Source organism: Syntrophobacterales bacterium, from assembly GCA_019429105.1.
Lineage (GTDB): Bacteria > Desulfobacterota > Syntrophia > Syntrophales > UBA5619 > DYTH01.
Genome location: JAHYJE010000016.1, coordinates 1 through 45,000, shown reverse-complemented (window position 1 = coordinate 45,000; position 45,000 = coordinate 1). Strand labels below are relative to the sequence as shown.

Below are 45,000 nucleotides of genomic sequence, written 5' to 3'. Positions count from 1 at the left end.
GGTGTACCCCGTTAGCGTGTAGCGATTAGCACGTGAAGCGTGAGGGGGTTGCAATAAAACGGCCCAAGCGACTGTTTAGCAAAAACATAGGACTCTGCTAAGTCGTAAGACGATGTATAGGGTCTGACGCCTGCCCGGTGCTGGAAGGTTAAGGGGATTTGTTAGCCGCAAGGCGAAGCTTTGAACCGAAGCCCCAGTAAACGGCGGCCGTAACTATAACGGTCCTAAGGTAGCGAAATTCCTTGTCGGGTAAGTTCCGACCTGCACGAATGGCGTAACGATTTGGGCGCTGTCTTGACGAGAAGCTCAGCGAATTTAATCAACCGGTGAAGATGCCGGTTACCCGCAACTAGACGGAAAGACCCCATGAACCTTTACTATAGCTTGACAATGAATTTCGGACTGGTTTGTGTAGGATAGGTGGGAGGCTGTGAAGTGGGAACGCTAGTTTTCATGGAGCCAACCTTGAAATACCACCCTGATTATTCTGAAGTTCTAACCTCGACCCGTAATCCGGGTCAGGGACATTGTCTGGTGGGTAGTTTGACTGGGGCGGTCGCCTCCTAAAGTGTAACGGAGGCGCGCGAAGGTTCCCTCAGGCTGATTGGAAACCAGCCGTAGAGTGTAAAGGCATAAGGGAGCTTGACTGCGAGACCTACAAGTCGAGCAGGTGCGAAAGCAGGTCTTAGTGATCCGGTGGTTCCGCATGGAAGGGCCATCGCTCAACGGATAAAAGGTACTCTGGGGATAACAGGCTTATCACGCCCAAGAGTTCACATCGACGGCGTGGTTTGGCACCTCGATGTCGGCTCATCGCATCCTGGGGCTGAATAAGGTCCCAAGGGTTTGGCTGTTCGCCAATTAAAGCGGTACGTGAGCTGGGTTCAGAACGTCGTGAGACAGTTCGGTCCCTATCTGTTGTGGGCGCAGGATATTTGAGAGGCGCTGTCCCTAGTACGAGAGGACCGGGATGGACGAACCTCTGGTGTACCAGTTGTCGTGCCAACGGCATCGCTGGGTAGCTAAGTTCGGAAGGGATAACCGCTGAAAGCATCTAAGCGGGAAGCCCACCTCAAGATAAGATATCCCTCCTGGTGGAGACATCAGGACTAAAGACCCCTCGTAGACCACGAGGTTGATAGGTCAGGTGTGCAAGCACAGTAATGTGTTGAGCTTACTGATACTAATCGGTCGTGAGGCTTGACCATAATATTTATTTTGATTTGATGATGCACTTGGTTCTAAAACACAATATGCAATTGTTTGCCATTATAGGATATTTCGGTGGCGATAGCGGAGAGGATCCACCCGTTCCCATTCCGAACACGGAAGTTAAGCTCTCCAGCGCCGATGGTACTGCATGGGTGACTGTGTGGGAGAGTAGGTGCCGCCGAAATTTTTTTAAGCCCCTTCCCCAGTGGAAGGGGCTTTTTTTGTTTTACAATTGCGCTTAGCGTATGCTATGAGTCTATCCATTAAAAAAATCAAGGAGTATAAGCCATGTCCGGGCATTCTAAATGGAGTACAATCAAAAGGAAAAAGGGCGAAATTGATTCGAAAAGGGGCAAGATATTTACTAAATTGATCAAGGAAGTTACCCTCGCGGCACGACTGGGCGGTGGGGATATCGAGGGCAATCCCCGCTTGCGGCAGGCAGTTCTTGACGCCAAGGAAGTCAACATGCCCAAAGATAATATTGACAGGGCGATAAAGAAGGGCACGGGCGAGCTTGCCGGTGCCGCAGCCTACGAAGAGACTACCTACGAGGGTTATGGACCGGGGGGGGTAGCGGTGCTGGTTGATGTAATGACTGACAATAAAAACAGAACAGTCGCCGAAATACGGCATATTCTTTCCAAGCACGGCGGCAATTTGGGGGAAAATGGCTGCGTGTCATGGATGTTTGACAAAAAGGGCAGTATAATTATCGACAAGAAGACGGTAGGCGAGGATGAGCTCCTGGAAGTTGTCCTGGAAGCGGGAGCCGATGATGTCCGGGATCAGGATTCTGAATGGGAAGTAATCACAGAGCCCGTAGCCTTTGAAAATGTCAAAAAGGCCATAGCGGATAAAAAATGGAAATATCTGGAGGCGAGCGTAGGTAAAATTCCGCAGAATACCGTTAAATTGGAAGAAACCAAGGCCGAGCAGATGTTGAAGCTGATGGAAAAACTTGAAGACAACGACGATGTCCAGAATGTTTATGCCAACTTCGATATTTCCGATGAAATAATGGATAAATTGAGTCAATAGTTTGCCAAATCTGTAAAAGGCCTATAAATGCAGTAAAACCGGATTGAAGCGTAAGCGAAAGGTATTAGCGAATTGAGGGTATTGGGTATTGATCCGGGTAGTAAAGTTACTGGTTACGGTGTTGTCGAGGCGGTAAGGAGCAGATTTGAGTGCGTTTTTTATGGAGAGATCAAACCGTCAAGGGGCGCCGGTCTGTCGGTATGTCTGATGGAAGTGTACAGTGGGATAAAAGAGGCGATTCGGCGCTCCAACCCTGAGATACTGGTAATCGAAGACATTTTTTATGGCAAGAATGTCCACAGTTTGATTAAGCAGGGACACGTGCGCGGTGTTGCCGTTCTAGCCGGCGCCCAGGAAGGGCTGGCTGTTTATGAATACAGCCCTCTGGAAATAAAAAAGGCCGTCGCCGGATATGGTTTTGCCGAGAAGAGGCAGGTGCAGATGATGGTAAAAAATATCCTTAAATTAACCGAACTTCCTCCCCCGGATGCCGCTGATGCCTTGGCTGCCGCCATCTGTCATATAAATTTTTTAAAGACTGAACAGGTCTGAGATGATTGCTTCGCTAAATGGCATAATTGTTCAGAAATCTCTTTTGAATTGCCTGATCGATGTAAATGGCGTTGGTTACCTTGTGTATATCCCCCTCAGCACCTTTTATGAGCTTCCTGATCCAGGTCTTCCCGTTATCCTGCAAACCCACATGTATGTGCGAGAAGACGCCATCAGCCTTTATGGCTTCAGCACAGAGATTGAGCGGGATGTCTTTCAGATGATGATTTCCGTAAGCGGCATCGGACCCAAGCTGGCGATAAATATTCTTTCCGGGATTCCGGCAGAGGAGTGGTTCAGGGCTGTTGCGGGGGAGGATCTGAAGCGCCTGACCGCCATTCCCGGGGTAGGCCGCAAGACGGCGGAACGGATGATTCTGGAACTAAAGGACAAGGTTGTAAAACTCGGCATAGACAATTACAAATCCGGGGGGATGGCTGTCCCGAAACACGAGCATCTGAAGGAAGACGCTCTTTCCGCGTTAGTCAATCTCGGGTATAAAGGCGCATTGGCTAAAGATGTCGTCGAGCAGATAATAAGGGAAAATGACAAGCTTCCTTCGATCGATCAGGTTCTGAAAAGGGCGTTGCGCATTCTTTCCGCCTGACGGTTAAAACTTGCAGTATTCATTAAATTTAATTTTTCATGGAAGATGACGTGAAGAAATCCGATTCCCTATTGATATCGCCCAAGAATCCCCTTACAATTCCAGAAGTTATTGCCGAAGATGATGGTTACGACCTCTCCCTGCGCCCCAAAACCATTGCCGAATATATAGGACAAGAGAAGATTAAAATGAATCTCTCCGTTTTCATCGAGGCTGCCAAACAAAGAAAAGAGTCCCTTGATCATGTTCTTTTATACGGTCCTCCCGGGCTGGGAAAAACCACACTTGCCTACATTATGGCGAGGGAAATGGGTGTTGACATAAAGATTACCTCCGGGCCGGTTATCGAAAGGCCGGGGGACCTTGCCGCAATTCTTACCAATCTGCACGAAAATGACGTCCTTTTCATTGATGAGATTCATCGCCTGTCGCATGTGGTGGAAGAGATACTCTATCCCGCGATGGAGGATTTCTACATAGATATAATAATCGGGCAGGGACCATCCGCCCGTTCGATGAAGCTTGATATCCCGAAATTTACGATGATCGGGGCCACGACAAGGGCTGGCCTTCTGACTTCGCCGCTCAGGGATCGCTTCGGCATGAGTTTCCGGTTCGAGTTCTACACGCCGGAGGAGCTTTCCATCATCATCTGTCGCTCGGCCAGGATTCTGGGGGTAGATATCGGGGCGGAGGGAGCGGCGGAGCTGGCCCGGCGTTCCCGGGGTACGCCCCGAATTGCCAACCGTCTCTTGAGGAGGGTGAGGGATTTTGCCCAGGTGCGGGCCGATGGCATTATAAACAGGGACGTAGCAGAACAGGCCCTCGCAATGCTCGATGTCGATGAGAAGGGATTTGATCAGATGGATCGCAATATTCTGCTTGCGGTAATCGACAAGTTTGGCGGCGGTCCGGTCGGCATCGACAACCTTTCCTCGGCAATCGGCGAAGAGCGGGAGACGATCGAAGACGTATATGAGCCCTACCTTATTCAGGAGGGTTATCTGCAAAGAACCGCCCGGGGAAGAATCGCGACCAGGCTCGCATATAAGCATTTCGGGCGGCAATGGGCCGAGGCAAATCAAGGTGGGCTATTTTGAAGAAAATTTTACTCCACACCTGCTGTGCCCCTTGCACGCTCTATCCATTGCGGATCCTCCGCGAGGAGGGCAACGAGGTGCAGGGTCTCTTCTATAATCCCAATATACATCCCTACAGGGAGTATAAAAGACGCCTCGATACGCTGATCGCTTACGCCGAACAGGTCAGCTTTAAGTTGCTGCGGGATGATGATTCGTACCCGTTCGAAGACTTCTTGCGTCAGGTTGTCTTCCATGAAGATGACCGCTGCCGTTACTGCTACCGGATAAGACTTTCGCGCGCGGCGCGTACCGCCCGCGAGCATGACTTTGACGCATTTAGCACCACCCTTTTGTACAGCCGCTATCAAAAACACGACCTGATCAGGCAGATCGCCGAGGAAGAGGCAAAAAAGCAGGGAGTCGCCTTCCTGTATCGTGATTTTCGGGAGGGTTGGCTTGAGGGAGTCCAGGTTTCCCAAGAGATGGGGATGTATCGGCAGCCTTACTGTGGATGCATATACAGTGAGAAGGAACGCTACTATCGCAGCCCCAAAAGTAAAACTGTCAAGCCTTCCGTATGAGCAAACATGCCCCGGGGTGTGTACTTTAAAACACAGTCGCCGGTCAATCCCCTAATGATGTTTTTCGTAGCGCAATAGAAATTACCTGTTTGTAGATGGTTGGCCCTATTTTTTTTTGGCAAAATATTGCGGAGGATGGCATTAATATTGCTTTTCAGTACCGGCAGTTGTTTTGATGAGGCCGGGGAAAATTATTTTTGGAAAGATGGACGGGAATGTTTCTGCAAAGAACGGTAAAAAATGAGATAGCATGCAAAAGTGTCGGTTTGCACTCCGGAAGAAAGATTGAAATGCTAATTCGACCGGCGGGCGTTGATGAGGGGATTGTTTTTGTCCGCACGGACCTGCCTGCTCGCAACAAAATCAAGGCGGATGTCCATAACGTTGTTGATACAACGCTTGCGACGACCCTTGGCGCCAATGGCGCCACCGTTTCGACGGTTGAACACCTTATGTCCGCGTTCAGCGGCATGGGCGTTGACAATGCAACAGTTGAGATTGACGCTTCCGAATTGCCGATTATGGACGGCAGCGCTCGACCGTTCGTGGAACTCCTGAGAAATGTCGGCACGAGGCCGCAGGGGAAAGTAAAAAAATTTTTGGTTATCAAGAAGCAGGTAGCGGTTTCCGAGGGGGAGGGCTCCGCCATGTTTATCCCGTCCTCGGAATTTGAGATAACCTATGATATTGAATTTAAACATAAAGATATTGGAGCTCAGTCATACAATCTTAAATTTTCGGACGTTTCGTACGAAAAAGAAATCAGCGCGGCAAGAACCTTTGGGTTTCTGCGCGATGTGGAGTACCTGCAGGCCCGGGGATTGGCGCTGGGCGGTTCTCTTAAAAACGCCATAGTTCTTGATGAAAACCGGATTATCAATAAGGAAGGGCTCCGTTTTCCGGACGAGTTTGTGAGACACAAAATACTTGATTCGATAGGAGATCTGGCATTGCTGGGGATTCCCATTATTGGTCATTTTGTGGCTTCAAAATCCGGTCACCGCTTGAACAACCTGCTTCTCAAAGAACTGCTGCTGCGGCAGGATTGCTGGGTTCTTGTGAATAAATTTAATATAGAGGGAATGCTTCTCAAAAGAGAGAGCCTGCGGGCGCCCTCTTTTGCTGTCGGGAATTTGTCGGCAGTTTGATCCTGACGTGGCTGATTGCAGATAGGTCTTGCTTTTTACGTCCCACTCTTTTACTATATCCATAGTAAGTTCAGCATTTTAAAAATTTGGTTCGTTATATTCATTCCTTTTGCCTAAATCAGGAATTGATATAAACTCGAATAACTTAAGGCGGTTGTATGCTAACTGTCAAGCCTTTGCTGGTAACTTGTCTATTGGCGTTCTCTCTTTTTTTTGCCCCCTCTTCCCTGCAGGCGCAAAAGGCGTCCATTGCGGATCTTTTGGTGACGAACGGCCAGACGAATCTATTGCTCTATGCCCGTGTAGCAGATTGCTTTAACCCGGAAATAGAAGATGCAATTTTGGCTGGCGTTCCTACCACCTTCGCGTTTCAAATTCATCTGTATAAAGAACGTTCCTGGTTTCCGAACAAGAAAATAATAAACATAGAAATTCGCCATACTATAAAGTACGACAATGTAAAAAAAACATTTAATGTATCGGTGGATAATCAGAAAACGTGGGTAAATTCCCCAGATTTTGAAAACGCCAAAAGAATGATGGCTGAGGTCAATGCGGTTCCCTTGGCAGGGCTTGGCGCTTTAACAAAAAATGAACATTACCTGGTAAAACTGAAGGCAAAATTGGATAAGGTGCGCCTGCCGCTCCATCTGGAATATCTGTTTTTTTTCATCTCAAGCTGGGACTTTGAAACAGACTGGCGCCAGGAAAGGTTCTTGTTCTGATGGAGAAAATTACCAGGACGGCACAACTTGATCCGCGGGAGGCAAGAAGGCGGAAACGTGAATGGATTATCATTTTTATCACGATCGCGCTCATTGCCGGGGCTACCTATATGGAAAGCCTGTTGTTTCGCGGTGAAACCCCGGTTCTGCCCGTTTCCGGGAATGTCCTGATTTTTGGCCTGATAAACATCAACATCATCTTGATCATCCTTCTTCTCTTTCTGATTATCAGGAATATCGTCAAACTGATCTTTGAAAGACGACACGGGATTGCCGGTTCCCGCTTGCGTACCCGTCTGGTCGCAGCCTTTGTCGGTTTGTCCCTTATTCCTACGGTATTACTGTTTCTGGTCTCGATCAATTTTCTTTCTTCCAGCATTGATAGCTGGTTCAGCATCCGCATCGGCGAGGCCTTGAACCGAACGCTGGAGGTCGCGCAGATTTATTATCAGCAATCGGCCGAGCAAGCGAAATTTTATGCCCGTCAGCTAAGCGCCGATATTACGAGCAACAGCCTTTACGAGGTCGAAAAATTTTCCTATTTGGAGGCTTTGGTAGAAAGACGGCACAAGACCTATAAGCTCAACATGGTCGAGGTTCAGATTAATAATAATAAAAATAACGTGATATTACGAGACAGCAAATACTCATTGATTGTGCCGAAGCATCTCTCTCCCCAAGAAATTGAAAGCGTATTCACCGGGCAGGAATTGACGGTCACGGAACAGCTCAAAAGCGGCGATTTGATACGAGGGGTTGTCCCTGTTTTTTCGCAGTCCCTGCCCAAAGAGGTGGTGGGGTTTGTTGCGGTCAGTTATTTACTGCCTGCGGGAATTACAGAAAGAATAAATGTAATATCAAAGGCATCCGAGGAATACAGGCAACTGTCCCTGCTGAAGACGCCGATCAAATTTGGTTACATAATAACCCTTTTCATTGTGATGCTGTTGATCATCTTTTCCGCAACCTGGTTTGGCATCTACCTGGCACGGGGGATCACTGTCCCGTTGCAAAACTTGGCGGAGGGGACGCGCCGGGTTGCGCAGGGGGATCTGGAACAGCAGATTGACACCGTTGCGGACGATGAACTGGGCGTTCTCGTGGATTCCTTTAATCAGATGACCAAGGATCTCAGAAAGAGCAAGGGCAGTCTGGAGCAGGCAAATATTGACTTGGAGCGACGTCGCAATTATATGGAAACCGTTCTCCGCAATGTTTCGGCGGGCGTGATTTCCATTGACAGCAGCGGTTATATCGCCACGATCAACCGGGCGGCGGAGAAGATGCTCGGCATCAACTCCCGGAGCATTGTCCGGAAGCGTTATGATGAGGTGCTGATTCCCGATCACCGGATACTGGCAGAATCGGTTCTGCAGGAGATGCGGGAGGGCGGAAGCGGTTTCATTGAAAAACAGATAGATGTTCTGCAAGGGGAGCGGGCGTTGACTATCCTTATCACGGTTACGGAGATTCGTGACGATGAAGGCCGGGAGATGGGCCTGGCTCTGGTTTTTGAAGACATTACCCAACTGCAGAGAGCGGAGAGGACGGCGGCATGGCGCGAGGTGGCAAGGCGGATGGCCCATGAAATCAAGAATCCTCTTACGCCGGTACAGCTTTCCGCGCAACGTCTCCAACGGAAATATGGCAACAGATTCCAGGAGGACGGAGAGGTCTTCTGGGAATGTACGCGAACGATAATCGATCAGGTTGAGGTATTGAAAAATCTCGTGAATGAGTTCTCCCGTTATGCGCGCTTGCCGGTTACAAATCTCAGCCTCAAGGACTTGAACGAGACCATTCAGAACTCGGTAATAATGTTTAAAGATGCCCATCGGGAGGTTGATTTTTCTTTTAACCCGGGTGATGATATTCCCCCATTGATGATGGACAGTGAACAGATTAAGAGAGTCATGGTCAATCTGCTCGACAATGCCGTTGCCGCCCTGCCTGCCCATGATGGTCGCATAGAAGTCCGGAGCCTCTACGATGGTGAAAAAAAGGCGGCAAGGGTGACGGTCGCCGACAATGGTTGTGGTATTCCGCCCGACTATCGGGTAAAGATGTTTGAACCCTATTTTTCCACAAAAAAGACAGGAACGGGGTTGGGAATGGCGATAGTAAGTTCCATTATTGATGATCATCATGGAAGAGTCTTTGTTGAGGATAATCCAGGAGGAGGCACCATTGTTACCTTCGAGTTGCCGGTTGAGGATAAAAAATAAATTTTGCACCCTCCTCTGTGAAAGACATTGAAAGGCAGCTATTTTTTTGTTTCGTTAAGAAATATCCCGGTTACATTGCGATTTCGTAATCAGCATGTTGAAGGATGAGTTACATTTATGAATAAAACAATAATGATCGTCGATGATGAAGAGAGTATTTGCCAGGCGCTGGGCGGGATACTGACAGATGAAGGCTATGAGGTCCTGAAGGCCGGAAGCGGCGAAGAGGCATTGCGTCTCATCGAGGATGAACAGCCCAATCTTGTGCTATTGGACATATGGCTCCCGGAAATGGATGGGATCGCTGTTCTGAAATCCATCAAGTCCTCTTACCCCCAGATACAGGTAGTGATGATGTCCGGCCACGGAACCATTGAGACGGCTGTCAAGGCGACCAAGCTGGGGGCGTTCGACTTCATTGAAAAACCCCTGTCGCTGGAGAAGGTGATCCTGGTGGTCAACCACGCCCTGGATTTTGTCCGGCTGGAAGAGGAAAACATTCTGCTCCGGCAAAAGGTCAGCCATGAATACGAATTGACCGGCAATAGCAGTGTTATTCTCGAACTGAAGGAGATGATCGATATCGTTGCCCCCACCAATGCCTGGATACTGATCATGGGCGAAAACGGGACGGGAAAAGAGCTCGTCGCCCGCTCTCTCCACCACCAGAGTCGCCGGGCCCAAAAGCCCTTTATTGAGGTCAATTGCGCGGCCATTCCGGAGGATTTGATAGAAAGCGAACTGTTCGGTCACGAACGGGGCTCTTTTACCGGGGCGACGGCGAAAAGAAGGGGAAAGTTCGAAATGGCGAACGAGGGGACTATTTTCCTCGATGAAGTCGCCGATATGAGTCTGAAGGCACAGGCCAAGGTCTTGCGCATTTTGCAGGAGAAGAGATTCGAGCGGGTTGGCGGCAGCCGTCTCATTCATACAGACGTGCGGGTGCTTGCTGCAACCAATAAAGAACTCGAAAAAGAGATGGATGCAGGCCGGTTCCGCCAGGATCTTTTTTACCGCCTGAATGTCATTCCGCTGCACGTTCCGCCGCTGCGGGAGCGCAAGGAGGATATCCCCCTTCTGGCAGACAGGTTCCTCAACGATTTCGCGGTAAGGGAAGGAGAAACGGTAAAAACCGTTACCGAAGAGGTGCTTGCGACGTTGATGAACCACGACTGGCCGGGAAACGTGCGAGAGCTTAAAAATGTTGTGGAAAGATTGATAATAACGACGCCGGCGGAGGTAATTTCCAAGACGGACATCTTTTCGGAGCTGGGCAAAGCAGAGCTTAATGTTCATAAAAAAGAGGATTCGCCAAACAAGGAAGAAATTTCAACCGATTCTTTCCGATTGGCGAAACAGGATTTCGAGCGTCAGTACATTATCCGCCGGCTTCGCGACTTCAGCGGCAACATTTCCCGGACAGCCGAAGCGATCGGCATGGAGAGAAGTCACCTCCATAAAAAAATTCGCGGTTATGGCCTCGATCCTAAAACTGATTCCGGGGAAACTGAGGAAGGTTAGAGCTTATCCCGACTTTTCAGGTCGTCAAGCGAGAAGCTGTAAAGGGGAAGAAAAACAACCCCGAGAACTATTATTATCCCGATAGATAGGGCGTGATATATTACTGCGAAGGTGAGCGCTTCCGTTTTGGCCACGTTGAACAACCCCAAACCCAAAATGCAGAAGTAATGCCAGTTGCCAACGAACCCGGGGGCAACCGGGATTGCGATTCCAACAATCAGAATGATCATTAGGACAAATGCAGCGGTAAGCGGCAGATTTAGGGAGAAGGCCAGAAAGAGAAGATAAATTGCCAGGGCGTCGGCCAGCCAGATTATCAGCGACAGGATCACCACCGCGCCAAAAAGCGAGCGATGTTTTACAACGCCTAATCCTTCGACAAAAGAACCCGTTATTTCAGTTATTTTTGTTGTTATTCCGGGTGGTATTCGGGCGATGACCGGGAGCAGCAGGAGCGCCGTCTTTTCCTTCCAGCAAAGGGCCGTCATCATTAAGCCGAATATAACTGCAGTAACGATAAATAATGATACCCCGGCACGGAAAAGCCAGAGAGGAAGGGGTGTTAAAAAGAAAATCACGGCGGCAATGACAAGAACTGTCAGGATGTCCAGTACCCTTTCCACCAAAATGGTGCCGAGGGCGGAACTCATCGGGACACGACTTTTTTTTGTGATTAGATAAGGGCGGGCCAACTCGCCGAGACGCGCCGGGATGGCGACAATAGCCATAAACCCGACGCTTGTTATCGAAAAGATTGTAAATTTATTGATGAGCGGATCAAGGGGCTTCAGTATAAATCCCCAACGAATTGCCCGGAGTGCCTGCATCAAAATCATGACCGCAAGCGATGATATTACCAGGACGCTGTTTATTTTATGAAGGGAACTGTAAACCTCGCCGATGTCGATGCCCCGGAAGGAGAGCCAGACCAAAAGTGCGCTGATCAACAGGCCTGTAATAACCTTTATTCTCATTGGCCTTGTGGGGACATTAATCGTCGTTTTATGAGAGCATCAAACTTCGGTTTCCCTTTGTCCTCAGCATGGCGGGTGCAAGCCACTTTGCTGAGGGCAAGACGAGTCGGTTGGCTTTGGCAAGATAAACTATTTTCGGGAAAGATTATCCCCGATCTTGTCGTGAATCAACTGGGAAGAGAGCTTGTGTCCGACAAGTCCCACCCTGATTGCAACGGTGGTCACGTTTTTTGCCTTATAGGACACAGATATGTCGACTTTTTCTCCATTTATCTGGGTGGTGATCTTCCCTTTGCCGATCTCCTTTTCGGGGATCACATCCACGCCCCGCATATCCGCCACCGTTTTTTCGGAAGCCTTCCAAACATCATCGAATGATTGGTAGTAATCGGTTTTCAGCTCGCCATTAATAAAAAAGTACGTTCCGGAACCGGCCCCTATCGCCGCCCCGCCAACCAGCGCCGCCGCACAGCCCGCGAGTAAAAATGCCAGCGCCGCCAAAGATGAAAGCCATTTTTCCGTTTTCCGCATAATTTACCTCTCTTTCCAACTAACAGATCAAGTGCCTACAATTTATCCAAAGGTTAATTGTTCCTGCCAAGTCGCTCGAATTCGCGCAGGAGTTCCTCCTGCTTCTTGGTTATGACTTCCGGAACGCTGATCACCGTTTCTATGAGCTGATCCCCTCGGCCGTAATTGCGTAAATGGGGGATGCCCTTTCCTTTCAGACGAAACACCTTGCCGTTCGGCGTTCCTTTCGGTATTTTAATTTTTTCCTTCCCTGTCAGGGTTGGCACTTCGATATTTCCCCCGAGAACAGCCTCGGCAAAGGTGATGGGGATATGGCAATAGATGTCGTCCTCTTTTCGCTCAAAGAGTTCGTGAGGTTTCACCTCTATGAAAACGTATAAATCTCCGCTGGGCCCTCCATTTTCGCCTTTCCCCCCCTCGCCGCGCAGGCGGAGTCGGGAGCCGGTTTCCACCCCCGCCGGTATCTTGAGCTGAACTGTTTTAGTAATGATCACCCTGCCCGTCCCCGAACACTTTTTGCAGGCGGCGGCGATTATGGTTCCTCTGCCATTGCATTGCGGACAGGTTGTACTGATGCTGAAAAAACCGCTCGACTGCGTCACCTGCCCTCGTCCGTTGCAGCGGTTGCATGTCTGCGGGGCGGATCCCGGGGCGCATCCTGATCCGCGGCATTCCGGACAAGCCGCATATTTGTCCAGTTCAATCTCGGTGTTTATTCCGAGCGCTGCATCCATGAAAGATATCTGCAAGTCATACCGTAAATCCGCACCCACCCTGGCTGATGTGCGCGCACGGGAGCGCCCTGTATTGAAGCCGAAAACATCCCCGAAGACATCCCCGAAGCTGGAAAAAATGTCCTCAAATCCAGAAAATCCCTGATATCCGGCACCGTTTAGACCCTCATGTCCGTAACGGTTATAGAGCTCCCGTTTTTCCTGATCGCTCAACACCTCGTACGCCTCGGCAGCCTCTTTGAACAGATCCTCAGCGTCCTTGTTGCCCGGATTTCGGTCCGGGTGGCACTGCATGGCAATTTTGCGATAGCTTTGTTTGATCTGGTCCGCATCGGCGTTTCTGTCAACGCCGAGAATCTCGTAGTAACAACGTTTCGTAGCCATTCTTGACCGACATTCCCTCTAACTTTCTATTTTTTTGTATAAGCGTAAAATAGACATCTCCGCCGTACATGTCAACCCGGTGCGGGAGTTATCTTGTCAAGCGATTTAACGCCTCCCGGTATTTGTCGGCCGTCTTGGCGACGATAGCGGCGGGCAGTTCCGGGGCAGGCGGTTTCTGGTTCCAGCCGATCGACAGCAGATAATCACGCAGAAATTGTTTGTCGAAGCTCTTCTGCGGACGTCCCGCTTCGTAGTCATCCTTTGGCCAGAAACGGGAAGAATCAGGCGTGAGGAGTTCGTCTATCAGGATAAGCTCCCCGTTCAGGATGCCGAATTCCATCTTTGTATCGGCAATGATAATCCCCGCATAATCCGCAATAGCGACGGCCTTTGCATAGATGGCAAGGCTCGTACGGACGATTTTTGCCGTCATTTCCGCCCCGATCAGCTTTTCCATCCCCATGCGATCGATGGGCATATCGTGCTCTCCGTCCGGCGCCTTTGTCGAGGGGGTGAAAATGGGTTCCGGCAGCCGGGACGATTCCTTGAGCCCCGCCGGCAGCATTATGCCGGAAACAGTCTTGCCGCTTTGGTAATCCTTCCATCCGGAGCCGCTCAAATAGCCGCGGACAACGCATTCAACCAGCAAGGGCTTTGCCTTTTTGACCAGCATGCTCCGGCCTTTCAGTATGTCCTTATAGGGGGCGCACTCCTCGGGATAATCATCAGGGTTCGTCGAAAGCAGATGATTGGCGATGATATCCTCCGTTTTTTTGAACCAGAAGGCGGACATCTTTGTCAGCACCTCCCCCTTACCCGGGACGGGGTTCGGCATAATATGGTCAAAGGCGGATATCCGATCCGTTGTAACAATCAAAAGGTTCGTATTCAGGTCATATATGTCGCGCACCTTGCCCGTGCCGGAGAGCTTCATTCCCGGAAAATCCGTTTTCATGATTCCTTGGCTGTTCATGTTGATCTCCTTTTAAAAATCACGCAGAAAGGGGTTGTATTTTTTTTCATGACCAATCGTCGAGCTAGGGGAACTTCCATAATTATGGCCGGGAAACACCACGGTTTCATCAGGAAGGATGAGCAGTTTATTTTGGATGGAAGCGAACATTGTATCCCAGGAACCGCCAGGAAGGTCGGTCCGGCCGACAGCCTCGACAAACAATGTGTCGCCGGTAAAGGCGTATCCATCGACAAACAGAACCATGCTTCCCGGAGAATGGCCGGGGGTGTGGATAACCCGGAGCTTTATCCCCCCAACCTGGATTATGTCGCCATCGGCAACCGTCTGGTCCGCGGGAGGCGATGGTTGGGCGTCAAACATTCGCAGCAGCTCTGCCGGGGTGTGAATAAGCATATCCGCATCGTCCTCGTGGATGATGATTTTTGCGCCGGTTATCCTTTTCATGTCCGCATTGCCGCCGATATGATCCACGTGGCCGTGCGTATTGACTATAGCGCTGATCCGGACGTTGTGTTTCGCCGCCAGGCCGATTATTCCTTCCGTATCGGCCGCGGGATCTATTACCAGCGCTTCCCCGGAAGCTTCGTCTCCCACAAGGTACGCGAAAACCCCTATATGCCCGACCTGCCGTTGTTCGATAAACATTTTCATTTCCTCCCCGCCGCTAACGGTATTTATAAGGCGGTGAAAGCTATCATTCTTGTTGAATAAAGTCAATGCCATTTGCCGAATGCAACCCAACTGCAGTGGCCATGATCGCAAAAAGTGACAGTTCCAAATTGTTAGCTGTTCCGGACAAAAACAGCGCCGAAAAAGCCGTCCAGAAAGTGACGGTGCGGAAACGTGCGCAAAAAGCCTGCCGCCGTTATTATCTCGGAGGGGAGATTTATAGGGCTGCTCAGCTTAAAGCGCTTATCGGATTTGAGGAAACCGGCGACGATTTCCTCTGTTTCTTCCTGAGTTGTTGTACAGACACAGTAAACGAGCCTGCCGCCGGAGCGGACGTACTCGGCGGCATTTTTCAGCAAACTCTTTTGCGTCTGCTGTAATGCCGAGATATCCCGGCGGGTAAGACGCCAGCGAATCTCGGGGTTTCTGCGCAGCGTCCCGAGTCCGGAGCAGGGGGCGTCAACCAGAACCTTGTCGAAAATTTTGTCGGTGGCCGCATTCTTTTTGGCGCCATCTCCCTGAACGATCCGAACAATCGTTACGCCAAGCCGTCTTGTTTCCGCCACAAGCTGGTCAAGTTTGGCGCGATTTTTATCGACCGCGGTTATTTCCCCCCTGTTTTGCATAAGTGCCGCAATATGGAGTGTTTTTCCTCCCGCACCGGCGCAGAAATCAAGCGTCCGCTCGCCTGGTTCAGGATCGAGGAGATGGGCGATAAGCTGGGATGCCTCATCCTGCACCCGGATCATTCCCTGGCGAAAGGCGTCTGTCTCGCGGAGCCCTGAGTAATTATCGTAAATTATAATCCCTTCCGGGGAAAACGGCGCAGATTTAGCGGCAACGCCATCTTTTTTCAGCGCGGAAATCATCTCATCTCTTGATATTTTCAGTGTGTTTACCCGGATGGTCAAGGGTGGAATCTCGTTGTTGGCCCGGCAGATGGCGATGGTCTCCTCTGTCCCGTACAGCTTCTGCCAGCGTTCCACCATCCAGGCCGGGTGCGAATAAAGGACGCTGATCGCACTTATGAGATCTCCGGCGATCTCCGGCCAGACAATCCGCTCCTTCTTTCTGATAAGGTTGCGCAATATGGCGTTTACAAGACCAGCCGCCTGGGGGCGGATATTTCGCGCTATCGCGACGGCCTCATTGACCGCGGCAAAAGGGGGAATCCGGTCGGTAGCGAGGAGCTGATACACCCCTGTCCGGAGGATGTTGCGGACCGGTATTTCCAGCGAATCAAAATTTCCCGTGTATATTTCTGCTATTGCCCAGTCCAGTTTGTTTCTGTTTCTCAGGACGCCATAGACCAGCTCGGTTATAAGCCCCTTGTCTTGCCGGTTTATGTTGTTATTTCCGGACAGATAGGCGTCAAGAAGCGGTTCCGCATAGGCGCCTTTCAGTTCTATGCGGTTGAGGATTTCCACGGCAATGCCGCGCGCCGACAGGGCTTTTTTTACATTTTCCGTCATGCCCGGCCGATCTTTTCTCCTGCCGAAACAGGCGCTCCTCGTAGAAAATCCTCGCTGCTCATTCGCTTTTTCCCTTCGAGCTGCAAATCGGTGAGATAAACGCAGCCGTTTGCCGCGGCGATGCAGAGGGCGCCATCTCTCTTGCCGATTATTACCCCCGGCGCCTCTGAGGTCGGGGCAGTCTTCGCCGTCGCGGAAAAGATCTTGAGTTTTTTCTGATGAAAAAAGGTGTAGGCGCAAGGGGTGGGGGAGAGCCCGCGGATAAGTCTCGCGATTTTCTGGCAGTCATCTTCCCAATTGATCAGGCCGAGTTCGCGGCCCAGCGGCGGGGCAAAGGTGGCAAGCGAGTGATCCTGGCGTTGCGGATGAAGATTTCCCGTGAGTGACAATGATATTGTTTTTAATAGTAATTTTGCTCCCATTTCCGCCAGGCGGCGGTGCAGCTCGCCAAAGTTTTCATTCTCGCCGATGGGGGTTTCCTCCTGCAGCAGGATATCGCCGGAGTCAATCCCGGTGTCCAGCTTCATAATGGTAACGCCGGTCGTTTTTTCTCCGTTGATGATAGTCCAGTTGATCGGCGCTGCTCCCCGGTACTTGGGAAGGAGCGAGGGGTGGATATTGATGCATCCCCTGGGCGTGTCGTAAAGTATCGGTTTGGGAAGGATTTGTCCAAAGGCGGCGACAATGGCCATTTCCGGCGCCAGACTTTTAAATGTTTCCAGAAAGCTTTTGTCTTTGACGTTTTTAGTTTGGATGAGGGGAAGCCCCAGCTCCCCGGCAGTTATTTTCAAGGGCGGCGGCGCGGTTATCCTTCCCCGGCCCTGTGGGCGGTCCGGTGGTGTGACGACGGCAATAATCGGCCATCCTGCCTCAACGAGCCCGGTCAGGGCCGGCACTGCAAAGGTTGACGTGCCCATGAAAACGATTCCGGTTTTTTCCATAACCGCATTCTCCTACATAAAATGGACAGGATCTACGTCTATCCTGATTTCGATACCTTCCCCCTTTACCTCATCCAGGAGTTTTTGGGCAAGCTGACGGAGGATGCCTCCCTCCTTGCCCCGCACGAGCATCTGCCAGCGGTACCTTCCCCGGAGTCGGTGCAGCGGAGATTCCGCCGGGCCGATGATGTCCGCCTTGCCGGCGGCGAAGCTCTGTGCCAGCTTGCGGGCCGCCGTTCCGATGCGGGCGACGGTTTTTTTCCCTTTATCCTCGTTGAGACTCGAAAAATGGAGGCCAATCAGACGGGAATAGGGCGGATAATTCAGCTCCCGGCGAGTCGGCAGTTCATTATTGTAAAATCCGGGGTAATCGTGCTTCTGGGCCCTCATGATGGAGTGGTGGTAAGGGGTGAACGTCTGGACAACGACTATCCCCGGCTGATCGCCCCGTCCGCCCCGGCCGGCAACCTGGGAAAGAATCTGGAAGGTTCGCTCCGCGGCCCGGAAATCCGGGACATTCAGGGATGAATCGGCGGCAATGACGCCCACCAGGGTTATGCCGGGAAAGTCATGGCCTTTGGTTATTATCTGCGTTCCCACCAGGATATCGATTTCTCCCTTGGCAAAGGCGGCGAGGGTTTTTTCGGATGCGCCCTTGCGGGAGGCTGTATCGCTGTCTATCCGGGCAATAGCGGCAGCCGGGAACAGTCTTTTGATCTCCTCCTCGACACGCTCGGTTCCGGCGCCCTGGCTGTGGATTCGTTCAGAACCGCAGGCTGGGCAAGTTCTTTGTTTTTTTGATGTAAAATCGCAGTGATGGCATTTGAGGACATCCTGGGACGCGTGATAGGTCAAGGCCAGATCGCAGGCCGGGCATTTAAAGACGTGGCCGCAGGCCTGGCAGAAGACATAGGTGTGAAAGCCTCTCCGGTTGAGGAAAATGAGGGCCTGTTTTTTTGCGGAAAGGGTTTCTCCCAGGGCCAAAATCAGTCGACGGGAAAAGATCGGCATACGTCCACCGCTGTCCCGTTCGTTTCTCATATCAACAATTTCCACCCGGGGGAGGGGGCGCGAGTTTACCCGGCCGGGAAGCGATAAATACCGGTAAATTCCGGCCTGTGCGTAAAAATATGTCTGTATTCCGGGTGTTGCCGATCCCAGGAGAACAACGGCGCCGGCTTTTTTCCCGCGGTACAAGGCGAGGTCGCGGCCGTTATAATGCAGGCGGTCATCCTGCTTGTAGGAGGGGTCGTGTTCCTCGTCAACGACAATCAGGCGCAGGTCCCCGGCCGGGGCAAAGATTGCCGAACGGGCGCCGACAATCAGCCGTATTTCCCCGCTTTTTATCTTTCGCCACTGATCATAGCGGGTATTGTTGGGAATTCCGCTGTGCAGAACGGCAATCTTTTCGTCCGGAAAATGGCCTTGGACGCGGCGGATAAGCTGGGCGGTCAGGGCAATCTCCGGGACAAGGTAGAGAGCGCTTCCCTTGCTTTGGAGGACTTCTTCCATGGCGCGCAGATAAATTTCCGTTTTTCCGCTTCCCGTAACCCCGTGCAGCAGATACGGAGAAAATTGTCGGGAGTTGAGCCCCTTGCTTATCTCGGCGAGCGCCGCGGACTGGTCGTTATTGAGGATAATTTTGCCCTTGTCTTCAGGAAGTTCTTCTGCATGAAGATATTCCCGGAAAACCTCTTTTTTATAAAGGCGGATAACCCCCCGGGCGGCCAGAGCGCCGAGAAAGGAAGAACTGCGCAGCCGCACTTCAAGGGCGGAGACCGGCATTTCCGCCTTTTCTTTCAGCAGCGTCAGGAGGGTTGCCTGCTTTTCCGTCATTTTCAGGTTGGCCGGAGGGGGGTGGGCGATTCCGAGCCATTTTTCCTGTTTCGCAAGGATGCCCGGGCGGCCGGCAACCTCGGCGGAGGTGATGAGCCCCATCCCTTCAAGAGCCAGGATTTCCCGGTGGAGGACTTTTTCCCCCGCTTTTCGGCAAAGACTGGGCAGCGACATGCCATTGGGAGTGGCAGCGAGCAGTTCCAGCAGGGTTTCCTGAATTCTGGAAAGGTTTTTTCCGCCGTTTACGGCGTCGGCGGCAAGGCGAATCCGGTTTTGACTGATCGTGTTGATTCCGCTGGGAAGCGCCTCCGCCAAGACCATCCCCAGGGGATGAAGATAATAGCTGGCGATCCATTCAAAAAAGGCCAGATCCTCTTCGGAAAAGAGGGGGGCGTTATCCGGCATGTTTATAATTTCTTTAATATTTTTTATAGCGGATGCATCTGCCGGAAGTTCGACAATCCACCCGGTAAGGCGTTTTGCCCCGAAGGGTACAACCACCCTTTTGCCGAGGGCGGCAAACTGGGCTGACTCTGGGGGAATGGCATAGATAAACGTTTTTGTGGAGGGAATGGGTATGACAACCCTGGCGAACATCCGGCTGTTCCCGTCAACTAAGATTGCAGGTTAGAAACTGGAATATTTTCAATATTATTTGTTATCCTCAATAAGAACAGTTCTGAGGAGCCTACTCCCTTTCGAGTTTTTCAACCTTTTCCTGTTTCGTTTTGCAGTTGATGCACAGGGTGGTAACCGGCCTTACCATCAGCCTTTTTTCCGAGATCGGACCGCCGCAAAGCTCACATAATCCAAAGGTGCCGTCGTCGATTCTCTTGATTGCCTCTTGCATCTTGATGATCAGTTTTCTCTCCCGGTCACGGATGCGCAGCTCAAAATTGCGATCCGACTCCAGCGAAGCGCGGTCGTTAGGGTCGGGATAGTTTTCCCGCAAACCGTTTGTCATTTCCGACACGGTCTTCCCCGCTTCGGACAGGAGCTCATTGATCTTGCCTGTCAAGAATTGACGAAAGAACTCATATTTTTCAGGTGATAACGTTTTTTTCAGCGCCTTGCTCCTCCCTGCGTTTTATCAGTCCAACTATGAGGGAGGGGATGATACACGATTGCCGATGGTTTGTAAAGAAAAAAATGCGGACGGCTATCTTTGCCCGTACGCAAGGCAGATCTTTCCGATAATGTTTGTCGTGGAGGCGCCTTCCACAACTGGGATCAGCTCGATCCGTCCCCCCCACGACAGGACTGAATCCCGGCCCGCAATGTCTTTTTCACTCCAGTCGGCGCCTTTGACGAGGACGTCAGGCTTGAGAAGCTCTATCAGCTTGAGGGGTGTCGTTTCCTCGAAGATTGTTACGTAATCCACCGACCGGAGGGAGGCTACAACCTCCGCCCTCTCTTCCTGAGGCACGATCGGGCGCTTTTCTCCCTTGATTTTGCGGACGGAGGAGTCGCTGTTGAGCCCCAGAACAAGAATATCCCCGGCTGCCTTTGCCTGCTTGAGATACCGGACGTGTCCGGCGTGGAGTATGTCGAAACATCCGTTTGTAAAGACGATCTTGCCGCCTTTTTTCCGCAGACGCTCCACGGTTTCCCGCAACTCTTCCCGGGACAGGATATTTTTCATATTTTCTCCTTCTGGGCAGTATGTTCTCCGGTTGCCCGGGCCGCCGTCAAAATTGCCACCGCCTCGGCATTGGCGTCAAGCAGAACGCGGGAGCATTCGACAAGCGTGCTGCCCGTTGTGTAAACATCGTCAATCAACAATATCTTCTTACCGGCTATTTTGCGGGGGGTTGTTATTGAGAACGCGCCCTTGACATTTGCCAAACGTTCCTTTCTGCCCAGGCCGACCTGCGGCGGCGTAAACCGGGTCCTTTTCAAAGATGAAAAGTCAAGCGGGACATGGAAACGGTTGGACAATGCGCGTGCCAGGATTACAGCCTGGTTGAATCCCCTTTCCCGCAGTCTTTTGATGTGCAGGGGAACCGGGATGATCAGGTCGAATGTTCCCATTTCCCAGATCCCGGAGGCGAAATCGGCCATGATGCCTCCCAGCGCCTTGCCGATTCCGGTTTTGCCGTGGTACTTGAATTTGTGAATGGCGGTAAGGATTGTGCCTTCATACCTTCCGACGGAACGGGCGAGCGCGTATGGTTTTTCCTCCAGCAGGCACTGGCCGCAGAGGTGATCGCCGCCCTCTTCCGCGGGAAAAGGCATCCCGCAGCGAGGGCAAAGCGGCGAGACAATAAAGCTGATTCCTTGCAGACAGTTTTTGCAGAGAGCAAGCGAAGAATGCCGCTGCAGAAGCTCTCCACAAACGACACAGCAAGGCGGGAAAATAATGTCCGCAATCCCGGCAAGAATATTCAATGCCTTGGACCTTCGCTGTGGGTTATATTGCTTTCGGCAGCGAAGCCAGGAAAGTTGCGTCCTTTGGGATCGCCATTCGGGGGGCTTCCGCCCATAATCGCTCCAGATCGTAAAAGCCGCGGATTGATTCGATAAAGACATGCACAATGACGTCAGCGTAGTCGAGAAGTATCCATTTTCCTTCCGATTCGCCTTCAACCCCCAGCGGAAGCAGGCCGACTTTTTTTACATTTTCCTGGATGGCAGCGGCGATTGCCCTGACCTGCCGGTCGGATGCCCCGCTGCAAATAATAAACCAATCGGCAAAAGCTGATATTTCTTTTACATCGAGCACAACCGGGTTTAATGCCTTTTTCTCCAACAGGGCGTTAATGAAGAACAATAACCTTTCCTGTGAATCACTTTTTTGCTTTTCCGACAAATTTCCTCCCCATATAAACATTTGCCTGCATTTTCTGAACAGGCGCCCCCCTTTTCCGGGTGGCAACAGATTTCCGTTACGTTTTTATCTCGCGGCGATTTTTTTAGCAGAATGCGGGAATTATGTCAACGAACATCCTGACCGCGAATCATCGTTTTACCGGCTGCGTACCTTCCGGAGCAAACAAAGCGGATGAGCGGTCTAACCGAAAACCACCTTGTTTCTGCCCGTCTCTTTCGCCTTATACAGGGCCTCGTCTGCGGCAAGAAGGATGTCTTTTACCTCAGTGCCGCTCTTGGGACAGGAAGCGGCGCCGATGCGACGGACAATGCCGCTGGACATGTCATTGAAGGAGTTGGCGAGAGCGGCGAATTCCCTGTTCCCCTGATAACTGATTTGTTTATTGTAATTGCCTTTGATAATTTCTCTTGTGCCGTCGATAAGCAGCCTTATGGTATTGTAGATGAGGTGGTTGGCAATATAAAATACCACAAGGGAGAGGACGATAAAAGCCGCCACCGCGGTAAGAAAGACCCTCCAAAGCGTTGATGCAATAAAGGCGTCTGTATCGGTTGTGGAATAATCGACAAACAGCAGGCCGAGAATCCTTTGGCTGCCAGGGTGGCAGGAATAACAGGCTGCCTCATTGTATATGTGGGTAACATTTCTTAAAACTGAATCGCCGTGGGAATTTCTGGTTTGCAGCGTCAGGTGTTTTTTCCCTGTTGCATCATGGTGGCACTGGCGGCATTCGCCGCGCTCCTTGAAGAATTGTTCCCCGAGGAGTGAATGATTCTGAGAAAATTTGACAACTCCCTCGTGATTTATGATGTATATATCGTCGACATTGCTGAAAGTATTGACTTCGTCAACCAGTGTCTGAGTCAATTGAGTGTTGTGCGTAAACATCTGGCCTTTCAGGGCTGCTTTAATTACCCTACTAATCTCCGCTGCCTTCGTTATTGACTCCTCGGTAAGTACAGACTTTTGGTACAGGTACGCACCTCCCATGGATATCAGCTAAAAGACAAACAGGGTTAGGGTAATCGCCAATAATAGCTTTGCTCTGATGGAGTTTAAAGTAGCGCATGCATCCTCATTGCCGCAAACAGCCGGCAGATTTAATAAAAATCTTTGTTAAACGAGCCAATTGCAAAACTATTTGTCATTCCCGAAAGCGGAGCTTAATGTACACAATGCTTCTATCGGGAATACGGTTTTTCAAGCAGTTAGAACCAGATTATGAACATTAAACTTCGTTTTCCCGCTTAAAATCATTGCGGGAATGACAGAATGTGAGAGTTTTGCAATTGCCTCAAACGTCAATTATTCAGAGCGACCCCTCTTGGGGGCATGCCCGGCGAGGCAAACCCACAAGAAGAGACAGCTATAAAATATGAGCGGCTTATAGCACGGATTTTTCATTAGGAACGGGAAATATAAACAGGCTCATTCCTTTACACTTGACAAGCTAAGACAACGCCTCTATACGTCCGACAGCAAGGCTAACAAACAATGTGTCGGCCGCAGAGCGGAGAAAGGTTAATGGCAGGCGCTCTATTTTGGAGGAGAAATATCATGGGTGAGACAGAGGTTTTTCCGACGCCGGAAAAAATATTTGCAGAGATCAAGGGAATAATCAAGGGCGAAGTGCTTTGCGATGCTATCAGTCGCACCCTCTACAGCAGCGCAGCCTGCCTGTTCCAGGTGAAGCCGTTGGGAATTTTGCAGCCCCGGGACAGGGACGACGTAATCAAAGTGGTACAGTATGCGAGCCGCAACAAAATTCCGCTGATTGCCCGGGGAGGAGGCACCAGCCGAGTGGGCAACGAGCTGGGCGAGGGAATCATCCTCGATTTTTCCCGCTTCATGAATAATGTTCTGGAAGAGAACGTCCAGGAAAAATGGGTTCGCGTCCAGCCGGGGATAACGCCGGGCGCCCTGAACAAACTGCTGAAGCCCCGAAAGCTTTTCTATCCGATTGATCCCTCTACCAAGGAGCATTGCACGATAGGCGGCATGATTTCGAACAATTCCAGCGGTCCGCATGCCATAAAATACGGCGCCACCCGCGATACGGTGCTTTCCCTGGAAATTGTTCTTGCGAATGGCGAAATGATTACGACCGGACCTGTTGCCAACGGAAATGTTTTCGAAAAGGCAGGGACTCTTTACCAGGGGATTGCCGATGTGCTGGCCCGCTATGCAAAGCCGCTGGCAGACGAAAGACCCTTTACGATTAAAAATTCGTCTGGTTACGACCTCTGGAGAATTCAGCAGGAGGGGTTTCTGGATATGACTCCCCTGCTCGTGGGTTCCGAAGGGACGCTCGGGATTATTACCGAGGCCAAGATCAGGCTTTCCCCGCTTCCCGGAAAGACACTGGGCGGCCTGGTCTATTTCGATTCACTGGAGAAGGTCGGCCAGGCTGTCCAGAAAATCCGTGAGCTGGGGCCCACAATGCTGGAGATCATTGAACGGCGGATACTCGATTTGGCCCGTCAGCAGAAAGCGGAGTTGCGGCCGTATCTGCCGGAGGGCGTCGAGGCGATGCTGTTTATCGAGTTCGAGGGGAAAGATGAAAGTGAACTCCGCGACAGGTTCTCCCAGGTCGGGCAGGCCATGAATGGCGAAAATCTGGCGATGGAAATCAGGGTGGCCAAAGACCAGAAGGACATGGCCATGTTGGGAAAGGTGCGCGCCATCTCCGGCCCGATCCTCAATAAAACAAAAGGCGCCAAAAAGCCCGTGGCCTTTGTTGAGGACGGCGCCGTTCATCCCGGCCGTCTCCCGCAGTATATAAAGGGATTGCGGGAAATATTCAGCAAATACGGGGTTGATGCAGGCATCTATGGGCATGCCGGCGACGGCAACATGCATTTGATGGTCTTTCTGGACCTGCGTCAGGAGGAAGAAGTGCAGAAGATGCTGGCCATTGCCGAGGAAACCTACAAACTTATTTTCTCGCTGCAGGGAACGATTAGCGGTGAACACGGGGACGGTCGGCTGCGGACTTTTTATACCCGGCGGCAGTATCCCGGGCTTTACGCGGCGTTCATCGAAATAAAAAAACTTTTCGATCCCGACAACATCTTCAACCCCGGCGCCATCGTGGGGGGGGATGAAAACCCCCTGGCCCGATTCCTCAAATTCAGAAAAAAAGACGAGAAGTCATCCCAGTCGGCGATTCTGGCCAGTGAGGAGGTGCAGGAGGCAAGCGGGGTCTGTTCAGGCTGCGGGAAGTGCCGCTCTTATTGCCCTGTGGCAATGAAGGTTCCCGAGGAATGGGCTCTGGGAAGGGCCAAGGCAACGCTGATCCGCGGCTATCTGGACGGAACGCTTGACCGGGGCATTCTGGATTCTCCGCAGTTCAGGGAGGCTCTTGATTCCTGCGTGAACTGCAAAAGATGCCTCACGGAATGTCCCTCCGGCGCCGACATACCCTGGCTTGCGGTAATGGGTCGGGCTTATGCAGTGGAGAAAGGCGGGGAGCCCTTCGGCCAGCGGGTATTGGCAAGTACACGCCAGCTCTGCGAGACATCGAGCATGTTCGCGCCGCTCGCCAATTGGGCTAATTCGCTGAAGCCTCTCCGCAGGGGAATGGAAATGGCCGTGGGGCTCGATTCCCGCCGGATTCTGCCGAAATTTCCGAAGCTCACCCTGCGGAAAATGATGGAGAAACGTCCGCACCAGACCAGCACCCGGAAGGTCGTCTTTTTTACGGGATGCTATACCAATTTTAATGAGCCTGAGGATGATGGTTTGGCAACCGTGGAAATTCTCGAAAAGAACGGTTTTGAGGTTATCATCCCCGATTTCCGCTGCTGCGGCATTGCCCGCCTGAGTTCTGGGGCCATAAACGCGGTTGCAGAGGATATCAAATTCAATATCAGTAAACTGCTGGAATTTACAGACAAAAACATCCCCATTATTTTCAGCGAGTCAAGCTGTGCTCTTGCCGTTAAAATGGAATATCCGAAAATTGTGCATTCAAAAGAGGCGGTAAGTGTGGCAAGAAACTGCTATGATATTCATGACTTTTTGATGAAGCTCCACAAAAAAGGCGAGCTTAGCCTGGATTTCGGCAGTTTGAACGTCAAAATCGGTTACCATAATCCCTGCCATCTGCGAGCGCTCGGCATTGTCAACGAGCCGGTGGAACTGCTCCGGCTGATCCCCGGGGTTACGGTTCAGGCATACTCTGACGAGTGCTGCGGCATCGCGGGCACCTTTGGCCTGAAGAAAAAGAACTATGACCTCTCGCTGGCGATTGGCGAGCGATTATTCAATGAAATAAAGGCTTCCGCTGCTGAGCAGCTCGTGACCGGCTGCGGCGCCTGCGCCCTGCAAATCTTTCAGGGAACGCAAAGAAAGGCGGTTGCCCCGGTTTCCCTGCTCGCGAAAGCCTACAGGGCCAAGAAGCAAGCGGCAGTAAAAACAACCTGAGCAAGGCGCCAGGCGAATCCGTGTTTGTCATCCGGGCGAGGACGAGCGTCAGTTTCAGTTGTGCACAACGAACGGAGGTCAAGGAGGCCGGTGCGGGAAAAAGTTTGGATATGTAATTAAGGAGAAACACCCAGGCCGGACCGGCGGTAATCAGCGGTCCGGCCTGGGTGTTTTTTAACCTACCTTGAAGATCATGGAGGCGCCGGTGTCTCCGGCGGCGCAACCGGCCCAGAGGCAGTAGCCGCCGCCTGCCATGGCGACTTCTTCGATCATTTCGGCAATGATTCTGCCTGCGGTCGGCGCCTGGGGATGGCCATAGACTATGGATGAGCCGTAGTTATTCATCTTCATAACGTCATTGCCCAGCTTTTTGGCGAAATTGACGTCATTTGTCGCGAAGGGGTTATGGCTTTTGATCGCCTTCATATCGGTGATTTTCAGGCCGGCGTTGGCAAGCGCCATCTGAGCCGCCGGCACCGGCGCCGCAGCCATGAAGCCGGGCTCAACCCGGGAAAAGCCATAGGAGACGATCCGGACTTCGATCCTGGGATCAGCGCTCAATTCCTTCGCTTTTTCCCTGGTTGTGACGATGAAGCCGGCGTTGCCATCAGCCGGGTGCGTCTGTACGCCGAAACTGTGAACTCCGCCCTTTTCAATGGGAGAGAGCTTCGCCAAACCTTCTGCCGTCGTTGGGGTCACACCGTCATCCTCTTCTATCAAGATGGTTTTTTTCTTTGAGACCTTTACCTCCGCCGGGAACATATAACGTTTCTGGAAGGCCCGGTCGTTGGCCAGCGCCATCTCGTACTGCTCATAGCGGCGCAACGTCACGGCATCGCATTCCTCTTTGGTGATTCCTTCCTTTTTGGCCACGTTATCGGCGGTCTGCACCATCTTGGTGGGCGGGTAAACATTGGGGTCGTTGTTGAAATTGTCCATCAGCCAGTTTTCCGAATATACCTCGCCTCCGGGGCCCATCGGGTTCGCCCACACCGTATGGCCGCCATTGGAGCAGCGGTCGGCCATCAGACCAAAGGCCACTTGCAGCGAGCCGTGTTCCACGGCCAGCGCCGCCAGATTCAGGATGGTTGTGGAAGTTGTGCAGGCCTGATTTACCATCAGGGCGGGCAGATTCTTCTTGTTGTCGGTCAGTATGCCGGCCGCCCAGTTGTGGCTGTAAAACAGATGGGGCTGGGTAATGGTAATCCCGAAGTACATGTAGTCAAAAATAGCAGGGTCGATCTTTTTTTTCTCGAGCAGCCACCTGCGCGCTGTTTTTCCCGCCAGTTCGATGGAATTTTCATTCTGCATGCTTCCCTGCCAACGGACAAAAGGGGTAGAGTAATAACCATTGTAGGGTATATAGGCCTTTTCAAAAACGTTCATATAACATCCTCCCTGTTAGCAAAACACGTTGCCATCCTGTAACTATCCCTTGTTGCTTCCGTACCTTTAGAGTTGAGGAAGTATATACAATTTTTTCGGTTGTCAAGATTTTTTTGATCACCATCCGCTTGACGGCAGCGCCTGCTTTCGCATATACTCGCTTCCGTTTTAACAGATGTGCTATGTGTTATCCATGTAAAATCAGGATGATAGCGGGATATGAATAAACTTTCAGGAGGATGGGACGTGGCTAAGAAAATTGGGCGGTATGTTACTATTGCGGCGGTATTTGCTTTTATCTTCGGCATTACAGTCGGGTGCGATGCGAATGCGGAAAAAGACAAGACGGTTAAACAGATTATGGCGCCGGCGGGGAACGCCTCGGCGGCCTTGCCTGCCGGACAAAACGCAGCCCCGGCCGCAAAGGTGGATGGAGGCGCAACAGCCGTTGAAGTAGATGGACTGAAGCTCACGAATGCCGAAGTCGCCGCGCAAGTTGAGCAGAAATTGGCGCAAATTGCCGGACAGATACCCCCGGAGCGTTTGGAACAGGCCAGAGGGGATATCCGCAAGGGAATAATAGACGGGTTTGTTAATTTGACCCTCTTGAAAAAGGAGATAGCGACCAATAAGGTTGCGGCGAGTGAAAAGGAGATTACTGCCTTCATCGAGGAAGTTAAGGCGAATATGCCGCCTGGACAGACGATCGAGGGATTTATGCAGCAAAACAGCATGGATATGGCGAAATTTCGCGAAGAGGTCGGCAACAACATCAAGATAAAAAAGCTTATCCAGCAGGAGGCGGGGGGAAGCCTTAAGGCAACAGATAAGGAAATCAACGATTTCTATGCCACAAACAAACAGATGTTTTTAAAGCCGGAATCGGTGCATGCCCGGCACATTCTGGTGGCCAGTGAAGCGAAGGACGACGAAAAGACCAAGGCGCAGAAGTTGGCCAAGGCTGAAGGACTTCGTAAAAAATTGGTGGCCGGGGAGGATTTTGCGCAGTTGGCAGCCAAAGATTCCGATTGTCCAAGCAAGGAAAAAGGCGGAGATCTTGGAACATTTGGCCGCGGGCAGATGGTCAAGCCCTTCGAGGATGCCGCCTTTTCACAGGCGCCCAAGGCGATCGGCCCGATTGTCAAGACCGATTTCGGGTTTCATATAATCCAGGTGCTTGAACATAAGGCCTCCGAAACGCTAAAACTGGACGGCGAGATGAAAAAGAAGATTGCCGCCTTTATGGAACGGCAAAAGCAGGAAGAAAATTTTGAAAAAATGATGAAAAGGTTGAAGACGGGAACGAAGATAGTTATAAACGGTTAACGGGGGGACTCGAAATGAGACACCGCAATGCGGGCAAGGTATGTGATCGCCTCTGGTATCTCGGGCGCGAGGAATCGGGCGTTTACCTGCTGGAGGGGGATGATTGTTCGCTGATTATAAGCGGCGGGATGAGTTATCTGGCGCCTGTTGTTCTCGAACAGATGCGGGAGTTCCAAATAAATGAGGCGAAAATAGATAAACTTATCATTCTGCACGCCCATTTTGATCATGTGGGACTGGTTCCGTTCTTCAAGCGCCGCTATCCGGAGTTGCAGATTTTCGCCCTTGCCCGGGGGTGGGAGATACTGAAGATGGAAAAGGCGATTGGCACGATCAATTCCTCCAGCCTGATGGTAGCCAAAAGGGTAGGGGTTGAGGATTTGCTGAAGGGGATGGATCTGGAATGGCGGGATGATGTCAGCGGCTCCGTTGTTGAGGAGGGAAGCGTGCTCGATTTGGGTGGTTTGACGGTGCGGGTTTTGGAAACGCCGGGTCACTCCTCCTGCTCCCTTTCTGCGTACTGTCAGGAAATAAAAGCGCTTTTTCCGTCGGATGGAGGGGGAATCCCCTTCGAGGACATAATCGCCCCCGCCGGCAACTCCAATTTTACCCAATATCAGCAAAGTCTGGCGAAGCTTTCCTCTTTGCCGGTGGATATTTTCTGTGCCGATCATTATGGGTATGTAACGGGCGAAGAGGCAAATAACTATATCCAAAACAGCATGGAGTCGGCAAGGGAGCATCGAACGAAAATTGAGGCCATTTACCGGCGAACCGGTTCTGTGGAGGAAACGGTGCAAGAGGTTGTGGCCGCGGTCTATAAAGAACGTCCCAACTACTTTCTTTCCCCGGAGATATATGCCGGGGTTTACCGCCAGACAGTGCGGCACATTGCCTCGGCCATGGGGGAGAGATGAAATCCGTTGACATGCTGGCTTTCGATCTTGACGGCACGTTGATCGATTCAACCATTGATTTGACTGATTCTGTAAATCATGCCTTGTCAACGCTTGGTCTTGCCGAGATAACCGTGGAGGCCGTAAAAGGATATGTTGGCGACGGTGTTGCCGCGACCGTCCAGCGGGCATTGGGAGGTCAGGCGGACAAGTATTTTCCCGAGGCAATAGCGCTGTTTCGCGATTATTATGAGGGGCATCTGTTGGATCATACCGCCCTCTATCCCGACGTTGCTGATTTGCTTGACTATTTCGGTGATAAAAAAAAGGTTCTTGTGACCAACAAGACCGAAAAATATACGCTCAGGATAGTGAAGGCCCTGCGTATCGATGATTGTTTTCTCGATGTTTGCGGAGAGGACAGCACCCCTTTCAAAAAACCGGATCCCCGTCTTCTGGAGCTGATCATGGAAAAAAGGGGGGTTGTTCCGGCGCGCACGGTGATGATAGGCGACGGCGCCAACGATATTCTTTTGGCGAAAAGGGCGGGCGCGATAAGTTGCGCGTTTCTTAACGGGATAAGCGACAGGGAAAAACTGCTCAGTCTCGCCCCTGATTTCGTCTGCGAGCGGCTCTCCGATCTGAAGGCTTTTTTTTGCTGATCAATGCCAACTAATGCTCAACACCGTAAGAAAAACCATTGCTGATAATCTTCTCCTCAGACAGGGCGAACACGTTTTGGCCGCCGTCTCCGGCGGCCCTGATTCGGTCGCGTTGCTGAGAATCCTGGAAATTCTTGCCGGGGAATACTCTCTGAAAATCACTGTGGCGCACCTTAACCATGGTCTTAGGGGAGACGATGCCGATCGGGATGAGGATTTTGTACGCATCCTCAGTGAAAAAAGGAATATAGCATTCATAACAAAAAGGGTGGATGTTCGCGAGCGGCAAAAAAAAACCGGGAAGTCCATGGAAGAGAGCAGCCGGGAGGAGCGTTATCGCTTTTTGTATGAAACTGCCGCCGGATGCGGCGCTGAAAAGATAGCCACCGGCCACCATCGGGACGACCAGGTGGAGACGTTCTTTATCAATCTGCTCCGAGGCGCCGGTATGGACGGTCTCAAGGGAATTGCCCCAATTCGGGATGATTGTTTGATCCGTCCGCTGCTGTATGTCAGCCGCAGCGAGATTCTGGAGTTTTTAAACAGGGAGGGGCTTGCTTACAGGACGGACAGCTCCAACGCGGACCAGACTTTTTTGCGCAACAGCATCCGCAACTGGCTTCTTCCCGAATTGACGAAGCGCTACAACCCGCAGCTTGCAGCGGGGGTCGCTCGCACCGCCGAGATCATCCGGCAGGAAGACGATTATCTGCTTGGAGTTGTTCGGCAATTGGCAGCTTCCTGGGGGATAGAGCAAGACGATAGAGAAATTGCCATCCCGTTATCGGAATTTTTGCAGCAGCATCGGGCGATTCAGGCGCGCCTTATTAAATTTTCGTTGGAGGGGATAGCCGCTTTTGAAAAACGTATTGGCTGCCTTCATATAGAGGCGGTTCTGGAATTGTGCCATAAAAAAGACAACAAATTGCGCAAGCTTGATCTTCCCGCGCGGATATTGGTCGAAAAATGGGCGAAGGTCCTGAAGATCATGAAAGCGCCTGATCGGGTAATTGCTGATGGGGTTTCAAAGAGTAAAGGCGGTTTCGAGAGAGAGGTTGAAATTCCGGGGACGATCAGTCTGCCTGAAATCAATATGAATATCAGGGCAGAGATGATTGATAAACCGGGGTTTGCGGAGCTCAAGAGCCACCCGGAGGCGGCTTTTATCGATTATGACTGCCTCCATCCGCCGTTGTTCATAAGAAATTGGCGTTATGGCGACCGGATTGATCTTTTGGGGCTGGGAGGAACAAAGAAGTTGAAAAAATACTTCATTGATAGAAAGATTCCCGGCGCACTGCGGGGAACCATTCCCCTGCTGGTTGACGCTCAGTCGGTTATCTGGATTGCCGGCGAGCGGATAAGCCAGCGGGTGCGCATTACCGAAAAAACTAAAAAAGTGTTGAAAATAGAGTTGGTTTGAAGTAATCAAGAGCGCAATTGGAATGTGAGCGGTGGACGGTTTATAAACCGTTCCCCGTAGGTTGCGGTTCAGGGAAAAATTGTCGGATGTTCATAAAAGGAGAATAACAAATTGAATCCTCTACAGAAAAATATAGCGCTCTGGCTTGTGATCAGTCTGGTTTTCGTTATGATGTACCATCTTTTCAGCCAGCCGAAAATAGCGCAAACAGAGATGATCTATAGCGAGTTTTTAAGCAATGTTGAAAAATCACAGGTTTCCGAGGTGACGATTCAGGGAGAGAACATAACCGGTAAATTGACCAACGGCACGGTCTTCAAGACTTATGCCCCTAAAGATGCAGGCGCGATTGCCCTGCTGAAGGACAAGGGGGTGCGCATTTCCGCCAAGCCCGTTGATGATTCCCCCTGGTATATGACGCTGCTTGTCTCATGGCTGCCGATGCTCCTGCTGATCGGGGTCTGGATATTTTTCATGCGGCAAATGCAGGGAGGGGGGGGCAAAGCGATGGCTTTCGGCAAAAGCCGCGCTCGTCTGGTCAATGACAAATCAAAAAAGATTACATTCCTCGATGTAGCCGGGGTCGAAGAGGCAAAATCCGAACTGCAGGAGGTTATTGACTTTCTGCGCGACCCGAAGAAATACACCAGGTTGGGAGGGCGGATTCCCAAAGGACTATTGCTTGTCGGCCCTCCCGGGACAGGTAAGACTCTGCTGGCCCGGGCAATTGCCGGGGAGGCGGATGTTCCCTTTCTCAGCATCAGCGGCTCGGATTTCGTGGAGATGTTTGTCGGCGTCGGCGCCTCCCGCGTGCGCGATCTGTTTGTCCAGGGAAAGAAGAATGCCCCCTGCATAATCTTCATCGATGAAATAGACGCGGTGGGGCGTCATCGGGGGGCCGGTCTGGGCGGCGGACACGACGAAAGGGAACAGACCTTGAACCAGTTGCTGGTCGAGATGGATGGTTTCGAATCGAATGAGGGTGTAATACTGGTATCTGCTACCAACCGTCCGGATGTTCTGGATCCAGCCCTGATGCGGCCCGGCCGTTTCGACCGCCAGGTGGTGGTGCCGCTTCCGGACGTGCGCGGCAGGGAAAAGATCCTGGAGGTTCATGCCCGTAAGACGCCCCTCGAAGAGGACGTCAATTTCAGCGTTATCGCCCGGGGAACCCCGGGATTTTCCGGCGCCGACATAGAGAACCTGGTCAATGAATCGGTGCTGTACGCCGCCCGTTTCAACAAGGAAAAGGTCTCCATGTCCGACTTCGAGTATGCCAAAGACAAGGTGATGATGGGGACGGAGCGCAAGAGCATGGTGATCAGCGACGCGGAAAAGAAAAACACCGCTTATCACGAAACAGGTCACGCGCTTGTGGCCCGCATGCTTCCCGGAACGGACCCTATTCACAAGGTAACGATCATCCCCCGGGGAATGGCGCTCGGCCTTACCCAGCAACTGCCGGTTGATGAGAAGCATGCCTATCCGCGGGAGTTTCTTCTCAATAACATCGTCATACTCCTTGGGGGGCGGGCTGCCGAGGAAATTATCCTCAAGGATTATACAACCGGGGCCGGGAACGATATTGAGAGAGCTACCGGCCTGGCTCGCAAGATGGTCTGCGAGTGGGGGATGAGTGAGGCGATAGGCCCCCTGAGCTACGGCAAGAAGGAGGAACAGATTTTTCTGGGGAGGGAATTTGCCTCCCATAAGGATTACAGCGAAGAGACGGCCAAGAAGATAGATGCAGAGATAAACCAGATAGTCTTCTCCAGTTATGAGAAGGCAAAGGGCATCCTCTCGGAGAATATCGGTTTGCTCAACAGCATCGCCCTTGTCCTTCTCGAAAAAGAGGTATTGACCGGGCAGGAACTCGATGCACTCATCAAGGGCGAAACCCTCCCGCCAATTGAAGATGTCCGCCCGCAAATTGAGGAAGGCACTCCGGCAGAGACAACCTTATGAAAGAAGTGAATGACGACAATCTGCTGTTTCGGACGTCGCGCCGGGAGATTGTCCTGGGCGAGCGCACCCTGATCATGGGGGTCATCAATGCGACCCCCGATTCGTTTTCGGATGGCGGCCGTTACGCCTCGCCGCAAAAGGCCATCGAGGAAGGGATGCGGATGGTCGAAGAGGGCGCCGATATCCTGGACATTGGCGGCGAATCCACTCGCCCCGGTTCAGATGCGGTTTCCGTTGACGAAGAGTTAAAGAGGGTTATTCCGGTTATTCAGGGCCTTGCGGCAAAGCTCTCCATCCCGCTTTCCGTTGATACCATGAAGGCGGAGGTTGCCCGGGAGGCGCTGAGGGCAGGCGCGGAAATAGTAAATGAGGTAAGCTCTCTGAATTATGACGGGGCAATGGCGAAAACCATTTCGGCCGCGGGCGCGGGGGTGGTTTTGATGCATATGCGGGGCATCCCCAAGGTGATGCAGCAGGGCGACTTGACTTACCCTTCCCTGCTTGACGATATAGCGGCTTTCTTGCGGGAACGGATGGAAAGGGCCCGTTTGGATGGAATAGATTGGGCGCAAATAGCTGTCGATCCGGGAATCGGCTTCGGCAAGACGGCGGACGACAATCTGCGCCTTATTCGCCATCTCGGGGAGTTTAAAAAATTGGGAAGACCAATCCTTATGGGTGTTTCCCGCAAAGCCTTCATTGGCAAGATAACAGGGGGGCTGCCCGCCGAGCGTATCGAAGGGACGGCGGCCGCGGTAACGGCTTCAATCATGGGCGGGGCGCATATCGTCAGGGTGCATGATGTTTCCGTCATGAAAAAGGTGGTTCTGATGGCCGATGCAATCAGCAGGGCTTAAGATGGCCGCCGGCGTCGGAATTGATCTTGTAGCGGTTGCAAGGGTCGAGAGGATTCTCGCCAAATGGGGAGACGCATTCATTCGGCGCATTTACACGGTTGAGGAAATTGCCTATTGTCAGGCCAAGGCGCGGCCCGCCCTGCATTTCGCCGCCTGTTTCGCCGTTAAAGAGGCCTTTTTAAAGGCGCTGGGGACCGGATTGGGCGGAGGAATCGGCTTTAATGATATTGCCACGGTTCACGACGGCAACGGGAAGCCCGGTATCAAGCTGTCTGGAAAAGCCTCGGCTTTGCAGCGTGGCGGGTGCAGGGAAAAAGTTGCGGTAAGCATTTCGCATACAGACGATTTGGCGACCGCCATCGTTATTCTTGATAAATGAACGGGCGGATGCGGTTTTGACTGGAAATAGCTTCTTTGTTGCTCTGGTATCGGAAAACCCTGAACAGACCTTTCAGTTGGGAGTGGACATCGGCAGGATCCTGAAGGCGGGCGACTTTGTCGCGCTTAAGGGAGAACTGGGAGCGGGGAAAACGGTCTTTGTCCAGGGAATAGCCAAAGGTATGGGGGTTCCCGCTGCGTATGCGGTTGTCTCGCCGACCTTCACCCTGATCAACGAGTACCCGGGCGAGGCGGCGCCTCTTTATCACCTCGACGTCTATCGTCTTGCCGGAAGCGCGGAACTTATAGACGCAGGATTTGATGAAACTGTTTCCCGAAATGGGGTTACGGTTGTAGAGTGGGCTGAAAAAATTGCCGATTTTATTCCGGCTGGCGCCCTTTTTCTCGCCTTCAGATATCTCGACGAGACAAAAAGGAAAATACGCATTTCCACAGCAGGGGAATCATTTAGGCAGCGACTAAACGGCGTGGTTTTTAAGAAGCGCCGCTCGGAGGAGGGTTTTAATTAGATGGCTTTGATTGTACAGAAATATGGCGGTACCTCGGTTGCCAATCTGGAGAGGATTGCCAATGTGGCAAAAAAGGTAATCCGCATAAAAGAGGAAGGAAATGAGGTGGTTGTTGTCCTGTCGGCCATGTCCGGCGAGACGGATCGCCTTATTAAACTTGCCCGGCAGGCGGCGGATGAACCAAACCTGCGGGAGTACGATTCGCTTATTTCCACCGGCGAGCAGGCAACGGTAACGCTCTTGGCCATCATGCTCAATGGCATGGGCCATAAGGCAAAATCCTTCCTGGGGTTTCAGGTTCCCGTAATTACCGATCAGGCCTTCAGCAAGGCCCGCATCTTAAGCGTGCAGAAAGAGGTTGTACTGAAGGAGCTGGCAGAAGGAACGATTGTGGTTGTCGCGGGTTTTCAGGGGAGGGATGGCGACAACAACATAACCACGCTGGGCAGGGGAGGCTCCGACACCAGCGCCGTGGCGCTGGCAGCGGCGCTGAATGCGGATGTATGCGATATATATACTGATGTTGACGGTGTATATACAACTGATCCGAACATCTGCAGTAAAGCCCGGAGACTTTCCCGGATAACCTACGACGAGATGCTGGAAATGGCCAGGGCGGGCGCCAAGGTGCTGCAGCCGCGTTCGGTGGAGCTGGCAAAAAAATTCAACGTGCCGGTCTATGTAAAATCCTCTTTTTCTGATGAAGGGGGGACGCTTGTAACAAAGGAGGCTGAAAATATGGAGAAGGAAATCGTTTCCGGCGTGACGTATGATCGCGACCAGGCCAAGATAACGGTTATTCATGTTCCGGACCGTCCCGGGATTGCGGTCGCCATCTTTGCGCCGCTGGCAGAACATAATATCATGGTGGACATGATCATCCAGAATGCGAGCATCGCTGGCTATACGGACATGACCTTCACCGTTTCCCGCAAGGAAGTTCTTGAGGCCAAACGGATTATCGGCGAGGCTGTTCAGGCGATCGGCGCGGATAAACTGGAAGTGGACGAGAACGTTGCCAAGGTTTCCGTGATCGGCAGCGGCATGATCAGCCATGCCGGGGTTGCGGCAAAAATTTTCCAGACGCTTGCCAACGAAAGGATCAACATCCTGATGATCAGCACCTCCGAAATCAAGGTTTCCTGCGTTGTCGAGGCGAAGTACGCGGAGTTGGCCGTGACCGCCCTGCACGATGCCTTTGAACTGGAAAAAGAGCGTTGAAATGATGGTCTCCACAGGACAGCGAGCCGGCATGTTTGCCGTTTTGCTTGTCTGCCTGGCAATTTATGGATTTTCGTCCTTCACCCTTGGACAGCCGCGGCAAGGAGAACCCATACCTCTGGTGCTGCAGGATGCGGATTTTATTGCAGTCGAACTCCGCGGCTTTCAGGGCGAGGGAATCTATTTCCTCCCCGCCGCCGCCGCGCCTCAAAGCCTGATTGAGGCCGCCGGTGTAAAAACCCCCGGCTATAAAGAAAGTCTATTGGGGGCAAAGATTTCTCAGGGCGCCCTTTTTACGGTTGCTGGCGACGGCAGTTTGCAGAGAGGGGAGATGTCCGCCGCAACAAGGGTGGCGTTGGGCATCCCGCTTGACGTCAATCGGGCCTCGGCAGGCGACCTGGCTCTGGTCCCCGGCATTGGGGAGGGGGACGCGGCGCGAATTGTGCAGAGACGCCGGGAGAAGGGGAGTTTCTCCAGTTTGGCTGATCTTTTGGATATCCCGGGAATTAAAGAGAAAAAACTTGAGAAAATAAGGGACTGCTTGACAACGGGTTTGAGCAGGTAGGTTTATTTAAAAACCTTTAATTCTTCTCGTTCCGGTACTGTTCAAGGTAGCGAAGCACCCTTTTTACATAGGTCTGGGTTTCTTTGTAGGGAGGGATGCTGTTGTTATAGCGCAGGACGGCATTTTCGCCGGCGTTATAAGCCGCCAGGACCAAAGGCAGATTGCCCTTGAATAAGGTGGACAGGTAACGCAGATAGCGGACCCCGCCGTCTATATTGCTTTCCGGATGAAAGGAGTCGGCTACCTGAAGGGAAGCCGCGGTGGCCGGCATGAGCTGCATGAGCCCCCGGGCGCCGACGGGTGAGACGGCCTTGTGATTGAAATTCGATTCAGCCTTGATTACAGCCTTGACAAGGGTTGAATCAACGGCGTACCTCTCGGAAGCTTGATTAATTAGGGATTCGTAATCGGAAATCTTCCCGGGGACCTTTAAAAGCACCCGCTTTTCCCTCATTACAAGGACATAAGGGGCGCCGTTGTCTGTCGGTACATTAGTCAGGTGGATAACGCCTTCAGGATCAGTGTATCGGTAAATATCTGAATAGGCTGACGTTGCCGCCGACAGGAATATGGCGACAATGCAAAAAAAGAAAAATTTTTCAGTCAGGATATGTCTTCTGGATTTCATTACTCCCTGTCGCTCCCCGTCTTGTGCCTTGACTATACCCCAACAGTGATCGTTTATTCAAGCTTTTTATAATCTTCCGTTTTCGCCCTGCTGCCGCCCCGTTGCTTTTTTACCGTGTCATTGTCCTTGACAGGGATAATTTATGGTGTTAAGGAACGCCACGATTGCAGTAATTGATGTCGGGGCGTGGCGCAGTCTGGTAGCGTATCTGAATGGGGTTCAGAGGGCCGGTGGTTCAAATCCACTCGCCCCGACCAATAGTAAAATAAACCGCCGAAAGGGCGGTTTTTTAATATTTTTCGCATCTTCCCTATATCCATTGGTTGACATAGAAGAGTCGGATGAATATAAAGGCGATAAGAAAATGCGAGGGTGGCGGAATTGGGAGACGCACTGGACTTAGGATCCAGCCCGTTTGCGCGGGTAGGGGTTCAAATCCCCTCTCTCGCACCATACTTGGCCCGGTATTGAGATAAACATAAGGAGTGTGCTGCCGTGAGTGAAATTGTTGAACCGAAGATCGATGATGTCAGTTCCGTAAAAAAGAGGATTTCTTTTGAGATTCCCTGGGATGACGTTAAACATGAACTGGACAAGGTTTATCAGAAGGCCGGAAAAACAGCCAGGATCAAAGGATTCAGGCCAGGCAAAATACCCCGTAATATAATGGAAAAATACTACCGCCAGGACGTAGAGGTGGATGCTATTTCCAATCTTGTCAATCGTTATTACTGGGAGGCGATCCAGAAGCATAACATCGCTGCGGTAAGTCAGCCCCAGATAGAACAAGAGGGTATAGAGCAGGAAAAGAACTTTACCTTCACCGCCACGGTTGACGTTGAACCGCAAATAGAGCCGGTGGGCTATACGGGTTTGGAACTGGAAAGGCAGGCACCCGTTGTCAACGACGACGAACTGGAGGCAAACATGCAGCAGATGCGCCAGATGTTTGCCGTTTTGGAGAACCCTGCCGAAGAAAGAGGCGTTCAGACCGGTGATTTTGTCACAATCGGTTTTGAAGGCGCCCTCGCCGGGGAAAAGCTCCCCGAACTGAAGGCGGAAAACCATCTTTTGGAAATAGGCTCCGGGTCTTTTATCCCCGGTTTCGAAGAACAGTTGATCGATGCTCCCAAGGGCGCGACCAGGAATATTGAGGTTACCTTTCCCGCGGATTATCAGGCAGCGCATCTGGCCGGAAAAGATGTCCAGTTCGCAGTTGCGATAAAGGATATTCGCGTCAGGAGACTTCCTGACCTCGATGATAAATTTATCAAAAATTTCGGGAAATATACATCCCTGGACGAGTTGCGGGCGGATGTCCGGAAAAGAGCCGAGGAAGAAAAAAAGAAGCGCCTCGACGCGGCGTTTGTCAAGCAGATCAGTGATAAACTGCTCGAACATAATATTTTTGAGGTTCCGGAGGTATTTGTTGAACAGCAGGTTTATTATATGGTTTCCGATGCGCACAGCAGAATGGTTTCCGAAGGGATGGACCCCAAGAAGGCCGAGGAATTGGCAGCCAATTTGCGTGCTCCTTTCCGGGACGAAGCGGCCAGGATAGTCAAGACAACTATTTTGTTAGACAAGATTGCCCAAAAGGAGGCGATCGCGGCAACGGATGAAGAGTTGGATGCCCGGATCCGGGAATTTGCGCTTCAGCGTTCCCAGGACTATGAAACATTCAGAAAATCTCTCGAAAAGGACAACCTTGTGGAAAATATCCGGGGTGAACTTGTCAACCGTAAGACCTATGAATTCATAGAGGCCAAGGCGAATGTAACGGTCCGGGAGGCTGAAAAAATCGAAAGCGGGGATGCTGTAAAATGAGTTTGATACCTATGGTTGTAGAACAGGATGGCCGCGGGGAGCGGGCCTTTGATATCTATTCCCGGCTCCTGCGGGATCGGATCATCTTTCTGGGCACGGCAATCGATGACGATGTAGCGAATCTGGTGATTGCCCAGATGCTTTTTCTGGAATCCGACGATCCCGACAAGGACATATTTTTCTATTTGAACTCTCCGGGCGGCAGCGTCAGCGCCGGGATGGCAATTTATGATACCATGCAGTACATCAAGCCCTCGGTAAATACCGTCTGCATGGGGCAGGCGGCCAGCATGGGCGCCCTGCTGCTCGCGGCGGGGCAAAAAGGAAAGCGTTATGCCCTGCCCCATTCCCGGATCATGATCCATCAACCGCTGGGCGGATTCCAGGGGCAGGCCACCGATATCGGCATTCAGGCTCGCGAGATTCTGAGATTGAAGGAGGAGCTGAATCAGATCCTTGCCGATTTGACCGGTCAACCACTCGAAAAGATTGCTGCCGATACCGAGCGTGATTATTATATGTCGGGGACAAATGCCGTAGAGTATGGCATTATCGATGAAGTCATCTTGAAGAGGGCTTAACAAAGTTTGCTGAAGGGGTTCCATAATGGGAAGAAAACCAAAGGATTCTGGCTACGAAAAGGGGATATTGTACTGTTCTTTTTGCGGCAAGGGACAAAATGAGGTCAAAAAACTTGTCGCCGGTTCGACATCTTATATATGCGATGAATGTGTTGAGCTTTGCCGTTCGATCATTAACGAGGAAAATCAGGAAGATAAAGGTCAAATTTCCGGAGGATTTCCGGAGCCGAGGGAGATTGTCAAGTTTCTTGACCAGTATGTAATCGGTCAGGAAAGAGCCAAGAAAATTCTCTCCGTGGCGGTTTACAATCATTACCGGAGGCTCTCTGCCGGCGCGGATGTGGGAGGGGTGGAAATTCAGAAGAGCAATATCCTGCTGATCGGGCCAACCGGTTCCGGGAAGACGTTGCTTGCGAAAACTCTGGCCAGGATGCTCAATGTTCCGTTTACCATTGCCGACGCGACGACGCTGACGGAAGCGGGATATGTCGGCGAGGATGTGGAAAATATCATCCTCAGCCTGCTGCAGAATGCCGATTATGATGTGGAGAAGGCATCCCGGGGGATTGTCTATATCGACGAGATCGACAAAATTGCCAGAAAGTCGGGAAACCCATCGATAACACGCGATGTTTCCGGTGAAGGCGTGCAGCAGGCGCTCTTGAAAATTATTGAAGGGACGACGGCGAGCATCCCCCCCAAGGGGGGCAGAAAACACCCCCAGCAGGAGTTTATCCAGGTAGATACGACGAATATCCTCTTTATTTGCGGCGGCGCCTTTAACGATCTTGAAGGAATAATTTCCCGCCGGATTGGCTCCAACTCCATCGGTTTTGGATCGGAGCTCCGCAGCAACAAAGAGAAAAACAAGGATGAGCTGCTCCGCAAGGTGCAGCCTGAAGACCTTCTCAAGTTTGGATTGATCCCGGAATTTATCGGCCGGCTGCCGGTAATTTCGACGCTCAAAGAGTTGACACACGATGATCTGATCCGAATTCTGCTGGAACCGAAGGATGCCCTTGTCAAACAATATCAAAAACTTTTCGAGTTGGATGGGGTAAAATTGAAGTTTACCGAGGGCGCCCTGAAAGCCGTTGCGGAGCTCTCTCTGGAGAGAAAATCCGGCGCCCGCGGCTTGCGGGCGATTATGGAAAACACCCTGCTTGAGATAATGTATGAGCTTCCTTCCCGCGATGATGTTCTGGAATGCATCGTCAGCGAAGAAGTTGTGAAAAACGATGAAAAACCTATTCTCCTTCTCGAAAAAAAATCCGAGACGGCTTAACTATCACAGGAAATAATAAATGACCTCCAGAAAAGAAGCAACAGAGTTTAAGCAGATTGATGCGGAAATGCCGCTTTTACCGCTCCGGGATGTGGTGGTTTTCCCGCACATGATTGTCCCGTTGTTTGTGGGCAGGGAAAAGTCAATTGCCGCCCTTGAATCCGCCATGAAAGAAGAAAAAGAGATCTTCATGGTTGCGCAAAAAAATGCCCAAAAAGATGAGCCATGTGAAGACGATATATACAGCGTTGGCACAATCGGGATTATAATTCAGTTGTTGCGTCTGCCCGACGGCACCGTCAAGGTGCTGGTGGAGGGAAGAAAAAGGGGAATCATCAGGAATTACGTCTTCTGCGAAGAGCATTTCCTCGTTGTGGTGGATGAACTCGAGGAAACGGGGAAAGAGGATGCCCTCCGAATTGAGGCGCTGATGAGAAGCATTGGCTCTGCGTTTGAAAACTATGCCAAAATGACCGGCAAGGTTCATCTGGACATGGCGGGAACGGTATCATCCATTGACGACCCCTCGAAGCTCGCCGACATCGTCATCTCCCAAATCAACGCCAAACTGGACGACAAACAGCGAATCATTGAAATCGCAAATATTCCCGACAGAATGGAAGCAATCTACAAATTGATGCTTTCCGAGATAGAGATCCTGCAGGTTGAAGAAAAAATAAAAAAACGGGTCAAAAAGCAGATGGAAAAGACCCAGAAGGATTACTACCTCAACGAACAGATGCGGGCCATTCAGAAGGAAATGGGCGAGAAGGACGACTTTAAAAGCGAAGTCATCGATCTGGAAAAAAGGCTGAAACAGAAAAAACTCCCCGAGGAGGCCGCCAAAAAGGTCAAGCAGGAAATCAAAAAGATGCAGATGATGGCGCCGATGTCCGCTGAGGCCACCGTCGTGAGAAATTACATCGACTGGCTTTTGGACATGCCGTGGGAGGAGAAAACTGAAAACAACTATGCGTTGAAGGAGTCCGAGACGATTCTGGAAGAGGATCATTACGGCCTCAAGAAGGTGAAGGAGCGAATCATCGAATACCTCGCCGTTCAGACCCTCGTCAAAAAGAACAGGGGCTCCATTTTATGTCTGGTCGGGCCTCCGGGGGTCGGCAAGACCTCTATCGCCAAATCGGTAGCGCGGGCGACAAACCGGAAGTTTGTCAGGTTTTCGCTGGGCGGGGTGCGGGACGAGGCGGAAATAAGGGGGCATCGGCGCACCTACATCGGGGCAATGCCCGGAAAAATCATCCAGCTCTTGAAAAAGGCGGGGAGCAGCAACCCCGTTTTCTGCTTGGACGAGGTCGATAAGGTGAGCTCCGATTTTCGCGGCGACCCCTCGGCGGCGCTGCTCGAGGTTCTCGATCCGGAGCAGAATAATGCCTTCAACGACAATTATCTCGAAGTTGATTACGACTTGTCTGATGTGATGTTCATTACGACGGCGAATGTTTTGCAGACGATTCCCGCGCCGCTTCAGGACCGGATGGAGGTAATCCGGATTGCCGGTTATACCGAGCAGGAGAAGCTCAATATTGCAGTCAAATTTCTTGTCCCCAAGATTATCGAGGCCAACGGGCTGAGCAAAGAGAAACTGGTTTTTACCGAAGGCGCCATTCTGACGATGATCCGCAACTATACCAGAGAAGCGGGAGTCCGCAACCTGGACAGGGAAATATCCTCCATTTGCCGCAAGGTTGCCAGGAAGGTGGTATCGGAAGGGGTAAAAACATGCATAAAGATATCGGCCAACGCTGTCTCGGGATATCTCGGCGTGCCGAAATTCCGTGATAATGAAAATGAAGGAATGGATCGCGTCGGATTGACTATTGGCCTTGCCTGGACGGAGGTGGGCGGGGAACTTTTGACGCTCGAAACAACGGTAATGAAGGGCTCCGGCAAGATGACCCTGACGGGGAAATTGGGCGATGTCATGCAGGAATCCGCCCAGGCCGCGCTGACCTATGTGCGTTCCCGCTCCGGCGAATTGGGACTGGCTGAAGGTTTTTACAAGGATACGGATATTCACGTGCATGTTCCCGAGGGGGCGATCCCGAAGGATGGGCCGTCTGCCGGCATTGCCATGGCGACTTCGATTGCGTCGGCGCTCACGAATCGCAAGGTGAGGGGCGACCTGGCAATGACCGGGGAAATCACCCTGCGGGGAAGGATTCTGCCCATCGGCGGTTTGAAGGAAAAACTGCTGGCGGCCCACCGGGTGGGAATAAAGACAGTTATAATCCCCAAAGACAACGAGAAGGATTTGAGCGAGGTCCCGGCGAATGTGCTGAAGAAGATTAAAATCATTTTCGTTCAGCATGTCGATGAGGTGATGAACGCCGCTTTGCTGCCCAAGGAAGAGAACAAGGCAGATATCGGGGGCGTTCCTGTGAGCAGCAAGATCGCGGAAACGGCCCCCTTGCCCTGCTGAAGGTGAAAGACGATTAGGCCTGCTTTCGAACTTAGTTCTTGACAAGAATTGCAATCATTGCTAAGGAGCACTCCGCTGCTTGATAATATGGGCGGGTAGCTCAGTTGGGAGAGCGCCACGCTTACACCGTGGATGTCACAGGTTCAAGTCCTGTTCCGCCTACCATGGAAAAAGCGTGATTCTCCCGGGCCCTTCGCTCAGGTTTATGGGCTTGAGGAGATTATGAGCAGATAAATTTTCTATTTACGGGGTCGTAGTTAAGTTGGTTATAACGCCGGCCTGTCACGCCGGAGGCCAGGGGTTCAAGTCCCCTCGGCCCCGCCAAAATGAAAACAGGGGGTCAGGAAGCAATTCCGGCCCCCTGTTTTTTTATTTCTGAAACGATTTACCTTCAAAAGAGCTGGCCATTGAAATCTTCGTTTCATGTAGTAATCTAATTTAAATCATGATAAACGTATCACACTATGTAATCATATAAATAGTAAAATAAGGTTCTTTCGGCATTTTATGAGGGATGCCATGACTGCATGTCCTGGACATCATATATAATATTCGAGTGAGCGG

At 51.6% G+C, this 45,000-nt stretch carries 39 protein-coding genes, 4 tRNA genes and 2 rRNA genes (1 of these 45 only partly in view); 30 read left to right on the top strand and 15 right to left on the bottom strand.

The window, feature by feature from the left end; genetic code table 11:
* The 11 genes from K0B01_07295 to K0B01_07245 form a co-directional block, all read left to right on the top strand.
* Positions 1 to 1,208: ribosomal RNA gene (locus K0B01_07295) — 23S ribosomal RNA — on the top strand; it begins 1,816 nt to the left of the window's first position.
* Between the two features lie 72 nt (positions 1,209 to 1,280).
* Positions 1,281 to 1,396: ribosomal RNA gene (gene rrf, locus K0B01_07290) — 5S ribosomal RNA — on the top strand.
* Positions 1,397 to 1,500: 104 nt separating this feature from the next.
* Positions 1,501 to 2,253, top strand: a complete 753-nt coding sequence (locus K0B01_07285) for a YebC/PmpR family DNA-binding transcriptional regulator (protein ID MBW6485936.1) — start codon at positions 1,501 to 1,503, stop codon at positions 2,251 to 2,253.
* A gap of 81 nt (positions 2,254 to 2,334) precedes the next feature.
* A complete protein-coding gene (ruvC, locus tag K0B01_07280) occupies positions 2,335 to 2,805 on the top strand; it encodes a crossover junction endodeoxyribonuclease RuvC (protein ID MBW6485935.1) in 471 nt (156 codons plus the stop codon).
* 1 nt (position 2,806) lies between these two features.
* Positions 2,807 to 3,412, top strand: a complete 606-nt coding sequence (ruvA, locus tag K0B01_07275; GenBank protein MBW6485934.1) for a Holliday junction branch migration protein RuvA — start codon at positions 2,807 to 2,809, stop codon at positions 3,410 to 3,412.
* Between the two features lie 38 nt (positions 3,413 to 3,450).
* Positions 3,451 to 4,512, top strand: a complete 1,062-nt coding sequence (gene ruvB, locus K0B01_07270; protein ID MBW6485933.1) for a Holliday junction branch migration DNA helicase RuvB — start codon at positions 3,451 to 3,453, stop codon at positions 4,510 to 4,512.
* On the top strand, positions 4,479 to 5,075 hold the full coding sequence (locus tag K0B01_07265; GenBank protein MBW6485932.1) for an epoxyqueuosine reductase QueH: 597 nt from the start codon (positions 4,479 to 4,481) through the stop codon (positions 5,073 to 5,075). Before ruvB ends, K0B01_07265 begins: the two co-directional genes overlap by 34 nt.
* Positions 5,076 to 5,290: 215 nt before the next feature.
* Positions 5,291 to 6,223 carry a UDP-3-O-acyl-N-acetylglucosamine deacetylase gene (gene lpxC / locus K0B01_07260; protein ID MBW6485931.1) on the top strand — a complete coding sequence of 311 codons (933 nt, stop codon included), beginning with the start codon at positions 5,291 to 5,293 and terminating at the stop codon, positions 6,221 to 6,223.
* Between the two features lie 260 nt (positions 6,224 to 6,483).
* On the top strand, positions 6,484 to 6,948 hold the full coding sequence (locus K0B01_07255) for a DUF4390 domain-containing protein (protein MBW6485930.1): 465 nt from the start codon (positions 6,484 to 6,486) through the stop codon (positions 6,946 to 6,948).
* Positions 6,948 to 9,173, top strand: a complete 2,226-nt coding sequence (locus tag K0B01_07250; GenBank protein ID MBW6485929.1) for a HAMP domain-containing protein — start codon at positions 6,948 to 6,950, stop codon at positions 9,171 to 9,173. Before K0B01_07255 ends, K0B01_07250 begins: the two co-directional genes overlap by 1 nt.
* 117 nt (positions 9,174 to 9,290) lie before the next feature.
* Positions 9,291 to 10,694, top strand: coding sequence for a sigma-54 dependent transcriptional regulator (locus K0B01_07245; protein ID MBW6485928.1), 1,404 nt, complete (start codon positions 9,291 to 9,293; stop codon positions 10,692 to 10,694).
* On the opposite strand, the gene K0B01_07240 is transcribed toward K0B01_07245, so the two are convergent.
* From K0B01_07240 to K0B01_07180, 13 genes are all read right to left on the bottom strand, one after another.
* Entirely contained in the window at positions 10,691 to 11,668 is a 978-nt protein-coding gene (locus K0B01_07240) for a flippase-like domain-containing protein (GenBank protein MBW6485927.1), read from the bottom strand. The two genes, K0B01_07245 and K0B01_07240, sit on opposite strands and share 4 nt — an antisense overlap.
* A 129-nt stretch (positions 11,669 to 11,797) precedes the next feature.
* Entirely contained in the window at positions 11,798 to 12,199 is a 402-nt protein-coding gene (locus K0B01_07235) for a DUF3568 domain-containing protein (GenBank protein ID MBW6485926.1), read from the bottom strand.
* 53 nt (positions 12,200 to 12,252) lie between these two features.
* Positions 12,253 to 13,317, bottom strand: coding sequence for a molecular chaperone DnaJ (gene dnaJ / locus K0B01_07230; protein MBW6485925.1), 1,065 nt, complete (start codon positions 13,315 to 13,317; stop codon positions 12,253 to 12,255).
* A gap of 88 nt (positions 13,318 to 13,405) precedes the next feature.
* Positions 13,406 to 14,290, bottom strand: a complete 885-nt coding sequence (locus tag K0B01_07225) for a phosphoribosylaminoimidazolesuccinocarboxamide synthase (GenBank protein ID MBW6485924.1) — start codon at positions 14,288 to 14,290, stop codon at positions 13,406 to 13,408.
* Positions 14,291 to 14,302: 12 nt separating this feature from the next.
* Positions 14,303 to 14,938 (bottom strand): MBL fold metallo-hydrolase, encoded by a 636-nt coding sequence (locus K0B01_07220; protein MBW6485923.1) that lies wholly within the window; start codon positions 14,936 to 14,938, stop codon positions 14,303 to 14,305.
* Positions 14,939 to 15,075: 137 nt separating this feature from the next.
* Positions 15,076 to 16,434: a 16S rRNA (cytosine(967)-C(5))-methyltransferase RsmB gene (rsmB, locus tag K0B01_07215; GenBank protein MBW6485922.1), complete on the bottom strand. Its 1,359-nt coding sequence runs from the start codon at positions 16,432 to 16,434 to the stop codon at positions 15,076 to 15,078.
* The gene (fmt, locus tag K0B01_07210) at positions 16,431 to 17,375 is read right to left on the bottom strand and encodes a methionyl-tRNA formyltransferase (GenBank protein ID MBW6485921.1); all 945 of its coding nucleotides are present in this window, start codon (positions 17,373 to 17,375) and stop codon (positions 16,431 to 16,433) included. The genes rsmB and fmt overlap by 4 nt, the downstream gene beginning before the upstream one ends.
* A gap of 12 nt (positions 17,376 to 17,387) precedes the next feature.
* The gene (gene priA, locus K0B01_07205; GenBank protein ID MBW6485920.1) at positions 17,388 to 19,808 is read right to left on the bottom strand and encodes a primosomal protein N'; all 2,421 of its coding nucleotides are present in this window, start codon (positions 19,806 to 19,808) and stop codon (positions 17,388 to 17,390) included.
* A gap of 91 nt (positions 19,809 to 19,899) precedes the next feature.
* Positions 19,900 to 20,277: an RNA polymerase-binding protein DksA gene (gene dksA / locus K0B01_07200; protein ID MBW6485919.1), complete on the bottom strand. Its 378-nt coding sequence runs from the start codon at positions 20,275 to 20,277 to the stop codon at positions 19,900 to 19,902.
* Between the two features lie 93 nt (positions 20,278 to 20,370).
* Positions 20,371 to 20,853 (bottom strand): D-glycero-beta-D-manno-heptose 1-phosphate adenylyltransferase, encoded by a 483-nt coding sequence (gene rfaE2, locus K0B01_07195; GenBank protein MBW6485918.1) that lies wholly within the window; start codon positions 20,851 to 20,853, stop codon positions 20,371 to 20,373.
* Entirely contained in the window at positions 20,850 to 21,599 is a 750-nt protein-coding gene (locus K0B01_07190; GenBank protein MBW6485917.1) for a ComF family protein, read from the bottom strand. The genes rfaE2 and K0B01_07190 overlap by 4 nt, the downstream gene beginning before the upstream one ends.
* Before the next feature lie 22 nt (positions 21,600 to 21,621).
* Positions 21,622 to 22,041 carry a ribosome silencing factor gene (gene rsfS, locus K0B01_07185; GenBank protein MBW6485916.1) on the bottom strand — a complete coding sequence of 140 codons (420 nt, stop codon included), beginning with the start codon at positions 22,039 to 22,041 and terminating at the stop codon, positions 21,622 to 21,624.
* 180 nt (positions 22,042 to 22,221) lie between these two features.
* Positions 22,222 to 23,031 (bottom strand): diguanylate cyclase, encoded by an 810-nt coding sequence (locus K0B01_07180; protein MBW6485915.1) that lies wholly within the window; start codon positions 23,029 to 23,031, stop codon positions 22,222 to 22,224.
* A gap of 567 nt (positions 23,032 to 23,598) precedes the next feature.
* On the opposite strand from K0B01_07180, the gene K0B01_07175 reads away from it, so the two are divergent.
* Positions 23,599 to 26,466: an anaerobic glycerol-3-phosphate dehydrogenase subunit C gene (locus K0B01_07175; protein MBW6485914.1), complete on the top strand. Its 2,868-nt coding sequence runs from the start codon at positions 23,599 to 23,601 to the stop codon at positions 26,464 to 26,466.
* Positions 26,467 to 26,640: 174 nt separating this feature from the next.
* Here K0B01_07175 and K0B01_07170 read toward each other — a convergent pair whose 3' ends face one another.
* Positions 26,641 to 27,852, bottom strand: coding sequence for a thiolase family protein (locus K0B01_07170; GenBank protein MBW6485913.1), 1,212 nt, complete (start codon positions 27,850 to 27,852; stop codon positions 26,641 to 26,643).
* A 246-nt stretch (positions 27,853 to 28,098) separates the two neighbouring features.
* Between K0B01_07170 and K0B01_07165 the strand changes: the two genes are divergently transcribed.
* From K0B01_07165 to K0B01_07120, 10 genes are all read left to right on the top strand, one after another.
* On the top strand, positions 28,099 to 29,178 hold the full coding sequence (locus K0B01_07165) for a peptidylprolyl isomerase (GenBank protein ID MBW6485912.1): 1,080 nt from the start codon (positions 28,099 to 28,101) through the stop codon (positions 29,176 to 29,178).
* Positions 29,179 to 29,192: 14 nt separating this feature from the next.
* Positions 29,193 to 30,095, top strand: a complete 903-nt coding sequence (locus K0B01_07160) for an MBL fold metallo-hydrolase (GenBank protein ID MBW6485911.1) — start codon at positions 29,193 to 29,195, stop codon at positions 30,093 to 30,095.
* Positions 30,092 to 30,736: an HAD-IA family hydrolase gene (locus tag K0B01_07155; protein ID MBW6485910.1), complete on the top strand. Its 645-nt coding sequence runs from the start codon at positions 30,092 to 30,094 to the stop codon at positions 30,734 to 30,736. The genes K0B01_07160 and K0B01_07155 overlap by 4 nt, the downstream gene beginning before the upstream one ends.
* 13 nt (positions 30,737 to 30,749) lie before the next feature.
* The gene (tilS, locus tag K0B01_07150) at positions 30,750 to 32,159 is read left to right on the top strand and encodes a tRNA lysidine(34) synthetase TilS (GenBank protein MBW6485909.1); all 1,410 of its coding nucleotides are present in this window, start codon (positions 30,750 to 30,752) and stop codon (positions 32,157 to 32,159) included.
* Positions 32,160 to 32,270: 111 nt separating this feature from the next.
* Positions 32,271 to 34,124, top strand: a complete 1,854-nt coding sequence (ftsH, locus tag K0B01_07145) for an ATP-dependent zinc metalloprotease FtsH (GenBank protein MBW6485908.1) — start codon at positions 32,271 to 32,273, stop codon at positions 34,122 to 34,124.
* Positions 34,121 to 34,981, top strand: a complete 861-nt coding sequence (gene folP / locus K0B01_07140) for a dihydropteroate synthase (GenBank protein ID MBW6485907.1) — start codon at positions 34,121 to 34,123, stop codon at positions 34,979 to 34,981. Before ftsH ends, folP begins: the two co-directional genes overlap by 4 nt.
* On the top strand, positions 34,962 to 35,360 hold the full coding sequence (gene acpS / locus K0B01_07135) for a holo-ACP synthase (protein MBW6485906.1): 399 nt from the start codon (positions 34,962 to 34,964) through the stop codon (positions 35,358 to 35,360). Before folP ends, acpS begins: the two co-directional genes overlap by 20 nt.
* 43 nt (positions 35,361 to 35,403) lie before the next feature.
* Positions 35,404 to 35,889: a tRNA (adenosine(37)-N6)-threonylcarbamoyltransferase complex ATPase subunit type 1 TsaE gene (gene tsaE, locus K0B01_07130; protein MBW6485905.1), complete on the top strand. Its 486-nt coding sequence runs from the start codon at positions 35,404 to 35,406 to the stop codon at positions 35,887 to 35,889.
* Positions 35,890 to 37,110 (top strand): aspartate kinase, encoded by a 1,221-nt coding sequence (locus tag K0B01_07125; protein MBW6485904.1) that lies wholly within the window; start codon positions 35,890 to 35,892, stop codon positions 37,108 to 37,110. It abuts the gene before it with no gap.
* A 1-nt stretch (position 37,111) separates the two neighbouring features.
* The gene (locus K0B01_07120; GenBank protein ID MBW6485903.1) at positions 37,112 to 37,675 is read left to right on the top strand and encodes a helix-hairpin-helix domain-containing protein; all 564 of its coding nucleotides are present in this window, start codon (positions 37,112 to 37,114) and stop codon (positions 37,673 to 37,675) included.
* Between the two features lie 16 nt (positions 37,676 to 37,691).
* Here the strand turns inward: K0B01_07120 and K0B01_07115 are convergent, their stop codons facing one another.
* A complete protein-coding gene (locus K0B01_07115) occupies positions 37,692 to 38,303 on the bottom strand; it encodes a lytic transglycosylase domain-containing protein (GenBank protein MBW6485902.1) in 612 nt (203 codons plus the stop codon).
* Positions 38,304 to 38,483: 180 nt separating this feature from the next.
* On the opposite strand from K0B01_07115, the gene K0B01_07110 reads away from it, so the two are divergent.
* From K0B01_07110 to K0B01_07075, 8 genes are all read left to right on the top strand, one after another.
* Positions 38,484 to 38,560: transfer RNA gene (locus K0B01_07110), tRNA-Pro, on the top strand.
* Positions 38,561 to 38,669: 109 nt separating this feature from the next.
* Positions 38,670 to 38,756, top strand: a tRNA-Leu gene (locus K0B01_07105).
* Between the two features lie 42 nt (positions 38,757 to 38,798).
* Positions 38,799 to 40,130 carry a trigger factor gene (gene tig, locus K0B01_07100; GenBank protein MBW6485901.1) on the top strand — a complete coding sequence of 444 codons (1,332 nt, stop codon included), beginning with the start codon at positions 38,799 to 38,801 and terminating at the stop codon, positions 40,128 to 40,130.
* On the top strand, positions 40,127 to 40,711 hold the full coding sequence (gene clpP / locus K0B01_07095) for an ATP-dependent Clp endopeptidase proteolytic subunit ClpP (protein MBW6485900.1): 585 nt from the start codon (positions 40,127 to 40,129) through the stop codon (positions 40,709 to 40,711). Before tig ends, clpP begins: the two co-directional genes overlap by 4 nt.
* A gap of 25 nt (positions 40,712 to 40,736) precedes the next feature.
* Positions 40,737 to 41,996, top strand: coding sequence for an ATP-dependent Clp protease ATP-binding subunit ClpX (gene clpX, locus K0B01_07090; GenBank protein ID MBW6485899.1), 1,260 nt, complete (start codon positions 40,737 to 40,739; stop codon positions 41,994 to 41,996).
* Positions 41,997 to 42,015: 19 nt separating this feature from the next.
* The gene (gene lon, locus K0B01_07085; protein ID MBW6485898.1) at positions 42,016 to 44,436 is read left to right on the top strand and encodes an endopeptidase La; all 2,421 of its coding nucleotides are present in this window, start codon (positions 42,016 to 42,018) and stop codon (positions 44,434 to 44,436) included.
* 89 nt (positions 44,437 to 44,525) lie between these two features.
* A tRNA-Val gene (locus K0B01_07080) sits at positions 44,526 to 44,601 on the top strand.
* Positions 44,602 to 44,683: 82 nt separating this feature from the next.
* Positions 44,684 to 44,760: transfer RNA gene (locus K0B01_07075), tRNA-Asp, on the top strand.
* The last annotated feature ends 240 nt before the right edge of the window (positions 44,761 to 45,000 follow it).

Excerpts from the sequence above, each read along its gene's own strand:
- K0B01_07170 (MBW6485913.1), bottom strand. The coding sequence starts at position 27,852 with ATGAACGTTTTTGAAAAGGCCTATATACCCTACAATGGTTATTACTCT.
- K0B01_07125 (MBW6485904.1), top strand. The coding sequence starts at position 35,890 with ATGGCTTTGATTGTACAGAAATATGGCGGTACCTCGGTTGCCAATCTG.
- K0B01_07265 (MBW6485932.1), top strand. The coding sequence starts at position 4,479 with ATGGGCCGAGGCAAATCAAGGTGGGCTATTTTGAAGAAAATTTTACTC.
- K0B01_07175 (MBW6485914.1), top strand. The coding sequence starts at position 23,599 with ATGGGTGAGACAGAGGTTTTTCCGACGCCGGAAAAAATATTTGCAGAG.
- K0B01_07235 (MBW6485926.1), bottom strand. The coding sequence starts at position 12,199 with ATGCGGAAAACGGAAAAATGGCTTTCATCTTTGGCGGCGCTGGCATTT.
- rsfS (MBW6485916.1), bottom strand. The coding sequence starts at position 22,041 with ATGTTTATATGGGGAGGAAATTTGTCGGAAAAGCAAAAAAGTGATTCA.
- K0B01_07120 (MBW6485903.1), top strand. The coding sequence starts at position 37,112 with ATGATGGTCTCCACAGGACAGCGAGCCGGCATGTTTGCCGTTTTGCTT.
- clpP (MBW6485900.1), top strand. The coding sequence starts at position 40,127 with ATGAGTTTGATACCTATGGTTGTAGAACAGGATGGCCGCGGGGAGCGG.
- K0B01_07225 (MBW6485924.1), bottom strand. The coding sequence starts at position 14,290 with ATGAACAGCCAAGGAATCATGAAAACGGATTTTCCGGGAATGAAGCTC.
- K0B01_07250 (MBW6485929.1), top strand. The coding sequence starts at position 6,948 with ATGGAGAAAATTACCAGGACGGCACAACTTGATCCGCGGGAGGCAAGA.
- K0B01_07155 (MBW6485910.1), top strand. The coding sequence starts at position 30,092 with ATGAAATCCGTTGACATGCTGGCTTTCGATCTTGACGGCACGTTGATC.
- ruvA (MBW6485934.1), top strand. The coding sequence starts at position 2,807 with ATGATTGCTTCGCTAAATGGCATAATTGTTCAGAAATCTCTTTTGAAT.
- dnaJ (MBW6485925.1), bottom strand. The coding sequence starts at position 13,317 with ATGGCTACGAAACGTTGTTACTACGAGATTCTCGGCGTTGACAGAAAC.
- ruvB (MBW6485933.1), top strand. The coding sequence starts at position 3,451 with ATGGAAGATGACGTGAAGAAATCCGATTCCCTATTGATATCGCCCAAG.
- K0B01_07180 (MBW6485915.1), bottom strand. The coding sequence starts at position 23,031 with ATGGGAGGTGCGTACCTGTACCAAAAGTCTGTACTTACCGAGGAGTCA.
- lpxC (MBW6485931.1), top strand. The coding sequence starts at position 5,291 with ATGTTTCTGCAAAGAACGGTAAAAAATGAGATAGCATGCAAAAGTGTC.
- rsmB (MBW6485922.1), bottom strand. The coding sequence starts at position 16,434 with ATGACGGAAAATGTAAAAAAAGCCCTGTCGGCGCGCGGCATTGCCGTG.
- folP (MBW6485907.1), top strand. The coding sequence starts at position 34,121 with ATGAAAGAAGTGAATGACGACAATCTGCTGTTTCGGACGTCGCGCCGG.
- K0B01_07160 (MBW6485911.1), top strand. The coding sequence starts at position 29,193 with ATGAGACACCGCAATGCGGGCAAGGTATGTGATCGCCTCTGGTATCTC.
- rfaE2 (MBW6485918.1), bottom strand. The coding sequence starts at position 20,853 with ATGAAAAATATCCTGTCCCGGGAAGAGTTGCGGGAAACCGTGGAGCGT.
- K0B01_07220 (MBW6485923.1), bottom strand. The coding sequence starts at position 14,938 with ATGTTTATCGAACAACGGCAGGTCGGGCATATAGGGGTTTTCGCGTAC.
- priA (MBW6485920.1), bottom strand. The coding sequence starts at position 19,808 with ATGTTCGCCAGGGTTGTCATACCCATTCCCTCCACAAAAACGTTTATC.
- lon (MBW6485898.1), top strand. The coding sequence starts at position 42,016 with ATGACCTCCAGAAAAGAAGCAACAGAGTTTAAGCAGATTGATGCGGAA.
- K0B01_07115 (MBW6485902.1), bottom strand. The coding sequence starts at position 38,303 with ATGAAATCCAGAAGACATATCCTGACTGAAAAATTTTTCTTTTTTTGC.
- fmt (MBW6485921.1), bottom strand. The coding sequence starts at position 17,375 with ATGGAAAAAACCGGAATCGTTTTCATGGGCACGTCAACCTTTGCAGTG.
- acpS (MBW6485906.1), top strand. The coding sequence starts at position 34,962 with ATGCAATCAGCAGGGCTTAAGATGGCCGCCGGCGTCGGAATTGATCTT.
- clpX (MBW6485899.1), top strand. The coding sequence starts at position 40,737 with ATGGGAAGAAAACCAAAGGATTCTGGCTACGAAAAGGGGATATTGTAC.
- tilS (MBW6485909.1), top strand. The coding sequence starts at position 30,750 with ATGCTCAACACCGTAAGAAAAACCATTGCTGATAATCTTCTCCTCAGA.
- K0B01_07245 (MBW6485928.1), top strand. The coding sequence starts at position 9,291 with ATGAATAAAACAATAATGATCGTCGATGATGAAGAGAGTATTTGCCAG.
- K0B01_07285 (MBW6485936.1), top strand. The coding sequence starts at position 1,501 with ATGTCCGGGCATTCTAAATGGAGTACAATCAAAAGGAAAAAGGGCGAA.
- K0B01_07240 (MBW6485927.1), bottom strand. The coding sequence starts at position 11,668 with ATGAGAATAAAGGTTATTACAGGCCTGTTGATCAGCGCACTTTTGGTC.